We start from the raw sequence: 54,110 nt of genomic DNA on the forward strand, positions 1-54,110 counted from the left end.
CGGCCCTTGACCGAGTTGTCGGTGTCCTTGAGCTTGGCCCACAGCTTGGGAGTGGCCGTGCTGATGACCGGCCGCCCGTCACCGGAGACGCAGGGACCGCCCGGGTCCGACCAGGCGTCGGCGGCCACCGGGTCGGACGGGATCGAGTTGTACTCGATGACCAGGCTCGGGTTGTTCTTGAACTTCTTCCAGGCGTACACGTCGGTCTCGCTGGTGGCCCGCAGACCGATCGTGACGTTGGGCCACTTCTTGGCGGCGGCGTCCACGACCTGCGAGGTGACGTCGAACTCGACGCCGCCGGGCAGGCAGGACGAGCCCCAGCCCTTGGCCACGTTCACCGTGGAGAGCAGCCTGACCCACGAGGGCTGCTTGTTCCAGGTCGTGGCCTTGCTGATGGTGTTGGTGGCCCAGGCCTCGACCTTGCGGGCGCTGCAGGAGTACGACCACGTCTCGTACGTGCGCAGCGTGGCCTTGATGATCTGCTTGCCGTGGATGGTCGCGCCGGTGTTCATCTGGAAGAACGTGCGGTTCTTCTGCGACTCGACGTGGCCCACGCGGGCGACGTCGCTGGAGTTGAGGTAGTTGGAGTTGGGCCAGTTGCTCCAGACCGCCGTCCAGGCGTTGCGGGCGGCCGAGAAGTACGGGTCGAGATAGACGGGGAACTTGGTGTTCGGGTCCGTCATCATCGTTCTGTCGGGCTTGAGCCGCAGTTGCTTGCCCGCCAGTTCCACGCCCATCGTCGCCTCGCGCGCCTCCGGGGAGCGGCCCTCCTTGAGCGCCTGCGGGCTCGTGATGCCCTTGGAGTCCCACATCTTCGGGGTGGGCGCGGTGAAGATCGTGCCCTCGTTCTTGTCGACGGCCTCGATGTTGCCCGCCTTGTCCGACTCGACCGACAGGCCGGAGGCCGACAGCGGGAACGTCAGCTCCGTCATGCTCTCCGCGGCGGCCCGCGATTTGACCACCAGGATGTGGGAGAAGCCGTCCACGTCAGCGGTGACCTGGAGGTCCACGCCCGGTATGACCTCGGGGTAGGTGGCGGTGTCGCCGTTCAGCGTGGGCTTGGGGAGCGTGCCCTGCCAGCCGAGCTCCAGGGACTTGGCGCCGCGCGACAGCTTGGCCAGCGGGGCGTTGCCGCCGCCGGAGAACCTCAGCCCGATCGCCGTCGCGGCCGGGCTGACCGAGCCGTCGGGGTTGAGGCGGAGCGTGGTGTCGACGGGGACCCAGCCGCCCGCCTGCCGGACGCGTACCGGGCGGACGTTCAGCTCCATCGAGAGCGTGCCGTCCGGTTTGGCGAAGACCTGGCGGGTCTCCGTACGCATTGATTCGATCTCCACCGGCCGGCCGGCGCTCCGAGCGGCCGCGACCGCGGATTCCTCGGCCTTGGGCCGCTCCTGGACGGCCTTCGGTGGTTCCGGCACCTCGTCGGCCTGGGCGGCGACCGCCGGAGAGATGGTTAAGATCAGCGCCGCCGTGAGCAGCCCATGCACTACCCGCATACGTCCTCGCCCGTGTTGAGCAGGGGTTACGCGCGGAACAAGAGCTGCCCGGCGTCTCCACGATCTTCGGATGGACGATCGGATTTTCACCCGCCCCCGAACCGGGAGTCCAGGGTTTTGTTCATTCTGCTCGAAGATTTCTTCAGGGGCCGAATTTGCGGGTGAGGCCGAGGAGTTCGGGTTTGGCGGCTCTTGTGTGCCACTCGCGGTCGGGATCGGGCACCAGCCGGCGGGTCTTCAGGTCGAGCAGGCCGCTCACGTGGCTCACCTCGGCCGCCACGGTGCCGTCCACGCGCCGCAGGAGATGGTGCACCCGGTAGGTCTTCCCGCCGCTCCACTCCCAGTCGCAGGTGACGTCCACCTCGTCACCGCCGCGCAGCTCGCGGTGGTATTTGATGACGGTCTCGAGGTTGACGGGGCCGAGGCCGCTGTCGAGCAGTTCCTCGACCGACACCCCGGCGGCCCGGACGCAGGCGAAGCGGGCGTGGTCGGCGTACTGGATGTAGAAGCCGCCGTTGAGGTGGAGTTGCGGGTCGATCTCGTAGATGCGGACCTCGAGGCGGACGCTGAAGGGCTCAGTCACGGGGCTGTGCGTCATCGGGGGCTCCTTGTTCGGCCAGCCAGTGCAGCGAACGTTCGGTGAGATAGCGGCGACCGTCCTCGCGGACCTCCAGCCAGTCGCCGCGGGCCCAGCCGCCGGCGGCCTGGGGGGAGAAGCCGTGCTTGCGGAACAACGCGCTGGCTTCAGCCCTGGTCAGGCCATCGCGCCCCCATTCGGCGATGAGCGCTCGATGCCGGCTGTCTGCTGGGGGTTGAGCCGGATCGGCCGAGATCGCATCCGCCAGCGCCGCGAATCCGGCGCTGATCTGGCGTAGCGCCGCGGCTATCTGATCTTTCTGCGGCCAGGGCTCCATGTCCATAGGTTAGCAATTGCTACCGATTGGTGAGCATTGTCGATGGAGATTGGTGGGTGTTACCGTCTTTCACGTGTAAGAAGAATCTTACACGTGACCAAAGACTCTGACCAGGGAGCATCGCCATGAAGGCCGTCCGCTACCACTCCTACGGCTCGCCCGACGTCATCAAGCTCCTGGACGTCGACAAACCCGAGATCGGCGACGATGACGTGCTGATCCGCGTCCGGGCGGCCTCCGTCAACGCGGGGGACTGGCACCTCCTGCGCGGCCTGCCCTACATCTTCAGGGCGCAGGCCGGGCTGATCCGCCCCAAGGCCCACCTGCTGGGCGGCGACCTGGCCGGGGAGGTCGTGGCGGCCGGCAAGAGCGTCACCGCGCTGCGGCCCGGCGACGAGGTGTACGGCTTCTGCCGTGGCGCGTTCGCCGAGTACGTGGCCGTTCCGGCGGAGGGGTTCGTGGTGCGGAAGCCCGCCGGGCTGACGTTCGAGGAGGCGGCGGCCGTCCCGGTGGCGGCCGTCACCGCGTTACAGGCTCTCCGTGACAAGGCGCAGGTCAGGGCCGGGCAGAAGGTGCTGGTCAATGGCGCGGGGGGCGGGGTGGGGCCGTTCGCGGTGCAGATCGCCAAGGCCCTGGGCGCGGAGGTGACCGGCGTGTGCGGGCCCGGGAACGTGGAGATCGTACGCTCGATCGGGGCCGATCACGTCGTCGACTACACCAAGGAGGACTTCACGCGCAGCGGCGAGCGCTACGACGTCATCCTCGACAACGTGGCCAACCGCTCCCTGGCGGACTGCAGGCGCGTGCTCGCCCCTCAGGGGATCTATCTGCACAACAGCGGCGACAAGGGCGGGCGCTGGGTGGGGGTCATGACCCGCATCATCCACGTGATGGTGTCGTCCCTGTTCGTACGGCAGAGCCTGCTCGCCGGATACGTGGCCGACGAGAACACGGACGATCTCGTGGCCCTGCGCGACCTGCTCGAAGCGGGGAAGATCAGGCCGGTCATCGACCGGACGCACCCGCTGAGCGAGGTTCCCGAGGCGATCGGCTACATCGAGCGCGGCCACGCCCGGGGCAAGGTCGTCATCACCATGGCATGACGGCGGGATTGACCCGGCCCACCCCGCCGACGTCCTCGACGTCGGCTGCGACACCGGGTCCCTGTCCATGCTGCCGGCCGCGGCCGGGCACCTGGTGTGGACCCTGCCCGACCCCGAGGCGGCGCTGCGTGACCGACCTGCGCGTCGAGCCGCTCAGCGACGACACCGACCTTTGGGGCGGTCCCGTGCACGACGAGCGCTATGCGATCATCGCCTATGCCTGACAGAACGATCCGCGACACGGCCCTCTGTTACATCGTCCGCAATGACAAGCTGCTCGTGTTCCGCCACGTCGACTACAGCCCCGAGGAAGTGGGCGTGCAGGTGCCCGCGGGGGGCATCAGGGAAGGGGAGGACCCTCGGGACGCGGCGCTCAGGGAGGCGCGGGAGGAGACCGGGCTCCACGGTTTCACCGTCGTGCGGAAACTCGGCGTGGCGGAGTATGACATAACCCCCTACCGCGCCGAGCTCCAGCGCCGCCACATCTTCCAGCTGGCTCTGCACGAAGAGACCCCGGATCGGTGGGCGAGCAGCGAGGACCATGACGGGAACGAGCCGCCCACGCGGTTCGAGTGCTTCTGGATCCCGCTGGAGCACGGCCACGTGCTGCAATCCGGCCAGGGGGCGCTCCTCCACCGCCTGTTCGAGCAGGACGCCGGATAATCGGTTGAGCGGGTTCCGGGCGGGCTGCGAGCCGCTCGTCGTGCCGAGAGCGCATCACCGGGATCTGACGGACATCCCGCTCGACGAGGCGGCCCACGTCATGCGGGCCACCGTGGAGGTGGGGCGCCGGCTCACGGGCGCGCTGGGGGCGAAGGGGGTCAATCTGTGGCACGCGAGCGGTGAGACCGCCTGGCAGAGCGTCTTCCATTTCCACATTCACGTGGTCCCGCGCTACACGGACACGGATCTCACGCCTCCGTGGACGGAGATCGAGCATCCGGTCGAGTCGCTGCGGGGGTTGGGGGCGGAGATCCGTAGGTTCCGGGCAGCGCCCCGCCGCCTCTCCTGAAGCGGCGGGGCACTCACCCGTCAATCAGTTCTCGCCGAACTTCCCGGCCCCGGCGTCGTACCTGTCCATGCCATCGCCCACGCCGGCCAGGTCGATGCCCCCGTTGCCGGAAAGCAGGTCGTCGCCCGACTACATCTCGATCACGTTGCCGGAGCCGCCGATGGTGGCGGCCCCGTTCCCCGAGATGAGGTTGTCCCGCCCCGGCGCCAGGTTCGCCCGCATCGGCAGGCGCGTACGGTTCCGCAGCGTGTCGTCGCCTGGCCCGGTGACCGCCACGATCGACTCGATCTCGTCGGCCGGGCAGGCCACCCGGTTGGCGCTCTCCCGCCTGCACGGCGCGGACGCTTCGATCCTGTCGCCGGCGTTCGAAACGATCACCCAGCGGCCGGACAGGGACAGGTCGATGTTGTCGGACGCGTCGCCCCCGTAGACGTACAGTTCCGAACCGGACACGCTCACGTCGGTCGTGGCGTGCGCCGGCCCGGCGACGGCCAGCAGCGAGGCGGCCAGCGTCCCTCCCACGGCCAGCGCCCGCACGCCGTGTGCGCGCAGAGCGCTGATCCGCGGCCGCTTGCCGTTCCCCCGTGTACTCATCAATTCCCCCTGTGTTGGATGGCTCGCCCCGCGTGTCCGGGACCTTGGATGAGTACGGCGCCACGACGGCCGCGCTCCTGTGACGAAGCGGAGACACGTTCTGTGGTTTTGCCATGTTCGCCGAGGAGCCGGGCATAGGACAGGCCATAGCCTTGTTTTCAGGCGTCCGTCATAGCGAGCGTGGACGGAAGAGGGGCGTACGGTGCGCACACGCCCTCCGGCAACAAACGACTCCACACCTTCCACAACAGCACCGTTAGCCTCCATACCCCCGACAGTGGCATCGCCAACCGCCACCACAACCTCCCAAGAAGAGCCCTGTCCTGCGGCTTTACCGGGTGGCCGAGCCGCGATGGGCTCGATCGACCGTTGCTTAGCTATATCGTTCGATATAGCATCCGAGCCATGATGCACGCACGTCGCGGCCCCGAGCGGGGCCCCACCGGGCGCTTCTTCGGTCCTGGCGAGCTTCGCCTGGCCATCCTGGCCCTGATCGTCGAGCGGCCCGGCCACGGTTACGAGGTCATGGGCCGCCTCGCCGACCGCTTCAACGGCACCTACGAGCCCAGCGCCGGCTCCATCTACCCCACCCTCCAGCTGCTCGAGGACGAAGGACTCGTACGCGTCGAGCAGACGGACGGCCGCAAGGTCTACCACGTCACCGAGGACGGCAGGCGGGCGGCCGAGGAGCAGGCCGACGTGATCGAGCGGCTGTGGGGGCGGGCGGCCAGCAGGGGCGAGTGGGGGATGTTCCGCGAGCCCGAGGCCGCCGAGATCGTCGGGCCGGCGTTGCGCCTGGTCAAAGCCGCCGTGAAGGCGCTGGCCCACGCGCACGGCGACCCGGCCGTGGTCGAGCGCATTCAGGAGGTCTTCGTGGAGGCCCGCCGCAGGATCGAGGAGCTGGACACCAGGAGACGGCCATGGAAGGAGGCGCCATGAGGCGGAGCGTCGCACGGCGGTTACTCGACCGGATGTTCCTCACCGGCGAGGTGGTCGAGGTCGAGGAGGTGACCGCCCGCATGCGGCGGGTCAGGATCGGGGGAGAGGCGCTCGCCGGCCTGGAATGGACGCCCGGCCAGCACGTACGCCTCTTCATCGGCGACGGCGGCGGCCTGCTGGGCGGCGTCCTGCGCACTTACTCGATCTGGCGGCACGACCCGACCTGGGAGGCCATCGACCTGATCGGCTACGACCACGGCGGCGACTCGCCGGGCGCCTCCTGGATCAGGACCGCCGAGCCCGGCATGGAGATCTCCTTCACCAGGCCGGACGGCAGTTTCGTCACGCAGGAAGCCCGCTACCACCTGTTCGCGGGCGAGGAGACGGCCTCGGTGGCGTTCGGCGCGATGTTGCGGGCGCTCCCGGAGGGCGTCGCGGCATACGGCGCGGTGGAGGCTGAGGGGCCGGGTGACCATCTGGAGCTGCCCAAGGAGCTGGTCAAGGTGTGCCGGGGCGGCAAGCCGGCGGCCAGGTCGGAGGTCCTGGTCAACGCCGTCAGGGAGCTTGACCTGCCGGACGAGCCCGGCGTGGCCTACCTGGCCGGGGAGGCGCGCACGATCCAGGCCATCCGTGCCCATCTGGTCAACGAGCGCGGCTGGCAGCGCAGGGACGTCCGTACGAAGCCCTTCTGGACGCCCGGCAGAAAGGGGCTCGACTAGAGCGGTGCGACAGGCCCTCGTAGCGTGATAGTAATACCGGTATAGTTATTGGTAACGCATGCGAGGAGGGGCCGTGATCGAGCTGAAGAGTGCCGGAGAGATCGCCGCGATGCGGGAGGCGGGGCGGGTCGTCGCCGCCGTCCACGCCGCGGTGCGCGAGCGGGCCGCCGTCGGCGTCTCGCTGAAGGCGCTCGACGAGGTGGCCCGGACGGTCATCGAGGACGCGAAGGCGGGAGCGTCGTTCCTCGGCTACCACCCGTCGTTCGGCGCGACCCCGTACCCGGGGGTGATCTGCACGTCCGTGAACGGGGTCATGCTGCACGGCCTGCCGAGCCCGTACCGGCTGCGTGACGGCGACCTGATCAGCGTCGACTGCGGCGCGTTCGTGGACGGGTGGCACGCCGACGGCACGGTCAGCTTCGCGGTCGGCGAGCAGCGCGCGGAGGACCTCAAGCTCATCAGGGTCGCCGAGGAGACGCTAGCCGCCGGCATCGAGGCGGCCGTGCCCGGCGGCCGGATGGGAGACATCGGCCACGCCATGTCCACGGTCGGGCGCGGCGCGGGATACGGCATGCAGAACGACTTCGGCGGCCACGGCATCGGGCGGGCCATGCACGAGTCGCCGTTCGTGCCCAACGAGGCCCGCGCGGGACGCGGGATGCGACTGCGGCCCGGCCTGGTGATCGCGATCGAGCCGAGCCTGATGGCCGGGGGCGACGACGAGTACTACATGTCCGATGACGGCTGGTCGGTGTGCTCGGGAGACGGCAGCAGGAGCGTGCACGTCGAGCACACGGTCGCCATCACCGCGGACGGCCCGGTCATCCTCACCGTGCCGTAGGCGTCCGCGTCCCAGCCGCGCCAACGAACGTGATCCGTGGAAGTCGTCCTGGGAGCCGAACACCGGCGACGCGTGGAAGAACACCAGCCCGACCAGCACCGGGGCACGCATCACGTCGAGTTCGGGGCGGTCGGAAGGGGCGGGTCGTTACGCATGGTCATGATCACCGCCCGTATGTACCAGTCTGAGGCCCCGAATGCGCCCGCGCCAAGGTCTGTGGCGAGGTGGGAAAAGGTACAGGAGTCACCACGGGGAAGCACTGCCACGTCAAGATCGACGATCTACATATCGGTTCGGCCATGCGCGCCATTTCGCCAGGTCAAGAGCGAAATTGTGGGTGTTTGTCGAAGTTGGGGGCCGGGGACATTCACTCTCGGCAGCTACGGAGAGTAGTGGACATGTACCAGAGAGGAATCGATATGTACAGACATGGGCTCGTTCTGGCCGGCCTCGTCGCCGGGATGGCTGTGTTCGGCGGCTCCGCGTTCGCGGCCACCACCGGCTTTCCGAAGGACCACGACGACAACAGGAAGATCCTGTTCGTCTGTGGCGACGACAACTACATCGCCGGTGGCGACATCAACAAGAACGAGAACAAGCTGCTGAACATCGAGACCGGCGACATCCTCGGCATCCTCAGCGCCCACAGCGAGGACGACAACCGGAAGTGCACGCTCGCTTAAGCAGTCTCCTCAGCGGTTGAGAAACGTAACCACGGGGCCCGCCTGTCAGGCCGGGCCCCTTGGTCTTGCTCAACCACTCGTCTGTGAGAGAAGCGCCCGCAGGGTCAAAAGTGAAAATTGTGGGCGTTTGTCGCAGTCGAGCGTCGGGGACATCTCCCTCCGACAGCTACGGAGAGTAGTTGAAATGCATCAGAGAGGAATCGACATGTACAGACATGGACTCGTTCTGGCCGGCCTCGTCGCCGGGATGGCCGTGTTCGGCGGCTCCGCGTTCGCGGCCACCACCGGTTTCCCGAAGGACCACGACGACAACAGGAAGATCCTGTTCGTCTGTGGTGACGACAACTACATCGCCGGCGGCGACATCAACTCGAACGAGAACAGCCTGCTGAGCGTCAAGACCGGCGACATCCTCGACATCCTCAGCCGTCACGACGAGAACGACAACCGGAAGTGCACGCTCGCCTAAGTAGTCTCTTCGGCGGTTGAGAAACGTGACCACGGGGCCCGCCCGCAGGGTCGGGCCTCACGGTCTCGCCCAGTCTCGTCTGTGAGAGAGAGGCCTGGCGCAGGTGGTCGGCCCGCACTTCGAATCCGCGTCCGTCACCCTACGCAGGGCCACTCGGAGGCGGTGGTTGCGAACACCTCGCCAGAACAGCGATGCCGCTACGGGACCTGCTCCTCGGCGGCCGATGCCGAGGGGCAGGTCCCCGTAGTCTCACCCTTCGTACGCGAACGAAGCGTCGAAGGAGTTGCGGGCGATCCGGTCGAGCTGCTCGTCCGTCATCCCCAGCTCCCGCTGGAGCGCCGCGTAGTTGTCCTCGACGTAACCGCCGAAGTACGCGGGGTCGTCCGAGTTGACGGTCACGACGAGCCCTTCGTCCAGCATCGCGGGCAGGATGTGATCACGCAGGGACGGCACGGCGCGCAGCCGTACGTTCGACAGCGGGCACACCGTCAGCGGGATCCGCTCATCCCTGAGCCTGGCCACGAGCTGTGGGTCCTCCATGGCCCTGATCCCGTGGTCCACCCGCTCGACGCGCAGGATGTCCAGCGCCTCCCACACGTAGTCGGGCCCGCCCTCCTCGCCCGCGTGCGCCACCCGGTGCAGCCCTTCGGCGGCCGCGATCTCGAAGACCCGCCTGAACAGCGACGGCGGGTAGCCCACCTCCGCCGAGTCCAGCCCCACCCCGATGAACGACTCCCGGTACGGCAGCGCCGCCCGCAGCACCTGCTCGGCCTCGTCCGCCCCCCGGTCACGCAGGAAACACAGGATCAGCGCGGCCGACACGTCGCCGTCCTTCAGGGCCGCCGACAGCCCGCCGAACACCACCTCCAGCGGCACGCCCCGGCTCAGGTGCGCCTGCGGGTCGAAGAAGATCTCCGCGTGCCGCACGCCCTGCTCCTTGGCCCGTCGCAGGTACGCGGCGGCGAGGTCGTAGAAGTCCTCCTCGGTGCGCAGGACCGCCATGTGCTCGTAGTAGAGGTCCAGGAAGGACTGCAGGTCGGTGAAGGAGTAGCGGGAGCGGATGGCGTCCACGTCGAAGGTCGGCAGGTCGATCCGGTTACGCCGGGCCAGCTCGACGACGAGCTCTGGCTCGAGGGTGCCTTCGATGTGCAGATGGAGCTCTGCTTTGGGACGCATGACCACGAGTAAACCCGACACCGCGAGGTCGGAGTATCGTGCGAACCTCTGAACTCTTGGGTTTTGAGCTGGCATAACATCAGATTTCATGAGGCTGTCGGACCTGCTCGCGCGCGACGACCTGCGGCTGACGCTTGTGACGGGTCACGAGGAGGTCGACCGCGAGATCCGGCGCGCGTACCCGACGGACCTGCCCGACCCCCGACGCTACCTGCAGTCCGGCGACCTCGTGCTCACCAGCGGCGTCTGGTACGGCGAGCCGGCCGACTGCGAGCGGTTCGCCGACGCGCTGTGGGCCACCGACGCCGCCGGCCTGGTCGTGGGGCTGATCGTGCTGGGAGAGCTGCCCGAGGAGCTGGTCAAGGCATGCGAACGGCGCCGGCTGCCGCTGCTCCTGGCCGCTCCCGACCAGTCGTTCGGCGTGATCACGCAGGTCGTGACGGCCGAGGGGTTCGCGGCCGAGCAGCGCAGGGCCGAACGGGTGAGGGCGCAGACGCTGCTCGACGTGCTGGGCCACATCCCGCCGGGCGAGGTCTCCGCGCACCTGCGGCTGCTCGGCGCCGACCCGGGCCTGCCGACCGCCGCCATGGCGGTCACGCGGACGGGACCGGTGAATGATGATTACGACCTGCCCGAGGTCCTGCACGAGGGCCTGGCCAGGAGGGGCCGGCACCTGATCGTCGGCGGCACCTCGCAGGAGGCGATCGTGCTGGTCAACGGCCGGGCGTCGCGCAAGAGCCTGGCCGACGAGCTGCGCGGCCTGGTGGCCGAGCGCCCCGGGCTGAGCATCGCCGCCGGGATCAGCGAGATGGCGGCCAGCGTGTCGCAGCTCGGCGAGGCGCTGGAGACGGCCAGACGGGGCATGGAGTCCGCGCGGGGCGGCCCGGGGCCGGTGTCGATCATGTCGGTGGCCGACATCGACAGCTTCGACCTGCTGATGGCCGCGCTGCCGGCCAGCGTGCGCCGGTCCTTCCGCGATCACCTGCTGGGGCCGGTGGAGGAGTACGACGCGCGGCACGGCTCCGAGCTGCTGCGCACGCTCGACATCTTCCTGGAGACGTGCGGTTCCTGGCAGCGCACCGCCGACGAGCTGTACGTGCACGTCAACACGTTGCGCTACCGCATGCAGCGGATCGAGGAGCTGACCGGGCGGCGCATGTCGTCGATGCGCGACCGTACCGACCTCTACCTGGCGCTGCGGTCAGGGAGAGACGGGCAGGCGGCCCGCGACGACACGGCCCCGTGAGACCACGGCCACGATGTTCTCCGTGGCCAGGTCCTCGATGCGCTCCCACGGACGCCCGCGCAGCACGACGAAGTCGGCGCCCAGCCCCGGCGCGATCCGCCCCACGGGCATGCCGATCGAGTCGGCCGCGTCGGAGGTGGCCGCCCGGAGCGCGGACTCGGCGTCCATGCCGAGCACCCGCGTCATGTGGACGACCTCGGCGAACTGGTCGCCGAACTGCACGTGGTGGCCGTTCGCGTCGGTGCCGAGCACGAACCGCACGCCCAGCGCGGCGGCCTGGGCCAGCAGCACGTCGCGCCGGGCGATCAGCTCGGCGGCCTTGGCGCTGGCCTCGGGCGTGACGGGGACGCGGCCCTCGGCGATGGCCTCGTTGATCAGCAGCGTCGGTGCGACCGGCGTGCCCCGGACGGCCAGCGTCTCGGCCAGGTCCTTGCTCATGAGCGTGCCGTGCTCGATCGAGTCGACACCCTCCTCGACGGCCACGCGGATGCCGTCCTCGGAGTGGGCGTGCGAGGCCACCAGCATGCCGAGCGCGTGCGCCTCGTCCACGACCGCCCTGATCTCGTCGCGGGTGTAGTTGCGCCAGGCGTTCTTGTCGCCGATCGACAGCACGCCGCCGCTGGTCGTGAGCTTGATTCCGTCCATGCCGGCGCGGGCCCAGGCGCGTACGAGCTTGCGGCACTCGTCGGGGCCGTCCGCCGTGGGCTTGCGCACGGGGAACGCAGGCGGCACGAACAGGTCGTTGTGCCCGGCCGTCATCCCCACCACGCCGTGCACCTGGACGCGCGGCCCGGGCAGCACCCCGGCGTCGAACACCCGGCGCAGCGCGATCTGAGCCTCGTCGCCCGCCAGGTCGCGCAGGGTCGTCACGCCGTGCCGCATGGCCCGCTGGGCGTGGGCGGCGCCGTGCAGCACCTGCTCGTCCCGGGTGGTCACCAGCGGCCAGGTCGCGAAGTCCGGCGGGTCGCCGGGGCCCGCGTAGCCGACCAGGTGCACGTGCGTGTCCACCAGGCCGGGGAGCACGCACAGACCGTCGTGGCCGGGCACGGCGTCCGGCTGCACGCTGATGATCCGGTCCGGCTCCCAGCTCAGATCGACTGGGCCGCGATATTCGGTACCGTCCCAAAGGGGGATTCCGTCGAGTCTCATTTCAGGCTCGACGCTACCGGAGCCGCCGGGTGGCTGGAGGGATCTACGGTCCTCGGATGGCGCTCTCGTAGGGACCTACAGGGCTCGCCAGCGGTTTTCCCGCATTCTCCCTGCGTGACGGCTTCCGGTGCCCGGGCGTCCAAAACCACCGTCACACGATGGTAATAATCAATGGATACCGTCCTGACCTGCACGTTCACCCGCCGCTCAAGGATGAATTATGGCTATTTCCCTCGATCGCCGCGCGTTCCTGCGGACAACAGGTCTGGCCGGTCTGGCGCTCGGCCTGGCCGCCTGCGGCGAGACCACGGCCGCCGGCGGCGGCGGAGAAGCGAGCGGGCTGGGCTCGGTCAAGCTCCAGCTCTCCTGGAAGAAGAACGTCGAGTTCGCCGGCGAGTACTTCGCGGACACCAAGGGTTACTTCAAGGCCGCCGGGTTCTCGCAGGTCGAGCTCCTGTCGGGCGGCGGCTCCGGCACCTCGGTCGAGTCGGGCCTGGCCACGGGCCGCTGCTGGGCGGGCCTGTCCGCGCCCACGATCACCGCCCCGGCCGTCCTGCAGGGCGCGCAGCTGAAGATCGTCGGCGCGACCTTCCAGAAGAACCCGTTCGCGATCGTCTCGCTCAACAAGAACCCGATCAAGGACGCCAAGGACCTCGTCGGCAAGAAGATCGGCGTCCAGGACTCCAACGAGCTGGTCTGGAACGCGCTGCTCAAGGCCAACAACCTCGACCCGTCGAGCGTGACCCGCGTGCCGTTCCAGTCGGACCCCTCGATGCTCACCTCCGGGCAGCTCGACGGTTACGTCGGCTACGTCACCAGCGGTCCCGTACGGCTGCGGATGCAGGGCCACGACCCCGCCTACCTGCTGTTCGCCGACGCCGGCCTGCCGCTGGTCGCCGAGACGTTCACGGTGACGCAGGAGACGATCGACAAGGAGCGCGACAAGCTCAAGGCGTTCCTGACCGCCGAGATCAAGGGCTGGAGGGACGCCGTCGCCGATCCGGCCAAGTCCGCCGAGTTGGCCGCCACCGTCTACGGCAAGGACCAGAACCTCGACGTCAAGGAGCAGACCGAGGAGGCCAAGATGCAGAACGAGCTCGTGGTCACCCCCGACGTCAAGGCCAACGGCCTGTTCACGATGACGCCGGAGCTGATCGAGCAGAACATCGCCTCGCTCGCCAAGGCCGGCCTGACCATCAAGGCCGAGCAGCTGTTCGACCTGACGATCCTGGACGAGATCTACAAGGCCGACCCGAGCCTGAAGCTGTCATGACGGGGATCAGCATCGCGGGGCTGAGCAAGTCCTTCGGCAAGGGAGTGACCGCGCTGCAGGGCGTCGACATCCAGACGCCGAAGGGCTCGTTCCTGTCGCTGCTCGGTCCCTCCGGCTGCGGCAAGTCCACGGTGCTGCGCATCCTCGCCGGGCTGGAGGAGCCCACGTCGGGCGAGATCCGGGTGAACGGCGAGACGCCCGAGGAGCTGCGCAGGAGCCACCACCTCGGCATCGCCTTCCAGGACTCCGCGCTGCTGCCCTGGCGCAGCGTCGCGGCCAACATCCGGCTGCCGCTGGAGGTCGCCGGGCTCAAGCCGGAGCCCGGCGTGATCGAGGACCTGATCAAGCTGGTCGGGCTGGAGGGGTTCGAGAAGGCCCGGCCCGCCGAGCTGTCCGGCGGCATGCGGCAGCGCGTGTCCATCGCCCGCGCGCTGGTGGTCAAGCCCAGCGTGCTGCTGCTCGACGAGCCGTTCGGCGCGCTGGACGACATGACCAGGCAGCGGCTCAACCTGGAGCTGCTGCGCATCTGGACCGAGAAGCCCGCCACGACGCTCATGGTCACCCACGGCATCGGTGAGGCCATCTTCCTCTCAGACGTGGTCGCCGTCATGAGCCCGCGTCCGGGGCGGGTCATCGAGATGGTGGAGATCGGGCTGCCCCGGCCCCGCACCCCCGAGATGATGCGTACGCCCGAGTTCCACGCGATCCACGACCACCTCAGCGACCTACTGTTCGGGCACGGCGCATGAGGCGCGTCCAAGGGCTGCTCGGCGTCGTCGCGCTCGTCGCGCTGTGGTGGCTGCTCGCCGTCACCGTGTTCGCCGGCCGTGGCGCGGTGCCCACCCCGTGGGCGGTGCTGGCCGCCATGGGCGCCGACGGCTGGGCCTTCTACGGTCCGAACGTCTCGGCCACGCTCGGCGCGGCGGTCCAGGGTTTCCTGTGGGGCAACGGGCTGGCCATCGGCGTGGCGCTGCTGGTGCTGCTCGTGCCCCGGCTGGAGGCCGTCGCCACCCAGCTCGCCGTCATCAGCTACTGCATCCCGCTGCTCGCCATCGGCCCCATCGTGCTGGTGGTCTTCGGCGGCGACGCCACCGTGGTCTTCCTCGCCGCCATCTCCGTCTTCTTCACCACGCTCATCGGCGCCCTGCTCGGGCTGCGCTCGGCCGACCGGGCCAGCCTGGACGTCGTCACCGTGTACGGTGGCGGCCGGCTGGCCAGGCTCCGCTACGTGCAGATCATCTCCGCCCTGCCCAGCACGTTCGCGGGCCTGAAGATCTCCGCACCCTCCGCGCTGCTCGGCGCGATCATCGGCGAGTACCTCGGCAGCAACGACTCCGGGCTGGGCGTCTCCCTGATGATCTCCCAGCAGCAGTTCCAGGTGCCGCGCACGTGGGGGCTCGCGCTCGTGTCCGGGCTGATCGCCGGGCTCGGGTACGCGATCGTCGCCCTCCTCGCCCGCGTGGTCACCCCCTGGTCGAGAGGCGAGTCACAGTGATCGGCCGCACCGTGCTGAGGATCGTCGGGCCGCTGGTTCCTTCCGTGGTCATCGTCGTGGCCGCGTGGTGGGTGGCTCTGGAGGCGTTCGGGATCAGCCCGCTCGTCGGCAAGCGCCCGCCGCAGGTCTGGGAGTACCTGACCTCGTCGGCCGCCCACCGCGAGGCCGTGTTCGGCGCGCTGGGCATCACGATCAGGGACGCGGCCATCGGGTTCGCCACCGGGATGATCGCCGCCATGGTCGTGGCGGTCGCGTTCGTGCTGTTCAGGACCGTCGAGCAGACGTTCATGCCGGTCGCGATGCTGCTGCGGTCGGTGCCGCTCGTGGTGATGACGCCGCTGATCACCCTGATCTTCGGCCGCGACCTGCTGGGCGTGGCCGTGATCGGCGGCATCGTGGTCTTCTTCCCCGCGCTGGTGAACATCGCCTTCGGGCTGCGCTCCGCCTCGCCGCAGGCCACCGACCTGATCATGGCGTACGGCGGGACGCGCCTGACCGTCCTGCGCAAGGTGGCCGTGCCGACCGCGATGCCCTCCGTCTTCGCCTCGGCCCGGATCTCCGTGCCCGCCTCGATCATCGGGGCGCTCATCGCGGAGTGGCTGGCCACCGGGCGGGGGATCGGCGCCGAGATCCTGCGGGCGATCGGCGGCTTCCGCTACGACGAGGTGTGGGCGGACATCGTGGTGGTCACCGCCGTGTCGATCCTGGCGTACGCGGTCGTCGGCGTGGTCGAGTCGCTGGTCCTGGCCCGCTTCTCCGACCGCTCGTAAGCGGGGAGTTTGCGGGCCCGGCCGCGGTCCTGTGTGCGGGGGAGACGCGGCCGGACCCGCTCGGAAGGGAGCGCGTGGGCGTGCGGTGGGATACCGGCGGGTGTGGCCGGTGGAGGCCCGACGCTCCCGTGGCTCAGTGGGTGGCGAGGACCTGGGTCCAGGTTGGTCCCTTGGCGTTGTGCCCGACACCGATGTGGGTGAAGGAGCAGTTGAGGATGTTGGCCCGGTTTCCTGAGCTCTTGAGCCAGCCGCTCATCACGGAGGCCGCGGTGGGCTGGCCCATGGCGATGTTCTCGGCGGCTGAGCTGAAGGAGAAACCGGCGGCCTTGATGCGCCGGTCGAACGTGCGGCCGTCGCGTGAGTCGTGCGAGAAGTAGTTGTTCTCCCCCATGTCGGCCGAATGGCGTTCGGCGGCAAGGTGCAGCCTGGGGTCGTGGATGAGGGGGCGGCAGCCCTTCTTCGCCCTGGCCCTGTTCGTGATCTTGACGACCTCCGTCTCGATCGAGGACGCGAAGCCGCCGCCCGACGCGCACGACAGCCTCACCGGGCGCGACCGGCTGCCGCGCCCCTTCGAGTCGACCGCGACCACGTAGTAGCTGCGCGGGGTGGGGGAGCACCGCACGCCTGCGGTGATCCGTCCGGTGCCGACCTTCTTCGAGCCGCTCTTGAGGACCCGGTCGGGGCCCGGCGCGACGACCTGGATGCGTACCCTGAGCCGGGCCTGGTCGGTGCAGCCCGTCCTGGTTGCGGTGCCCTGGACCACGCCCCTGGTCGCGACCGGCTTGGCCGCGACCACGCGGCACGCCTGCGCCGAGGCGGCCTGGGTGACCGCCTGCGCGGCGGTCGCGGGGAAACTCAACGCCGCCAGACTCCCGAGGCAGACGAGTGCCTGGAGCTGTCCGCGCATTCTTTCCTCCGGTTCAGGGCTCGACATTGCGTCGAACCCGCATTCTGGCGCTCCCGAGTCGACGATGTACGGAAATTTCAGACCTAACTTGGAGCTCCAAGTGGCCGAATCGTGATCCACCCGCCTCGATCCCGGTAAACCACAGCGGCCCCCTGAGCGTCAGAGGGCCGCGCGGTTTCGGGCGATTTCAGGCGATGGCTAGCACTGCACGGGCTTCAGCCAGGAGCATTCGAGGTCCCCCGCCTCGCCCTGCTCCGTGGCGCGGAGCTGCGTGGCGTCGGCGGTCGCGGTGGCACGCGTGAACTGGGCGAGCCGGATGGCGATCTTGTCCTCGATGTCCTTGGGGGAGCCGGACAGGTACTGGTTCAGCATGATCGAGAAGATCAGCGGCTCGCCCTCGGCGCTTGTGACGTACCCGGACAGCGAGGTCACCCCGGTCAGCGAGCCCGTCTTGGCGTGGACGTTGTTCGCGGCCGGCGTGTTCCGCATCCGGCTGCGCAGGGTGCCGCCCACGAAGCGCTCGGCGTTGCCCGCGATGGGCAGGGACTCGTACCAGGTGGTGAACCAGGGCTTGCTCCGCGCCGCCGTCAGCAGTTGCACGATCGAGCCCGGCGAGAAGCCGTCGCGACGCGACAGGCCGGAGCCGTCCCGCATGTTGATCACCTGCACCCCGTTCGCCTTGGCGAAGTCGGTGCTGACCTTGAGCCCGGCCGACCACGTGCCCTGGTTCGCGACCTTGCGGCCCATGGCCTTGGTGAGGATCTCGGCGTGGATGTTGTTGCTCAGCTTCAGGAACGGGACCAGCAGCTCGCCCAGCGTCATCGACTGGTGCCCGGCCAGCTCCTTGGCCTCGGCCGGGGCCGCGCCCGTGACGGTCGGCCCGAGCACCTTGACGCCGTGCTTGGTCAGCGACGCGCGGAACAGTGACGCGACGTACGCCGTGGGGTCGTCCACGGCCACCCACTCCTGGTACGGGTCCTTCACCGTGCCGGTGATCACGACGGTGCGGCTGTTGTGCTGCCGCTCGATGAGCACGTCGGTTTCCGAGCCCACCGTGGCCTTGTTGACGATCTTCAGGTAGCCGGTCTCCGGGGTGGTGGACACCTTGACCTGGTCGCCGTCAGCGGCAACGGAGACGATCACCGACCCGGCGTCGTAGTCCCTGTCGGGCGAGGCGGTCAGCGCGGAGATGGGCGCCGCGTAGTAGGCGGTCTCGTCGTCCCACGACCAGTCGTTGCCGAGCCGCTGCGAGTCGAACCAGGTGTCGTCGGTCACCAGCTTGCCCGTCACGACCTTGACGCCCGCGGCGGCGACCTTGGCGGCCAGCGCGTCGTAGTCGTCGGCCAGCATGGTCGGGTCGCCGGTCCCGCGCAGCACCAGGTCCCCGGCCAGCAGCGACCCGGCCTTGCGGCCCGAGGAGAGCACGGTGGTGGAGAAGCGGTAGTCGAGCCCGAGGGTCTCGGCGGCCGCGGCGGAGGTGAACAGCTTGGTGTTGGAGGCGGGGGTCAGGAGCTTGCCCGCGTCCGTGGCGTACAGCTCCTCGCCGGTGGCGGCGCTCTTGACGACCACGCCCGCTCTGGCGATCGTGAGCCGGGAGTCGCTGAGGATCTTGTTGATGTCCTGGTTGAGGTCCGCCACGCCGGCGGAGGGCTCCAGGGCGACGGCTGGGGAGGAAGGGCTGGACGCCCACGCGAGGGCCGCGACGAGCGTGCCCGCGACGAGGGATGCTGAGGTGCGCCGCATGGGGGGTCTCCAAATGAATGGGGAATCGCCATGCCAGCGTGGATCACCGCAAGCCAGCTGTAATCCGCAAATATCCGTATTTGTCGGGCGACTCTGGGCGGACGCGTCAGAAGGACGGCTGGCCCGAGCTCACCATGAAACCGCAGTCGCCGAACGAGATCTCGTCACCCGACCGCACCCGCGCCGGCCCCACCAGCCGCCACCCGTTGAGCCGGGTGCCGTTGAGCGAGCCGAGGTCCACCAGCATCCACTCGCCGTCGTCCTCGCGGCGCAGCTCGGCGTGGACCCGGGAGACGGTTAAGTCCGACAGGACGAGGTCGCACGCCGACCCGCGCCCCACCACGTAACGCAGCCGGTCGTCGTCGGGCAGCGCCAGCTTGGGCAGCCGGGGCCGCCGCCACGCGGACTGCACCCGGGTGGTGAACTCGGAGACCGACGCGACGGCGTCGGTCAGCCGCTGCCTGATCGTCGGCTTGCGCGGCAGGTCCGCGACCAGCTTGTCGAGCTCGTGCCGGTTTTGCGCGCGCAGCGCCTGGTCAACCCGGCCTACGAACGTGTCGTGGGAGATCCGGCCCTCCACGGCCTGGTCCCTGAGCTCCCCGATCGCGCGGTCGCGTTCCCCGTCTGATGCGCGAAAAGGCGGCTGCGTCGAGCTCATGTAGCGAGTATCGGACCGAAGGGCGCTCGCTGTCCAGAAAACACGGATCGCTTGCGATGGGCATACTCAGTATGCATACTCAGTATCCATGTCGATAAGACACGGACTGCTCGCGTTGCTGAGCAGCGGACCGCGTTACGGCTATCAGCTCAGGGTTGAGTTCGAGACGTCCACAGGGGCGACCTGGCCGCTGAACATCGGCCAGGTCTATACGACGCTCTCCCGGCTTGAGCGCGATGGCCTGGTGGCCCCAGGGGGAGCCGACGAGCAGGGCCGCGCGGTCTACACGATCACCGAGGCCGGTCGGGAGGAGCTGGAGCGATGGTTCAGCACCCCCGTCGCCCAGTCCGACCGGCCTCGGGACGAGCTGGCCATCAAGATCGCGATGGCCGTGGCCGGTGGCCTGGACGTGGCCGAGGTCATCCAGACCCAGCGCGTGGCCACCATGCGCGGGCTGCAGGAGCTGACCCGGGCCAAACGGGCCGCGGCAGGTGGGTTCGCACAGCGGCTGGTCCTCGACTCGCTGATTTTCAAGGCCGAGGCGGAGCAGCGCTGGCTGGACCACTGCGAGGCCGTTTCCAAGCAGATGTCCAAGGAGCAAGAGCGATGACTGTGGTGAGTTTGCGGGACGTGACCCGCGAGCACGGCCAGGTGCAGGCCCTGAAGGGCGTGAGCCTGGAGGTGGCGGCGGGGGAGCTGGTCGCGGTCATGGGCCCGTCGGGCTCGGGCAAGTCGACCTTGCTCAACGTGGCGGGCGGTCTCGACCAGCCCACCTCGGGGACCGTGACCATCGAGGGCGAGGACCTGACCAGGGTGAAGGACCTGGCCGCGCTCAGGCGCACCAGCGTCGGGTACGTCTTCCAGGACCTGAACCTGATCCCGTCCCTGACGGCCGCCGAGAACGTGATGCTGCCGAGGGAGCTCGACGGCGTGCGCTCCGGGACCGCCCGCGAGGAGGCGCTGGCCGTGCTCGCCGAGGTGGGGGCCGGGGAGGTCGCCGGCCGTTTCCCCGAGGAGCTGTCCGGCGGGCAGCGCCAGCGCGTGGCCATCGCCAGGGCGCTGGTCGGCGAGCGGCGGCTGCTGCTGGCCGACGAGCCGACCGGCGCGCTCGACACCGCCACCGGGGACGAGATCCTGCAGCTGCTGCGCACCCGTTGCGACGCCGGCGCGGCGGTCCTGCTGGTCACCCACGAACCGCGGTACGCGGGCTGGGCCGACCGGGTGGTCTACCTGCGTGACGGCGTGATCGTGGAGTCGAGCGCCGTGCGGCTGGAGAGCGCCCGATGAGCGCGTTCCGCGCCGCGCTGCGCATCTCCCGCAGGGACGCCCTGCGTTTCAAGGGCCGGACCGCGCTGATCATGGTGATGATCGGCCTGCCCGTCCTGGTCATCACGGCGGTGCTCACCGCCGACGCCACCACGAGCATCACCGCCCGCGACAAGCTGGACTCGGCGTTGGGGGCGGCCGACGCCCGCATCGCCACGACCCCGTTCCGCACCCCGGTCGAGCAGAGCGCGGACGGGGAGATCACCAATATGCGCCCATCGGAGCGTCCCGAGCAGCCGTGGACGCCCGCCGAGATCGGCACCCTGCTCCAGGGCCGCCTGCTCCGTTACCAGGCGAACGTCGTCCAGGCCCGCCTGGCGGACGGCTACAGCCGGGTCGACGTGTTCGAGGCCGACCTGCGCGACCCCTTGACCAGGGGGATGCGACGCCTGGTCGAGGGCAGGTTCGCCGCCGCACCCGGTGAGGTCGCCGTGTCCCCCGCGCTGATCGACAGCGGCGTCCGGATCGGCGACACGATCAAGACGTGGCGGCCGGACCGCACCGTGCGGGTGGTCGGGGTCGCCGAGCACCCGAACCGGCCCGGCCTGCGCGAGATGCTCGCCCTGCCGGAGGGGCTGCTCCCGCACCAGAACGACGGCAACGACAGCGGCTGGCTCATCGACACCGCCGCCCCCGTCCAGCGGCCGGACGTGCAGAGGCTCAACAAGGTGGGCCTGGGCGTCAAGTCCCGGTTCCTGATCGAGCGCTCCGGCGCCGGCGACTCCGGGCCCCAGGACCTGCACGGGCTGGTCGAGCTGGGTGTCGGCGTCGTGCTCATCGTGACCGAGACCGTCCTGCTCGCGGGCCCAGCCTTCGCCGTCGGGCTGCGCCGCAGGCGCAGGGAGCTCGCCGTGATCGCCGCGCAGGGCGGCTCCGGGCGGCACCTCAAGACCATCGTGCTGGCCGACGGCCTGGTGCTCGGCGGCGTGGCGGCCGTGCTGGGCGCCGCCCTGGGCATCGGCGCCGGGCTGGTGGGGGAGTGGCTCGCGGCCCGCCGGCTGGACTGGACGCACGGTCCGGCGGACGTGCCCTGGGCGCAGGTGCTCGGCGTGGCCGCGCTGGGCGTGGTGAGCGCGCTGACCGCGGCGATCGTGCCCGCGATCCAGGCGAGCCGGCAGAGCCCCGTGCACGTGCTGGCCGGGCGTGCCGCCGTGGACACGTCCGGCCGCGCGGGTCGTCCCGTGCTCGGGGCCGTGCTGGTGCTGCTCGGGCTGGCCGCGACGGGGGTCGCCCTGCACCGGGGCCTGCTGTCGGTCGTGCTGGCCTCGATGCCGGTGGTGTTCGGGCTGGTCGCGCTGATGCCGTGGCTGGTCCAGGCCACGGGGCGGCTCGCCGGGCGGCTGCCGCTCCCGCTGCGCCTGTCCGTGCGCGACGCCTCCCGCCACCGCGTCCGTACGGCCTCCGCCACCGCCGCGGTCATGGCGGCCACGATGGGAGCCGTCACGCTGGGCATCGGCGTCAACAGCGACTATGTCGACCAGGAGGCGAGACGCAACTCGATCGTCCCCGCGGACACCACGGTGATCCGTGCCTGGAAGGCGGACGATCAGGGGTGGGCGCGGGTGCGGGAGCTCGTGCAGCAGAAGCTGCCGGGGGTGAGCCTGGCCAACGGGCTGAACGTGATGGACGCGCGGGGCGAGCCCCTCAGCCTGAGCGTCGCCCTGCCGGAGGACTGTACGTCCCCGTGCGACCCCCGCGACCATGACTACGGCTCCGCGGAGGTGGCCGACGAGGAGGTGCTCGCCTTCCTCCAGAAGCGCAGGGATCCGCAGGCGGCGGCGGCACTGGCGGCGGGCAAGGCCGTGGCGTTCAGCCCGGGCGCCGTGCGCGACGGCGTGATCAGGATCGGGGTCGGGGACTGGGACGGGAAGCCGGTCACGACCCTCCGGGTTCCCGCCGTGGCGGCGGCGCCGGCCGATGTCGGTCAGACAGGCGTGCTGATCTCGCCGTCCGTGCTGACCCAGGCGGGGTTCAAGGTGTCGCAGCGGACCTTCTACGCGGCGTACACAGACATCGACGATCAGCGGCTGACCACGGAGATCAGGGTCCTTGTCGGAGATCAGGCCTACGCCCTCGCGGAGCGGGGCAACGCCGAGAGCCGCTTCTTCACCCTGATGATCCTGCTCGTGGCCGCGCTGGTCCTGGTGCTCGGCGGCACGTTCGCGGCCACCGGGCTGGCCGCCGCCGACATGCGCCCGGACCTCGACACCCTGTCCGCGGTCGGCGGGACGGCGCGGGTGCGCAGGCTCGTGGTGGCGGCCCAGGCCGCCTACATCTCCGGCCTCGGCGCCCTGGTGGGCCTGGCGGCGGGCACCGTCAGCGGCATCGCGCTGACCTGGCCGCTGACCCGGAGGGCTTACGGGACCATGGACCTGTTCAACCCGGGAGCCACGACGATCGCCCTCCCCTGGCTCTTCCTGGCCGGGGTCGTGGTGGGGCTGCCCCTGCTGGCGGCGCTGACGGCGGGGTCGTTCACGCGGACGCGTCTGGTGCCGGCGCGCCGGGTGGCGTGAGGCGGTACTTCAGCGTCATCAGCACCGACAGGAAGATGATCAGTGCCGGGACCGCGGTCTGCCCGATCAGGACCGCGGTCACCGCGCTGTCCGGCTGCTCGACCGGCCTGCTCGGCTCGGACTCGATGAAGCCGCCGATCGACAGGATCACCCCGAAGATCAGCGCGCCGAACGCGCTGACGCCGCTCTCGATGGCCGTCCACAGCCCGGTCAGCACGCCCGCCCGCCGCTTGCCGGTCTCGGCGGCGTCCGCCGCGATCACGTCCGCCAGCATCGAGAACTGCAGCAACTGCACCCCCGCGTAACCGACGCCGACCACCAGGATCGTCACGTGCGCCCACACGATGCCGAGGACCGGCGTGGCCAGGGCGGCCGTCGTGCCGCCGGCGTACAGGAGCGCCGCCAGGATCATCGCGCCCCGCTTGTCGAAGCGCTTGGCCAGGCGTACCCACAGCGGCATCGTCAGCAGGATCGGGCCGACCAGCGCGGCGAAGAGCGTCTGCGTGGCCTTCGGCGAGCCGAGCGTGTACGCGGCGAAGTACGGCGCGGCGGCCAGCATCATGCTCACGGCGAGCATCTGCGTGCAGGCCAGCATGGTCAGCCACAGGAACGGCCGGTTGCCCTTGATCGCGGCGAACTGCTCGCGCCACCCTCCCCGGTCCGCCTCCGGCGCGCCGGTCATGGGCGCGCGGGCCGTGCCGAAGAAGGAGCCCAGCATGGCGAGGAGCAGGATGACCGCGATCACCGTGGCCATCAGCCGGTAGCTGTCCAGCGTGCCGTGCTCGCCCTGGCTCGTGACGATGGCCGGGGCGAGCACGCCGCTGACCGCGGTGGCCGCGCCGATGAAGATCATGCGCCACTGCAGCAGCGAGGTGCGCTCGTGGTAGTCGTGGGTCATCTCGCCGGGCATCGCCTTGTACGGCACCTCGAACAGCGCGTACGCCGTCGCCGTCACGAGGAAGCACATCCCCACGTAGAGCGCGGCGGGCACGCCCGTCAGCGGCGGCCCCGCGAACACCAGGAAGAACGCGATCGGCAGCGTGCAGGCGCCCGCCAGCAGCCAGGGCCGCCGGGGGCCCAGCCGCGACCGGGTCCGGTCCGACCAGCGGCCGATCAGCGGGTTGACGATCAGGTCCCAGACCTTGGGCGCGGTCACCACGACCCCGGCCAGCCAGGCGGGCACGGCCAGGAAATTGGTCATGTAGTACAGCAGGAGCAGGCCGGGCACGGTGCTGACCGTGGCCGTGCAGAAGGACCCGACGCCGTAGCCCAGGCGCACGCCCCTGGAGACCGTGGACGAGCGCACCGCCGGTGTGATCATTTACTCATTGAACCCGAGCGAGGGCTTGTTCGGGAGGGCCCACTTTTTCCCATGCCGCGGGGCCCGGTCACCCGGGCCCCGCGCCACATGGCTCGCGTCAGTCGATGACGTTCGCGCACACCACGTGCGCGCCGATCTCGATCATCCGTTGCTCGCTGCGCGCGTCCGCCACCCTCGCCATGAGGATCGGCGCACCGGAGGCCGCGAACTGCGGCAGCCGGGCGCGTACCAGGCGGTGCAGGTCGCGTACGACGTCCTCGGCGGCCGACATGTGCACCTTCACGTGCAGCATGATCCCCGGAGCCCCGGACGCCGTGCGCGCCTCGGAGATCCAGACGTGGTGCACCAGCGGGAAGTCCATGAGCAGCAGCCCGATGGCCTGCCGCAGCGCGGGCAGGATCGGATGCGCGCACCGCCGGTAGCCGGGGTCCACCTGCTGCATGGGCCCCGACAGGTGCGGCCGGGGCGCGGGCACCCACGGCAGCGTCGGCGCCTGCGGAGTCGGAGGTGCCACCTGGGCCAGCGCGGCGCCGCGTGACACGGTCGCCATCGCCCCCGTCGCGTACGCGGCAGGCACCGCCCCCGAGAGGACGGGCATCGGCCCCGAACGCGACGAGGACATGAAGCGCTGGAGGTCGTCGATGGGCACGGCCGCGGCGGCTGGTCCGGCCGCGTCGATGACGATCTCCCGCACGCCGGTGACGCGCTGGATGTCCAGGATGGTGTCGGCGTCGCACGCCGATAGGGAATGACTGCCGCGGTGCCTGGCATAGGTGACAGAGCCGGTGTAACCGAGCAACACCCGGTCTCCGGCCTGGGTCGTCCCGAGGACGACCGAGCGGTCTGACCGCACTGCCACCAGGACTCCACCGTCGGCGAGAGCGCTCAGCAGGCGATGTGGAGTGCCATGCTGAGCGAGCGCGTCGGCAAGCGCAGGATTCCCGATGCTCATAAGACGAACCCTAGGTACTCGGCCACGGCTTATCAGGCTAATGGCGAATAAATCTCCCGATCAAGACAAAGATGTGAGCGGAGTGGATGAGTTTCTTCCTCCGGGGGTAGAGCGGAGCTGTCTCACATCGTGGGTGCCTCGTGAACGCGTTCACAAGCGCCGGATAGAATCTGTGGGACCGTCGGGGGATCCGTGGACGTGTCCCCCGAATGCCCGCCGTGCCGTTAAGGATCCACACCAGTGAACAAGCCCGTCGTTCTGGTCGCAGAGGAGCTGTCCGAGGCTGGCCTCGCCGTACTCGGCGCTGATTTCGAGGTCCGCCACACCGACGGCGCCGACCGTTCCCAGCTGCTGCCCGCCCTCGCCGGGGTGGACGCCCTGATCGTGCGCTCCGCCACGCAGGTCGACGCCGAGGCCATCGCCGCGGCGCCGAAGCTGCGCGTGGTCGCCCGCGCCGGCGTCGGCCTCGACAACGTCGACGTCGAAGCCGCCACCAAGGCCGGTGTCATGGTCGTCAACGCGCCGACCTCCAACATCACCAGCGCCGCCGAGCAGACCCTCGCGCTCATCCTGGCCAGCGCGCGCAACACGGCCCAGGCCCACGCCGCGCTGAAGAACGGGGAGTGGAAGCGCTCCAAGTACACCGGTGTCGAGCTCGACGAGAAGGTCGTCGGCATCCTCGGTCTGGGCAAGATCGGTCAGCTCGTGGCCCAGCGGCTGCAGCCGTTCGGCGTCGAGCTGATCGCCTACGACCCCTACCTGCCGCCGGCCCGCGCCGCGCAGATGGGCGTCAAGCTCCTCAGCCTCGAAGAGGTGCTCAAGCAGGCCGACTTCATCACCGTCCACCTGCCCAAGTCCAAGGAGACCCTCGGTCTCATCGGCGACAGGGAGCTGCACCAGGTCAAGCCGTCGGTGCGCATCATCAACGTCGCCCGCGGCGGCATCGTGGACGAGGGCGCCCTCTACTCGGCGATCAAGGAGGGGCGCGTCGCGGGAGCGGGTCTCGACGTGTTCTCCAAGGAGCCGTGCACCGACAGCCCGCTGTTCGAGCTCGACCAGGTCGTCGCCACGCCGCACCTGGGCGCCTCCACGCACGAGGCCCAGGAGAAGGCCGGCACCCAGGTCGCGCGGAGCGTGAAGCTGGCGCTCGCGGGCGAGTTCGTGCCGGACGCGGTCAACGTCCAGGGCGGCGTGGTGGCCGAGGACGTCAAGCCAGGCCTGCCGCTGGCCGAGAAGCTCGGCCGCGTCTTCACCGCGCTGGCCGGTGAGGTGGCCACCAAGCTCGACGTCGAGGTGCGCGGCGAGATCGCCTCCGAGGACGTGCGGGTGATCGAGCTGGCCGCCCTCAAGGGCGTGTTCACCGACGTGATCGAGGAGCAGGTCACGTACGTCAACGCGCCGCTGCTGGCCAAGGACCGCGGTCTCAACGTGGAGCTGGTGACCAGCTCGGAGAGCCCCGACTGGCGCAACGTGGTGACCGTGCGCGGCGTGCTCGCCGACGGCCGCCAGGTCTCGGTGTCCGGCACGCTCTCCGGCCCGCGCCAGATCACGAAGATCGTCGAGGTCAACGGCTACGAGATGGAGATCGAGCCGACGGCCCACCTGGCGTTCTTCACCTACACCGACCGTCCCGGCATCGTCGGCGTGGTCGGCCGTCTCCTCGGCGAGCACAGCGTCAACATCGCCTCGATGCAGGTGGCCCGCTCCACCAAGGGCGGCAACGCGCTCATCGCGCTGACCGTCGACTCGGCGATCCCGGCCGACGTGCTCGACCAGATCGGGAACGAGATCGGCGCCGAGAGCGGCCGCTCCGTGGACCTGGAGGGCTGAGCCTCCTTCCGGCTCTGAAGGCCGCCACCCGGATCCGGGTGGCGGCCTTTCTTGTCTCAGTATGCAAGATACTAGGACATCCAATGAGATTGCTGGGGTACTGTTGCTGGTAATGCGCCAGGTGCTCGTACTTATTACCTGCCGCGGCGGGGCCTGTTAGGGCAGGTCGACGACTCGCCGCGGAGCGTCGTGGTGTCGGCCAATAAGTCCCATTCGTCCGCCGAACGGCTCGCGAAATGAGATGAGTCACATGTACGAGATGTATGCCTGGAACCGTGCCGAAGAGCATGAGGACGAGGCCGCGCAGGCCCTGCAGACCGCCCTGGACCGCAGGGACAACGGCGGCGCCCCTCAGAACCCGAGCCGGTAGAACACCGCCGCCCGCTTCACCCCCGGCAGCAGCCCGGCGATCCGGGCCGCGACGCGGTGCGGCGTCGGCAGGCGGTCGAACCCCTCGATGTCGAACGCGCTCACCGCGCTCAGGCAACGCAACCTCGGATGGATCGCCAGCAGCTCGCCCGGCCCGTCGATGCCCCAGACCAGGTGGGCGTCCGCCTTGCGCACCGGCCTGTTGAACTTCTGCGTCTTGAGCCCGAGCGGGCTCACCGCGTCGAAGACGAACTGGCCGCCGGGGAAGCGGTCGACGATCGCCCTGATGAGGGCCCGGCCCTCGCCGGGGTCGAGATAGTAGAGCAGGCCCTCGGCCACGACCAGCACAGCGGCGTGGCCCGGGACCTGCTCCAGCCACCTCAGCTCGGTGACCGACGAGCCGATCAGGCGGTAGCCGGGCCGCTCGGGGAACAGGCGCCGCCGCAGCTCGATCACGTCGGGGTAGTCCACGTCGTACCAGCGGACGCTGGGCGGCGGGTCCAGCCGGTGGACGCGGGTGTCGAGGCCGCAGCCCAGGTGGAGCACGGTGGCCTCGGGATGGGTGGCCAGGAACCCGGCCGCCCACCGGTCGATGAACCGCGCCCTGATCGCGACCGAGACGGCCAGGCCGGCGTTCATCCCGGTCTCGGTGAAGTCGTGGTCGATGCGTTCGACCGCCTCGGCGGCCAGGTCGTCGCCGAGGATCGGATCCGGGGACCGCGCGTCCAGCGCCCGCCCGTACAGGGTGGCGAGCAGGGTGGCCTTCTCCCCGGTGAGATGCACCTGCTCCAGTGCCATTCCCCTACGCTACCGCCGCGCGGGCCAGCGCCAGCGCGCCCAGCAGGGGCGCGTCGTCCGCGAAGCGGGCCGGGCGCACCTCCGGCGGGAACGGCACCGCCCGGCCGACCTCGGCCGCCAGTCTCGGCAGGATCAGCTCCGCCGCGCCCATCATGCCGCCGCCGACCACCAGGCGCTCGGGATCGAGGACCACGCACAGGTTCGCCACGCTCATGGCCAGCGTCCGCAGCGCCTCGTCCACCAGCTCCCGCGCGTGACCTCCGCCCAGGAGCTCGGCCGCCGTGACGGGGCGGCCCAGGAGGGCGGTGCCGCGGGCGGCCAGCGCGCCGCCCGCGACGCGCTCCTCCAGGGGCACCCGGCCGTCGGCGAAGGCGGGCTCGCCCGGCGTCACCTGGAGGTAGCCGATCTCGCCCGCCGCGCCGTGGGCGCCCGGCACCACCCGGCCGTCCACCACCAGGGCCGCCGCCAGGCCGGTGCCCAGGTTCAGGTAGACGCCCGTGGAGACCCCGCGCAGAGCGCCCCAGCGCAGCTCCGCGGCGGCCGCCGCGTTCACGTCGTTGTCGATGGACACCGGAGTGGCGCCGTACGCCTCCTGGAGCAGCCTCGGCAGTTCGAGGCCCTCCCAGCCGGGGACGTTCGGGGCGAGCCGTACCACGCCATCGCGGATCACCCCGCACGTCGAGAAGCCCACCGCGGCGGGCGCGCCGTCCAGGGCCCGGGCCGCCGCGAGCGCCCGCGCGAGCGTGTCAGGCCCGGTGTCCAGGCGGACGTGGGCGGACAGCGCGGGGCCGTCGGCCGTGGACACCCCGATGGCCACCTTCGTCCCGCCCACGTCGATGCCCAGGACCCGGGTCACCGGGCGGCGCCCCTGCGGGCGAGCGAGTCGATGGCCACGGCCAGCGCCAGCACCGCGGCGGTCACCATGAACCGCACCGAGGAGTCCACGCTGAGCAGGTACATGCCGTTGGAGATGGCCTGGATGACCAGGACGCCGAGCAGCGCGTCGTAGGCCCGGCCGCGCCCGCCGAACAGCGAGGTGCCGCCGATGACCGCGGTGGCGATCGCCATGAGGAGGATGTCGCTGCCGCCCGAGCCCTGGTTGACGGCCGACAGGCGGCTGGCGGCGAGGATGCCCCCGGCCGCAGCCAGCGTGGAGGCCAGCATGAACGCGAGGATCCTGATCCTGGTGACGTTGATGCCGGCGCGCCTGGCGGCCTCGGCGTTGCCGCCGACGGCGTACAGGTGCCGCCCGAACGTGGTGTGCCTCAGCATGAGGTCGAGCAGCACCACCAGCGCCCCGAAGATGATCAGCAGAAGCGGCACGCCGCGGTCCGCCGACATGACGATCACCGCCGCGGCGAGCAGCACCGCCAGCCCGCCCGCCTTGGCCGGCGACCACCACAGCGGCGTCACCGGCAGCCCGGCCGCCAGCCGCAGCCTCCTGACCGCGAGCGACGCGCCCGCCGACACGGCCACCAGGGCCGCCGCGACCGTCCACGCGAGCCAGCCCGGCAGCCAGGTGTCGCTCAGCTTGGAGATGAAGCCGGTGAACGGCAGGTTGATCGTCCCGCCCTGCCGCAGCAGGTAGAGCAGCAGGCCGAGCCAGCCCATCAGCCCGGCCAGCGTCACGACGAACGACGGCATCCGCAGCTTGGTCAGCATCAGGCCGTGCAGGAACCCGATCGCCGCGCCGACGGCGAGCGCCAGGAGGATGGCGAGCAGCGGGTTCCAGCCCTGCTTGACGTGGACGATCGTCATGATCGTGGCGCACAGGCCGCTGACCGAGCCCGCCGACAGGTCGATCTCGCCGAGCAGCAGCACCATGATGATGCCGAGCGCGATCGTGCCGGTGGCGGCCATCTGGAGCACGAGGTTGGTGAGGTTCTCGGGGGACAGGAAGCGGTCGTTGAGCGTGCTGAACACGATCGCGATCGCGATCAGCCCGCCGACCACCGGCCATGCGCCGACGTCCCCCTGGCGCAGCCGCTCGACGGCGACCTTCGGCGTGTACGGGCTGCGTACCAGCGTGTCGGTCATGTCCCCGCCCCCGTGATCGCGGCCACGATCTCCTCCTGGGAGGCGGTGGCCGTGGTGAACTCACCGGCGTTGCGGCCCAGCCGCAGCACCACCACGCGGTCGCTCACCGCGCGTACGTCGGCGAGGTTGTGCGAGATGACCAGCACCGCGAGCCCGCGCTCGCGCAGCCGCCCGATCAGCGCCAGCACCTGCGCCGTCTGCTCGACCCCCAGGGCCGCCGTGGGCTCGTCGAGGATGACCAGCCGCGGCTCGCCGATGAGCGCCCTGGCGATGGCCACCGACTGCCGCTGGCCGCCCGACAGCATGGCGACCGGCACCCTGATGTCCCTGATGCGCACGTCGAGCTGGCCGAGGAGGTCGCGGGTCGCGCGTTCCATGGCGATGTGGCGCAGCAGCGAGCCGCGGCGGCGCTCGGTGCCCAGGAAGAGGTTGGCCACGACGTCGAGGTTCTCGCAGAGCGCGAGGTCCTGGTAGACGGTCGAGACGCCGAGGGCCTGCGCGTCGTGCGGGTTGGCGATCCTGACCGGCGAGCCGTCCACGGTGATCGTGCCGGCGTCCGGCGTCACGACCCCCGAGATGGCCTTGACCAGCGTGGACTTGCCCGCGCCGTTGTCGCCCATGAGGGCCACGACCTCGCCGGGGCGCAGGTCCAGGCGGGCCCCGTCGAGCGCCTGGACCGCCCCGTACCGTTTGGAGATGTCTGTCGCCGAGAGCATCTACTCGATGCCCTGCTTCTCGCAGGCGGCCTTGACCTCGCCCGTGCAGAGCTGGGCGGCGGTGTAGAAGCCGTCCTTCACGATCGTGTCCTTGACCTTGTCGGCCGTGACGGGGATGGGGTCGAGGAGGAACGCCGGGATGTCGGCCGCGCCGTTGTTGACCTTGGCGGGCGCGGTGGGCTGCTCGCCCTTGGCGACGGCGACGGCGAGCTCGGCGGACTTCTCCGCCTCCGCCCTGATGTCCAGATATATGGTCATGTACTGCTCGCCGGTGAGGATGCGCTGGACGGCGGCCAGCTCGGCGTCCTGGCCGGTGATCGGCGGGAGCTGCTTGTAGCCCGCGCGTTTCATGGCCGCGATCGCGCCGCCCGCCATGCCGTCGTTCGCGGACAGCACACCGGTGATGGTGTCCTTGCCCAGCGCGGTGATGGCCTGCTCCATCTCCTGCTGCGCCTTGTCGGGGCTCCAGTCCGGCGTGTCGAACTCCCTGCCGACCTTCACCTTCCCGTCCAGCACGCTCTTGGCGCCCTTCTTGTAGTCGGCCGAGCTGGGGTCGGTGGGGGAGCCGTGGATCATCACGATCTGGCCCTTCGCCGCCGTGCCCCTGGCGGTCATGGCGTCGAGCAGGGCCTGGCCCTGCATCTCGCCCACCCGTACGTTGTTGAACGAGACGTAGTACGCGTAGTCGATGCCCGAGATCAGCCGGTCGTAGGCGATGACCGGGACCTTCTTCTGCTTGGCCTGGTTCACCAGGGGAGCCACGGCGTTGGCGTCCACGGCGTCGAGCACGAGCACGTCGGCCTGCTGGGTGAGCGCGGCCTCGACCTGTTGCTGCTGCTTGGGGGCGTCCTGCTCGGCGTTGCTGTAGAGAATCTTGCAGTCGGGGCAGAGCGACTTGACCTTCGCCTCGAACAGCGGGCGGTCGAACGCCTCGTATCGGGTGGTCTTGGACTCGGGCAGGAACAGCGCGATCGTCTTGCCGCCCTGGTTCTGCGTGGTCGTGGCGGTGGCGCCGGTGCCGTTTCCGGTACTGTTCCCGGCGTTTCCGCAGGCGGCGGCCAGGAGGACCGCCGCGACAGGGATTGATCGCCATGCTCGGTGCATCGCACTTCGTCCTTCCGGATGTGCCGCCCCTGTGCTTGGTAAGAAAGGTAATTTACTATCAGGCAAGTTGGCTAGGCTCTGTTTCCTCAAGGAGGGTGAGATGCGGGGCGACCTGGGTAATCCGCGGATGCTGCGAGTGCTGAACGAGCGCCGCCTGCTCGACCATCTTCAGGAGCACGGCCCCGCCTCGCGCACCGACCTCGCCAAGATCACCGGCCTGTCGAAGCCCACGGTGTCCGCGGCCCTGGCCGGGCTGGAGGTGGACGGGCTCGTTCACCTCGTCGGCGAGGTCTCCGGCCGCCCGGGGCCGGTCACGTCCCTGTACGACGTCAACGCCGCCGCCACCCACGTCGCCGGCGTCGACATCGGGCGTGACTGGATCAGGGTCGCCGTCGCCGACCTGCGCGGGAAATTCGCCGGCCGGAGGGACGGGCGCAACACCGCCCTCACCTCCGCCGAACTGGCCCTCCTGGTCGGACAGCTGTGCCGGGCCGCCGCCCATGAGGCCGCCGTCGACTGGCCCGACATCGCCTGCGCCGTCGTCGGCACGCCCGGCGTGTACGACCCGGAGCTCGGCCGCCTGGAGTTCGCCCCCAACCTGCCCGGATCCGACCTGGCCGAGCGCCTGCGCGCCGAGATGGAGGTCGACCTCGTCATCGAGAACGACATCAACCTGGCCGCCGTCGGCGAGCACACGCACGGGGCGGGGCGCGGCAAGTCCAACTTTGCGCTGGTGTCCGTCGGCACCGGCGTCGGGATGGGCATCGTGATCAACGGTGAGCTGTACGTGGGCGCTCGGGGAGCGGCGGGGGAGGTCTCGTACCTGCCCGCGACCGAGGACCCGGCGCCGCCGGCCGGTGACGCCCTGGCCCACGGCGCCACGGAGGCGGTCGCCGCCGCGCCCGGAGTGGTCCGCGCGGCCCGCGCCGCCGGCCTGAGCCTGCGGACGGCCAAGAAGGTCTTCGCCGCGGCGGCCTCCGGCGACGGAGTGGCCCGCTCGGTGGTGGAGGCCGAGGGGCGCCGCATCGGCGGCCTGCTGGTGGCGGTGGCCGCCGTGCTGGATCCGGAGGTGATCGTGCTCAGCGGCGGCGTGGGCCGCAACCTGGACCTCCTGGGGGAGTCCATCGAGGCCCGCATCGCCGAGCTCGGCCCGCTGCGGCCGTCGGTGGTGGCCAGCACGCTGGGGGACAGCGGCGTCCTGCTGGGCGCGGTGGCCCGCGCCAGGACCCGCGCCTGGGAGCTCATCTTCGACGCCCGCCTCCCCTGACCGTCGCGTGGGGAGGCGGACGCCGCGGCCTCCTACAGGGTGGCCGTGAGGGTGGTGGGCGTTTCGTCGCGCTGCTTCTGGAGCTTGGACCAGAGCCGTACGCCCTTGCGGTCGGGGCGGACGCCACCCACGAAGGAGTCTCTGCGCCAGGAGGTCAGGCGCTCTTCCTTGACCACGTCACCCGTGTGCGGCGAGTGGACCATGTAGCCGGGCCGGGAGATCATCCCGACATGCCCGAGGCCGTGGAAGAAGACCAGATCGCCGGGTTTGAGGTCCTTCCAGGCGATCTTCTTGGTGAACGCGCCGTACTGTTCGGCGGCGGTGCGGGGGAGTTCGATTCCGGCGTGCTCGTACGCCCTGAGCATGAGCCCGGAGCAGTCGTATCCGCTCGGGCTGGCGCCGCCCCACACGTACGGGGTGCCGCGCTTGCTCATGGCGAACTTGATGGCGACCTTCCAGGCGGGCTTCGGAGCCTGTTTCGCCTGGATTTCCTTGATCTGGCCGCCGGTCAGGGTGGTGAGGTCGTCGATCTTGGCCGAGGCATGGGCTGGGGAGGCCAGCATGAGCCCGGCGGCGCCCGCCGCCAGGACAATGGCGATTCGAGACAGGGGTCTGTCCTTCCATAAGGCCGGCCGGGTTAGCTGACGGGCTCGGGCCTGGAAGTAGCCCTACGGCATGGGGGTGCCGACTCGCCCCAGGGGGAATGTGGGTCCCCGGCTCCACGCAACGGCGCGCGGATTAGGCTGGTCGGTGACTTTAACGAAACGGTCAAAGAACCGCAATACCGGACAAAGGGGGCGTCCGAAAGATGAGATGAAGTGTTCGTCAGCCGAGACGACGCGGTAAGGTACCGCCCATGGAGTCGCGTAACATCCGTCTGGCCGTCATCCCCGGCGATGGGATCGGCACCGAGGTCGTGGCCGAAGGGCTCAAGGTCCTGGAGGCAGTGGGCACGAAGATCGAGCCCACTCACTACGACCTGGGAGCCGCACGCTATCACCGTACCGGCGAGACGCTGCCCGACGCCGTGCTCGAAGAGCTGCGCGGCTACGACGCGATCCTGCTCGGCGCCGTGGGCGACCCCAGCGTGCCGCCGGGCATCCTCGAGCGCGATCTGCTGCTGCGGCTCCGCTTCGAGTTCGACCACTACGTCAACCTGCGCCCGGTCAAGCTGTTCCCCGGCGTGGAGACCCCGCTGGCCGACACGCCGCCGGAGAACATCGACATGATCGTCGTCCGCGAGGGCACCGAGGGCCTCTACGCGGGCACCGGTGGCGCCATGCGGCGCGGCACCCCGCACGAGATCGCCACCCAGGAGTCGCTCAACACCGCCTACGGTGTCGAGCGCGTGGTGCGCTACGCGTTCGAGAAGGCTGTCACGCGGCCGCGCAAGAAGCTGACGCTCGTCCACAAGACCAACGTCCTCACCTTCGCCGGTGACCTGTGGCAGCGCACGGTCAACCGCCTGGCGGCGGAATACCCCGACGTCACGACCGACTACTGCCACATCGACGCGGCCTCGATGTTCTTCGTGAGCCAGCCGGAGCGGTTCGACGTGGTCGTCACCGACAACCTGTTCGGCGACATCATCACCGACCTGGGCGCCGCCATCGCGGGCGGCATCGGCCTGGCCGCCAGCGGCAACATCAACCCCGAGCGGTCCGCGCCGAGCATGTTCGAGCCGGTGCACGGCAGCGCCCCGGACATCGCGGGCCAGGGCAAGGCCGACCCCACCGCGACCATCCTGTCCGTCGCCATGCTCCTCGACCACCTCGGCCTGCACGCCGAGGCGGCCAAGGTCGAGCAGGCGGTCGCCGATGACATCCTCGAGCGGCTGGCCGGCTGGGCGGGTCGCACCACCCACGAGATCGGTGACGACATCACCGCGCGAGTATCCGGCTAGGACCGCCTAGCCCCCAACGCGCCTGGTGGTCCGACGAGGGCCGCCAGGCGCTTTTTTGCGTCCAAAAGGGCTGATCGCCGCATTGGCCGCTTGCCATCCCATATAGCGAGACAATAGGAAGTACCGGGACTGCCTTCCGGGCAGCGCCCGCTTACCAGCACCGATCCGCAGATTTCTGTAGATTTGGGCAGATTCGCAGAGAGAAGGACCGACGTCATGACCATCGCTCAGAAGCTCAGCTTCGACGTGCAGCTATCCGACCACGCTCGCACCGCGGCCGAGCGGGAGCAGGTACTGGCGAACCCCGGCTTCGGGCAGACCTTCACGGATCACATGGTCTCGATCGACTACACCGAGGGGCAGGGCTGGCACGACGCCAAGCTCCTTCCGTACGGCCCGCTCTCGCTCGACCCGGCCACCTCGGTCTTCCACTACGCGCAGGAGCTGTTCGAGGGGCTCAAGGCCTACCGCCAGGCCAACGGCTCGATCGTCGCGTTCCGCCCGTACGCGAACGCCGCCCGCTTCAACCGCTCCGCGCTCCGGATGGCCATGCCGGAGCTGCCGGAGGAGGCTTTCGTGGAGTCGCTCGAGCTCCTCGTCCAGACCGACAAGGAATGGGTGCCCACGACCGAGGGTCACAGCCTCTACCTGCGCCCCTTCATGATCGCCACCCAGGCGGGGCTCGGTGTCAACTACCCGTCGAAGTCGTACAAGTACATGGTCATCGCCTCCCCGGCGGCCTCGTACTTCACGGGTGGGCTCAAGCCCGTCTCCGTCTGGCTGTCCACCGAGTACACGCGGGCCGCCCCCGGCGGCACGGGCTTCGCGAAGTGCGGCGGCAACTACGCGGCCGCGTTCGTCGCGCAGCGGCAGGCCGTGGAGAACGGCTGCGACCAGGTGGTGTGGCTGGACGCCCACGAGCACAAGTACGTCGAGGAGATGGGCGGGATGAACCTGTTCTTCGTCTTCGGCGACAAGCTCGTCACCCCCGCGCTGACCGGCACCCTGCTGCCCGGCATCACCAGGGAGTCGATCCTGGAGCTGGCCGGCGACCTGGGCCTGGAGACCGAGGAGCGCCTCATCTCGATCGACGAGTGGCAGGCCGGATGCGAGTCCGGGGAGCTCACCGAGGTGTTCGCGTGCGGCACGGCGGCCGTGGTCACGCCGGTGGGCACGGTGAAGGGCGCCGACCGCTCCTGGAGCGTCGCCGACGGCAACCCCGGCCCGGTGACGATGCGGGTGCGTGAGGAGCTGGTGGGCATCCAGTACGGCGCCCGCCCCGACGCCCACAACTGGATCCACAAGATCGTCTAGTGGGGACGGCCGGGTCCGCGAGGGCCCGGCCGCCGCGCCTAGTTCTTCCTGATCAGGGTCATCCCGTCCGCGACCGGCAGCATGAGGACCGTCACCCGCGGATCTTCCATCACCAGGTCGTTGAACTGCCGGATCTCCACGGTGGTCTGCTCCTCGTGCGCCGGGTCCGCCACGTGGCCCCGGCGCAGCGTGTTGTCCGCAACGATCAGGCCGCCGGGCCGCAGGCGCTCCATGAGCAGCTCGTAGTAGCCGGGGTAGTTGCCCTTGTCGGCGTCGAGGAAGGCCAGGTCGACGGTCTGGTCGAAGGCGGCGAGCGTCTCCAGCGCGGGGCCGAGCGTGAGCGTCACGCGGTCCTCCACCCCGGCCTCGCGCCAGTAGCGGCGGGCGACGGAGGTCCACTCGTCGCTCAGGTCGAAGCAGTGCAGCCGCCCGCCGGACAGGCCCCTGGCGATGCACACGGACGAGTAGCCGGTGAACGTCCCCACCTCGACGACGACCTGGGGCGCCACGAGCTGGGTGATCATGGTCAGGAAGGTGCCCTGATCGGGCGAGATCTGCATGCCGGCGGCGTCCCCGGTGGCGCTGAGCGTCTCCTTCGCCAGCTCGTCCAGCAGGGCGTCGGGCGGGGTCGTGTGCGCGAGGACGTACTGTGCTACGGCGGGATCTAGGAGGTATGCCTTCATATATCCATTCTCCCGGCATCGGGTAAGGTCTGCGCGATCAATGAGGTGAGAGTGGGCTGATGATGAAGCGGTTGCTGGCGGTGGCGCTCGCGTGCGTGGCCATCGCCATACTCGGGGTGGTGTCGTTCTCGGAGCCGGGCCGATCGTCCGACGGGGTGCGGCTGACCCGGCAGATGGACGGATCGATGGTCCTGGCCGACCGGGGCGGGGACGCCCCTGTGCTGGACGTGTACGAGGACTTCGACTGCCCGGTCTGCAAGGACATGCACGCCAAGGTAGACGGCACCATCAGGAAACTCGCCATGGAAGGCAAGGTCAAGGTCGTCTTCCACCCGGTGACGATCTTCGAGGAGGAGCCCATGCGCTCCAACTCCATCCGCGCCGCCGCTGCCGCCCGCTGCGTCCCCGAGGAGAACTGGCTCAGCTTCAGGGACGAGCTGTACGCCATGCAGCCCGCGCCGCACGGCGAGGCGTCCGGATTCGCCGTCGAGGACCTGGTCAAGGCCGCCAGGCAGGCGGGGGCGTCGGTGGACGAGTGCGTCAGGTCGCAGTCGTACGCGCAGGCCCATCTGGCGGAGACCGCGAAGGTCCGCCTCCAGGGCACGCCCACGGTGCTGCTCGACGGGAAGCTGCTGGGCAACGAGGCGTTCGACCCGGCCGCGCTCGAGCGCGTCATCACAGGTGGTGACGGCGTCACCGTGTAAAGGCTTGTCCCAGAAGCTGAGATCGATGTGCCAGATGCTGAATGCGTATGGCAGACTGGGCGGCACCATGTTCTACGGTCTGCTCATTATCAGCAGGCGCGCTGGCTGACAAGGGACACCGCCAGCGCGCAGACCTCTCACGTCCGTGAGGGGTCTTTTTGCTTTCCAGAGGCTTCCAGAGAAGAGAGACTCATGGCCGACGACCGCTTCCACGTATACGACACGACGCTGCGTGACGGCGCCCAGCAGGAGGGGCTCAGCCTCACCGTCGCCGACAAGCTCGCCGTCGCGCGCCACCTGGACAGCCTGGGCGTCGGTTTCATCGAAGGGGGCTGGCCGGGCGCCAACCCCAAGGACACAGAGTTCTTCAGGCGTGCTCAAACAGAGCTGGACCTGAAGCACGCGCAGCTCGCCGCGTTCGGTGCGACCCGCCGAGCCGGTGTGAAGGCAGCCGACGACCCGTTGGTGGCCGCATTGCGCGAATCCGGCGCGCCGGTCGTGACCCTTGTCGCCAAGAGCCACGACCGGCACGTGGAGCTGGCCCTCCGCACGACTCTCCAGGAGAACCTCGCGATGATCCGCGACACGGTCTCTCACCTTCGTGCGGAGGGACAGCGAGTCTTCCTCGACGCCGAGCACTTCTTCGACGGTTACAAGTCCAACCCAGCCTACGCGCTCGAAGTCCTCAGGACCGCAGCCGAAGCCGGGGCCGACGTCATCGCCCTGTGCGACACGAACGGCGGCATGCTCCCCGACGAGCTCGCCGAGATCGTCCACGAGGCCGTCCTGACCAGCGCCCGCGTCGGCATCCACTGCCACGACGACACCGGCTGCGCCGTCGCCAACACCCTGGCCGCCGTCAAGGCCGGGGCCACGCACGTACAGGGCTGCGCGAACGGCTACGGCGAGCGCTCCGGCAACGCCAACCTCTTCACGGTCGTGGCGAATCTCCAGCTCAAGCGCGGCTTCGACCTCGTCCCCACGACCGCCCTCGCCGAAATGACCCGCATCGCCCACGCGATCACCGAGGTCACCAACGTCACCCCCAACTCCCACGCCCCGTACGTCGGCACCTCCGCCTTCGCCCACAAGGCCGGCCTGCACGCCAGCGCCATCAAGGTCGACCCCAACCTCTACCAGCACATCGACCCCGCCGCCGTCGGCAACGACATGCGCATGCTCGTCTCCGACATGGCCGGCCGCGCCTCGGTCGAGCTCAAGGGCCGCGAACTCGGCTACGACCTCACCCCGGAACACACCAAGACCCTGGTCGAACGCGTCAAGGACCTTGAGTCGCGCGGATTCACCTTCGAGGCCGCGGACGCGTCGTTCGAGCTGCTGCTGCGCGACACCGTGGAGGGCAAGCGCAAGCGCCACTTCGAGGTCGAGTCGTGGCGCGTGATCGTGGAGCGTACGAAGGGCGGCGAACTGGTCAGCGAGGCCACCGTCAAGCTCCACGCCAAGGGCGAGCGCATCGTCGCCACGGGCGAGGGCAACGGCCCCGTCAACGCCCTGGACAAGGCCGTGCGGCTGGGGCTGGAGCAGCTGTACCCCGAGCTGGCGAAGCTGGAGCTGGTGGACTACAAGGTCCGCATACTCGAGGGCACCCACGGCACGGACGCCATCACCCGCGTCCTCATCACCTCCAGCGACGACACGTCCGAGTGGGCCACGGTCGGGGTGGCGGAGAACATCATCGACGCGTCGTGGCAGGCCCTGGAGCAGGCAGTCACCTACGGCCTCCTCCGCGCCGGCCACAAGACCGCCTGAGCGGGAACAGCACGGTCCTCCGCGATAGGGGCGCTACGGCCAGCGCCTCCCAGGAGGGCTCCCGCCCCCCTTCGACCCCCGAAACCCCCACTCGCTTCGCTCGCTGGCCCGCCGGTTGCCCGGTTATGCGATGAACCTGCTGGAACCCTCGCCCGCACAGTGAGACGGGAGGAGCAGGGATTGACTCTCAACACGGGACGGCTGTCGGCAGACGGGGCCGGCTGGCAATAGGGCGCCAGGGCCGAAGGGCTTTCGCCGGATGCGGCCGAGCCGGGCGGGAAGGTCGTTTGTGGCCTCCCGCCCGATGCCCGGATCAGTCCCACGTCATGTTGATCGTCCGTTCGAAGTTGACGTATCCGGCGCGTTGGAAGGCGCTCGCCATGGGAACGTTACCGAGATCCGTGGCCGCCCGGATACGCGGGACGTCCTGCGCGCTGAGGATACGGGTGCCTTCGGCAAGGATGTCGTCGATGTAGCCGTTGCCTCGGTGCGCGGGCAGCACGGCGAGGTAGCCGATGATGGGGTTGTAGTCGTTGCGGGCCGGGGTGACGAACCCCACCGGCTCGCCGTCCGGCAGCGTCGCGACCCGCCACCAGTCTCGCGGGCTCCGGTAATGCGCAAGCTCGTCCTCATAGTGTCTGACCGCCGCCTCGCGGGGGGACATCCGAGTCAGATCGTCGCGGCTGTGCGCGTCCAGCGTGCCATCCAGGACCAAGGTCATCAGGGCGAGGATGTCTTCGGTGTCCCGGACCGGCCGGAACGCCAGGCGTCCACCGGGATCGGAGATCGGCGTCCCGGGGCGCCACTCCAGGCGCAGCCGTTCGACGAGTAGGCGGGCACCGGTCCGTTCCAGGGCGGCCATGCGGTCCTCGACGACGCGCCTGGTCGCTCCGGCCTCGCGCCAGTCAGGCGGGATCATGCGGCTGTACCCGGGGGGACGGGTGCCTGCCGGGACAACCTCGGCCATGGCGGTCTGCAGCAGGCGTACGCCGATCTCTATGCGCTCGTGATCCGCGCTGCTGTCGTCGATGTCGAAAATGTCCAAGAGGAACGGTGTGTCGTCGCCGTTCCGGCCCCACCAGGCGGCTCTGGCCACCAGGTGGTCGCCGCGAAGGGCCGCCCACATCCACTGCGGACGGCGGCGACCGGCGGCGAGGTCGTCCGCCAGTTCCTCGTTGAGGACGTAGGGAAGCCGGGAGAAGAGGTTGAGTTCTTCGTGCCCGGTGATCGGGCGGATGGTCAGGTCGTTCTGTTTCACGGTCAAGGCACTCTCCGGTGAAGGCGCCTGTCCGCTCCGGGGTCAGACGTGGTCCGCGCCCCGGGAGGACACAAGCGCAGTGATCATGGGGATCATGGGCTTATCCCTCCTCTCGATGTCGTGGCTCCTCGGTCCTGCCGACAGGAGTCCGGCAGCAAGATCTATCTGATCGCCGCCCCTCGCGCAAACCTTTTGTGATCAGCGCACCCGGAGACCGATGCCGTTGAGGCTCCTTGTCCGGGCAACTGGCGACAGTGGAGAGCTGTTGATCACGAGGTGGCCAGGCGACGCAGGTAGGCGGTGGTCGTGGGGTCGGCGGGGAAGAGGGTTTCGATGGCGATCTCTTCGAGGGTGATGTCGAAGGCCGCCCCGAACGTCGTGATCGTGCTGAAGAAGCTCAATTCGACCCCGTCGTGCCGGAGCCGGATGGGCATGGCGATGTCGGCGGCCCCGGCGGTGGGCGGGTCGTCCTCGCTGCCGTAGGACCGGAGTTCCTCGTACAGCGCACTCAGTTCGGGGTCTCCCGTGCGGGCGGCTTGGCGGGCGAGCCGGGGCAGCAGGTACGCCCGTACCTGCCCCAGATTCTGCAGCCGGGTCGCGAACCCGCGCGGGTCCAGGCCCAGCCGCATCATGTTGACGGGCGATTTCAGGAGCTCCGGGTCGACGCCGTCCAGGAAGATCTCCATGGCCGGGTTGCTGAGCAGCACGTTCCAGTGGTGGTCCACGGCGACGGCGGGGAACGGCTCGTGCCCGCGCAGCACGCCCTGGATGGCCTCGTACGCCTGCGCCAGCTCCGGGTCCTCCAGCGGGCGCCGCTCGTAGGCGGGGGCGTACCCGGCGGCGACCAGGAGCCGGTTGCGTTCGCGTAGGGGGACGTCCAGGTGCTGGGCCAGGTGCAGGAGCATCCGGCGGCTGGGGACCGTACGGCCTGTCTCGACGAAGCTGATGTGCCGGCTGGACACGTCCGCCTGTACGGCCAGGTCGAGCTGGCTCAGCCGGCGGCGCCGGCGCCACTCCCGCAGCAGTTCGCCGACCGTGCGATCGCGATGCATGCTTCAGTTCTACCGGGCCGCCGTGGTGAGCCGGGCGGGACGTACTACTACCGGCGTAACGTCGTGGCGTAGCACGGTCCGCTACGGTCGCAGCTCATGAGAATCCTCATCGTGGGCGGCAGCGGCTTTCTCGGCGCCGAACTCGTGCGGCAGTCCGCGACGGCCGCTGACGTCGTGGCCGCGACCTGTCTGACGCGGCCGGGAACGGCAGCGGGGGTCGACTGGCTGCCGCTCGATGTTCGCGACCGTACGGCCGTGGTCGACCTGATCGGCGCGTTCAGCCCTGACGTCGTCATCAACGCGGCCTACCGCCAGTCGGACTGGGTGACGACGGCCATGGGCGCCGCTCACGTGGCCGTCGCGGCCTCCGGGAACGGCGCACGTTTGGTGCACGTGTCCAGCGACGCCGTCTTTTCGGGCAGGGCGATCACCTATGCCGAGGACTGCGTGCCCGACCCGGTCAGTCCGTACGGAGCGGCGAAGGCGGCCGCGGAGGTGGCCGTGCAGGCGATCGATCCTGCGGCGGTGGTCGTACGGACGTCGCTGATCATCGGTGACGGCGGCTCTCCACACGAGGACTTCGTGCACGCGCTGGCCGCAGGCGGCACGCAGGGAGTGTTGTTCACCGACGACGTGCGCTGTCCGGTGCATGTCGGTGATCTGGCGGCAGCCCTCCTGGAGCTCGCGAACTCCGATCGCGCCGGGATCCATCACGTGGCCGGGGCGGATGCGGTGAGCCGATATGAGTTGGGCTGCCTCGTAGCCCGGCGCGATGGACTGGATCCGGCTCGGTTGCCGTCCGGTCGGCGTGCCGACACCGACCTGCCTGGGCCGCTCGATGTGCGGTTGGACTGCGCCGTGACCCAGCGACAGCTGCGGACCAGGCTGCGCGGTGCGCGGGAGTTCGTGACCGCCCGGTAGCGGTGGGCCGCCTCACATCTGGCCGGCGACCGTCTCACGTGCGGTCGGTGACCGAAGCGGTGGCCGTCTCACGTGCGGCCGACCGGCGAACCGGCGGGTGTCACCTGGCTGGGCCACGCGATGTCGTCGACCACCAGAAACGGCTCGCCGGCCACGGTCGCGGGCGTCACCCCGGTGAACGCCACGACGTCCCGATGCAGGTGGGACTGGTCGGCATAGCCGGCGTCGGCCGCGACTCGGGCCGGGCCCTCACCCGCGACCAGGCGGTGGGCGGCATGATCGAAGCGGACCAGCTTCACCGCGCGTTTGGGCGGCAGGCCGATCTGCGAGCGAAACCGGGACCACAGGCGCTTACGGCTCCATCCGACCTCGGCCGCCAGCCCGTCGACCCGGACCAGGCCGCGGCCGGCGACGATCCGCTGCCAGGCCCAGGCCACCTCCGGGTCCACCGGCGGCCTCGCCTCATGCCGGCGGGCGAGCAGCGCGTCCGTCAACGCGAAGCGTTCCTGCCACGACGAGACCTCGCTCAGCCGTTCGCGGATGCGGGACGCCTCCCGGCCCCACAGGTCGTCGAGGGCCACCACGGTGCCGTCGAGGTCGGCGGGGGAGACGTCCAGAACCGCGCGTGCGATCGCCGGGGACAGGCGCACCTGCACGCACTCGACGTTCTCACCCCGTGCCCGGACCGCGCCTCCGGCCCCGAGCCCGGGCCCGGCGACGATGCTTCCCCGCTGCTGCCGCCCGGCGGCGTAGTCCATGACGGCCGAACCGGCGCCGAACTCCACCAGCAGCGTCACGGCCGGATGCGGGACCATCCGGAGCGTGTCCAGGTCACGGACCCGGAACCCGGCCATGGTGACACCGGCCACCCGGCTGGGCCGCCGCGGGCATGCCACGTCCCACACAGCCGCGCCGTGCACGAATGTCCGCACCGTTTCATGCTACGCGGGCCGATCGAGGGGAACATTTGTCCAATCCAGCCACCCGTACCGGCGGCGACAGTGGCCTCATGACCATTTCCGACGGTGGAACCGAGGCCACCGAGACCCTGTCCCTGGACGACGGCGACATCCACGTGTGCCAGGACGGCCCCCGCGACGCACCCCCGCTCCTGCTCATCCACGGGACGGCATCCTCGGCCATGTGGTGGGACCTGCTGGTTCCGCTGCTGACCAGCTCCCATCGCGTCATCCGGATCGACCTGCTCGGGCACGGCCGGTCGGGCCAACCGGCCGACGGCAGCTACGCGGTCCCGGACCAGGCACGCAGGGTCGGCGCGGCGCTGGACCGGCTCGGCGTCGAGCACGCCGTGGTCGCCGGCCATTCCAGCGGCGGCGCGGTCGCCACCGCCCTCGCCGAGCAACGGCCCGACCTGGTGACCGCGCTCGCGCTCATCAACACCGGACCCAGCATGGACGCCTTCATCGCGCAGGAGTCCGCCGCGATCGGACCCTCGCAGTGGCCGCCGAGCGACGAGCTGATCCGCCAGTTCTCGAGCACCGGTTTCAGGCGGGCGGACCACCCGATCCCGCAGGCGTTCGTGGACGAGCTGCGCGGTATGAGCTTCCATGCGTTCGTCGCGATCATGCAGGCACCCCGCGAATACCTGGAGGAGCGGGCGCTCCCGGATCGGCTGAAGGCCCTCGGCAAGCCGCTGCTGGTGATCTTCGGTGCGGAGGACCGGAGGTGGCGATCCTCGTCCGCGGCCGACTATGGCGTCGTTCCGGGCGCGAAGATCGAGCTGCTGCCCGGTTCCGGACACTCGCCCATCGTGGAAGATCCGCCGCGGACCGCCGAACTGCTCCTGGCCTTCACCGCGATCCACCGATCACATGCGATGTGACGCCGGCGGGTTCGGCAAGGTCGGCTCACATAGGCTTCTGCTATGTCGCGCTGCGCAGAGAGGGCAGTGCGGGCATCGCTGACAACCGATGCAGTCGAGCCGACAAAGGGATATCCATGATCACCCACATCAACGTCGCCGTCATGTACGTAGCCGATCAGCAGCGGTCGGTGGATTTTTACGTCGACAAGCTCGGCTTCACCAAGACCGTCGATGCCGAGATGTGGCCAGGTGCGCGCTGGGTGGAGGTCAAGCCGCCGAACGGACAGACCTCGATCACCCTGCACAGCGCGGAGGCGTTCGACAAGAAGCCGGGCGAGGGCGCCTTTCTCACCTTCGCCTGCGATGACATCGACGAGACGGTGCGTCAGTTGCGTGAGCTCGGCGTCACCGTGACCGACCCGGTAGAGGAGGCCTGGGGCACTTACATCAAGGCCACCGACCCGGACGGCCACGAGGTCATGATCTCCAAGAAATGACGGACCAGAGGCTCCCCTGACCCCCTGGTAGCCGGTTGTCCATTACATGCCATGTAAGGCTGACGGGTCCGGCAAGGTCACTGGGAGTCGGTTGCAGGGGCTGCCGGCTGGGGCTTTCGTCGCGGGGAGGTGGACCCCATCGAGGGGAGTCGGCGTACGTTGGCTCCTCTCGTTGGCTCCCCTGTACAGAGCTTGAAGGGGTCCGGAAGCGGCCTGCGTGGCGGCAGTTTGAGTTGGCAGTGAAAGCGTGGGGCGGAGACGTGGAGGAATTCCGCCGGCTCTGGCTCAACGCGAGACCCCGCCCATCGCTCGGAGTCGAGGCGGTGCCATCGAGTGCGGCGATGAAGGTGGAAACCCTCGACCACTCGTACGCCGGGTCGGTAGCCCGAGTCATGATGGCCGATGGAAAGGGCCGGAATGGAGCTCTTCCGTCTCATTGAGCTTGGCCCCCAATCGCCATGCTGCAACATCGACCTTTCGGACATGAAGACGGAGACGACCGATCGAAGCTGTCCATTAAGCGTAAAGATTGCATAATACGGTCTGGCGGGTGGTGTGTTGGGCGGAAGAACGAGTGCCGCCGGAGCGTTACCGTTCACTCACCACAAGCCGCACCGCAGCAGGAGCGTTACATGAACGGAATGGCCAAACTCGCCACAGTTCTCGCCACCACGGCCACCAGCGTCTTTATTGCCACGAGCGGCTCTACGGCTCATGCGGACTCCGAGCCGCTCATCGATGTCATCGATGACATCATTCCAAATGCGAGTCTGTTGCCAAATATGGCCGTTTCACCGACGGTGATATGCATTCCGCAGAACACTCAGTCGCTCCACGGCGATGGGAGCAGTCAAACCAATAACCAGAGTTGTACACAGAACGCCCAGCAGTCGACAACGTCTCCAGGAAATGCTCTTCGCGACTACGAGGTCGTCGTCGGCCCGGAAAATACGCTTGGACCAAACAGTATCAATAGCTTTGCGGTCCAGTGTCCCGCCGGTAAAGTCGTTCTCGGAGGAGGCTATACCGTGAACTCGGGCTCTTTCGGATCGACCGAAGATATCATTCAGCTCCGAGACGCGCCGAGCACCTCGGGCACCGCATGGGAATTCCGCCTCGTCAATCGCACATCCTCGCCAATTACATTCACTCTCCGGGCGACCTGCGCCAGGCCCGCCTAGCCGGCGGGTAAACGAGAAAAGGGTGGGTATGCAAACGTACGTCAGGCGGTCTTTGGGGGGTTGAGCGCTAAAATATTCGAAGCCGCTTCCTTGAAATGCTGGAAGCGGCTTCTCTTGTTGGTCTTGACTGCAGGCTGTCCTTCCACTTCCTGAGAATCGGGCTGGCGCTGTCCCATGCCGGGTCATCTGAGATGTGGAGTTCGGGCCTGGCGGACTCGGGGCGCGCCCACTGCTCACACCGATCTACGGCATAGCATCATTGGGAGATCAGCACCGCGCCAGCAGCACCGATCACGGTAACCCACAGACCCACGCCCGGTGGGTGTACCGGGATCGGCAAGATTCAATGCCATTGCCATATCCGGCGGTGCAGGCTCCCTGCACACATCGATTCTGCCGGCGGGAGCATCCACCGTACCCCGTCTAGTCATGACATGGGCCGTGCGAATTACGGCATCTGCGTGATGGGTCGTTTTTACGCTCCCTTGCCGCCTAGCGGCCCCTCCTGCCCCCTGCTAGCCCCCTCACCTGGGATTGTCCATTACATGGGATGTAATCGACGGGCCGGGCCGGGACGCCGCATGGTGGGCGCATGAGTGAGAACGGCATTGCCGAACGCAACAAGGAAATCGTCCTGCGCGGCTTCTCGGAGTTCGCGGCGGGGAACGTGGAGATACTTCGCGACCTGCTCCGGGAGGACTTCATCGAGCACAGCCCGGGAAATCCGTCAGGCAGAGACGCGTTCATCGAGTTCATCGCGAGCGCCCCGGTCGCCGGGGCGAAGCTCGACCTCAAGCGGGTCATCGCCGAGGACGACCACGTGATGCTGCACTATCACATGGTCCCGCCAGGGGACGGGCGCGGGATCGCGGTCGTCGACATATGGCGGATGGTGGACGGGCAGATCGTCGAGCACTGGGACGTGGTGCAGCCGGTGCCCGACCCCGGCGAGATCCCGTACGGGATGTTCTGACGGCGGCCGCCGGCTCAGGGTGAGGCGCCGACCATCAGGGGCCAGACCGCCGCGGAGAGCTCCTCGGGGGTGCCCGGGCACCCCCGCCGCACCCAGTCCGCCGCCACCGACAGCAGTGCCCCCGCGACGAACGCCGCCGGAACGTCATGAGGGATGTCCGCAGGATCGTCGACATGGGTGGAGCCGCCGTCGTCCGGTGAGGTGTGCTGTCCGCTGACGTGGATGGCGACGGTCATGCGGTGCCGCAGGTGGTCCTGGAGCCGGGCGCTGCCGTCGGGGCCCAGCAGCGCCCGGTACAGGTGTGCGTGCTCGGCGACGTGCGCGAACAACCGCGTGGTCTCGACGGGCGGCTCGCTCCGGGCCACCACGTACCGGCCCAGCTTCGGCGCGGCGGCGACCAGGCCGTCGAACATCGCCGCGCAGGCCGACTCGGCGAGGGCGTGGACGTCGGAGAAGTGGTCGTAGAAGGTCGAGCGGTTCAGGCCGGCCCGCTTGGTGACGTCGGCCACCGTGATCTGCCCCAGTTCCTTGTCCAGGACCAGATCCAGCAGCGCCTGCTGCAGCGCGGCCAGGGATCGCCGCGCGCGGGGGTCGGCCTGGACGCGGCCGGTCGGCGGGGGCTTCTCTTCGGGCACGGGCTCAGTGTACTTTGACGACACCCGTTGTTTAGCCGACAGGTGTTGGATAGTGCGAAGGGAAGGAGCCGTCATGGGTTCGTTGGAGGGCAAGGTCGCGATAGTGACAGGTGCCGGGCAGGGGATCGGGCGCGGCATCGCGACGGCCATGGCCAAGGAGGGCGCCTCGATCGCCGTCGTCGACCTCAACGGCGAGGCGGCGGCCGGGACGGCCGGCGAGATCGAGCGCCTCGGCGCTGCGGCGATCCCGCTGACCTGCGACATCCGCGACTCCGCTGCCGTCGGCGCCGCGGTGGCCGCGGTGGTCGAGCGGTTCGGCACCGTGGACATCCTGGTCAACAACGCGATGGCGGCCCGCGTCGGGGTGCCGCTGGAGGAGATCACCGACGAGGATCTCGAGCTGGCGTTCCGCACCGGCCCCATGGCCAGCACGTACTTCATGCGGGCCTGCTTCCCTCACCTCAAGGGCGGCGGTCGCGTCATCAACCTGCGCTCCGGCTCCGAGATCCAGGGGCTGGTCGGTTACGGCGCGTACGTCTCGGCGAAGGCCGCCGTCGGCGGCCTCACCAGGACCGCGGCCCGCGAGTGGGGCGCCCACGACATCACGGTCAACGCGATCTGCCCCTTCGCGCTCAGCGAAGGGGCGAAATCCTACTTCGACACGCGGCCGGACGAGCTGGACGCGGCGCTGTCCGGCCTGTCGCTGCGGCGCACCGGTGACGCGGAGGCCGACATCGGGCGCGCCGCCGTCTTCCTGGCCGGGCCGGACGCCTCATTCATCACCGGCTGCTCGATCATGGTGGACGGAGGCGGCTCTTTCCTGGGCTGACGGCAGGGGCCGAGGCTAGAACGCCTTGGCGGAGAACGAGGTGCCGTCCACCGTGACCTTCCCGCCCGAGCAGGACACCTTGGGCGAGTCCGTCCCGGGCACGATCACCGTCAGCAGCGACCGCGCCGCCGGCGACACCACCACATTGGCCGGCAGCTTCGACAGGTACGTGGGCGAGACCCAGCCCACCTTCCCGCCGCGCTCCACCTTCTGCCCGCCGACCCGGTCGCACGACGACGAGAACTGCAGCAGGGTGACCTTGAACTTGCCGTCCCCGAGCACGACCTTGCCCCCGCCGTTGGACACCAGCTTGAGCGACGGGTCGAACCGCCAGAGGTTGCTGATCTTCTTGCCGCCCGAGGCCGTGTCCAGCACCGCCATCAGGTCCTCGCCGTGGTTCACCAGGACCGACCTGGTGCGGCTCACCCCGTACGCCTTGTCGGTCAGCTTGAACGACTGCCGGTCCTTGCCGTACTTCGACGCCACGAGCTTCGAAGACGTCCGCGGCTTGAAGCGGGCCCCGACCACCGTCGGCACGTTGTGGGCCTCGGGGGAGAGCGTCCAGTAGCGGTAGGCGCTCTTCTCGTAGGAGTGGAAACCGCCGTCCACCAGGAGATTGCGGCCATGGGCGTAGTACGTGACGCCCAGGTGGTCCTCGTGGCCGTGGAACTTCAGCCCGGGCCCGAACCTGATCGAGTAGTACGCCGAGTCCGGCTTGCTCCAGGCCGTGCGGCCGAAGACGTAGCCCGCCCGGTAGGTCTTGACCTCCTGCTTCGGCGTCCCCGTCTCGATCTTCGGCTCGGTCTCGGCGGTGCCGTCGCCGATGGGCACCATGTAGCCGGTCGGCATGGTGGCGTGGGCGATGAAGTCCTTCATCGCCTCGGCCCGCTTGGCGATCTCGCCGGGCACCTTCCTGCCGCACGCCTTCATGTTGGTCATCGCGACCTGCAGCCGGCTGTAGACGTACACGGCATAGCGCGGAGCCTGCTCCATGAGCGCGCCCTGCGAGTCGACGTCGAGCTTCACCGTGCCGGTCAGCCGGCGGGAGGCCAGGTCCGACCAGTCCTTGCGGCCGTACCTGCAGCCGATGCCCATGAGCGCGATGTCCTGGTCGATGCCGTGGTTGTGGCCCTTCTTGTAGAGCCGCGAGTCCGACAGGAGCCTGGCGTGGTCGGCGAGGCTGTCCTTCAGCCAGCTCTCCTTGACGTGCATGCTCAGGCAGAGCAGCGGCTGCGTGCGCAGCGAGACCGGGTGGTCCTTCCACGTGTACGGCTTGGTGCCGCGCGCCCCGGGCTTGTTGTTCGCGACCCAGTCCTTGGTGATCTCGGTGGCGCGATCCAAATAGCTGCGGTCACCGCTGTTCTCGTACGCGACGACCAGCGTGCCCATCCAGCGCAGCGACTGGAACACGAACTCCCACGAACGGTTCCCGTACGGGCTCGCGCTCCAGTTGATCTTCTTGCCGAGTTTGTACGCGGGCAGCCCGACCAGCGAGATCTCGCCCTTCATGACGTCGTCGGCCGTGGGGGTGCCGGGCAGCCAGTCGCCCTGGCACTCCGCGGTCCGGGTCACCTTGTCGGCGTGCGCGGGGCTACCTAACCCGCCGAGTGCCAGCAAAAGGGCAAGAGGTATCGCGAGCCGGCGCACGCCAGTTCCTTTCGGGACAAAAAGTGAAGGTGGGACATGCTTTCCGAATCGCGATCAATGGGTCAAGTTGAGTGGCGGATTCGTTAGATGCTCGATGCGCCCCCGGTGTCCCGCATGGCGTAGCCGTACCCGGCGCGACATGCTGGTGCGGTGACATTCGACGACCTCGTGATCCCGGACACACCCGCCTGCCGCGGGGCGCTGGAGGTGGCCGCCCGCTACCACACGCCCTCGCTGCTCAACCACTCGATCAGGGCCTACCTGTGGGCGGCCGCGTACGCGCGTGAGCACGGCATCGCGTTCGACGCTGAGCTGCTCTACGTGTCGGCCATGCTGCACGACCTCGGGCTGGTGGCCGAGTTCGACAGCCACTCGGTGCCGTTCGAGGAGGCGGGCGGCGACGTGGCCTGGGTCTTCTGCGCCGGCGCCGGCTGGTCACCCGAGCGGAGGGTACGCGCCCGCGAGGTGATCATCCGGCACATGTGGGACGAGGTGCCCCTGGAGGAGGACCCGGAGGGCCACCTGCTGGAGCTCTCGACCGGCATGGACATCTCGGGCCGCCGTACGGAGGAGATCCCCGAGGCGATCAGGCGCGAGGTCCTGGAGCGCTACCCGAGGCTGGAGATCGCCAAGGAGTTCGGGGCGTGCATCTCGGAGCAGGGCGCGCGCAAGCCGTCCAGCATCGCCGGCCAGTTCGTCCGCGCCGGCATCGTGGACCGGATCGCGCGCAACCCGCTGGACGCCTGACCCCGAAAGGGGTCTTGGAAGCCGGATCGGCTATGACTTGGGGCCGGTGCTCTCGGCGACCTCGAAGGTCCACACCTCCGAGCCGGTCGCCGCGGGCCCCTGCCCGTGACCGTGGCCGTGGCCGTGGCCGTGCCCCTGTTCCTGGGCGGCCTGGGCGGCCTGCGCGTGCCCGCGCCGGAAGGCCTCACCCTGCTGCCAGTTCTGGAAGTCCTCCTCGCTGCGCCAGCGCGTGTAGACGAGGTAGCGCTCGGTGCCCTCCACCGGCCTGAGCAGCTCGAACCACTCGAACCCGTCGGCCGACTCCACCATGCCCGCCCGGTTGGCGAAGCGCCGTTCGAGCTCCTCGCGCATGTCGGCGGGCACGTTCAGGACGTTGATCTTCACGACGGACAACGGGGCCCCTCTCGTCGGCGACACCACCTGCTGAGAGATCCAGGCTAACGCGGGCGGCCCCAGGGTCCTGCTCCTGGTCCGGCGCGGCACGAGGTACGCGTTGGGCGGAGCCTGGCGGTGGCGGCGATAGCCTTGTCAGGTGCGTATAGCGAGGTTCTCCACAGGCGAAGGCGTGTCGTTCGGCGTGGTCGAGGGCGGCCCGGGCGAGGAGGTCATCTCCACGGTCGCCGGTCACCCGTTCGGCCAGGTGCAGTTCACCGGCGAGCGGCACCCGCTGTCCCAGGTGAAACTGCTGGCCCCGATGCTGCCGAGCAAAGTGGTCGCCATCGGCAGAAACTACGCCGAGCACGCGGCCGAGCTGGGCAACGAGGTGCCCGAGGAACCGCTGATCTTCATGAAGCCGTCCACATCGGTGATCGGCCACGGCGAGAACATCGCGTACCCCACGACGCTGTCCGACCGCGTCGACTACGAGGGGGAGCTGGCCGTGGTGATCGGCAGGCTGTGCCGCGAGGTGCCGGTCGAGCGGGTCAAGGACGTGATCTTCGGCTACACCTGCGCCAACGACGTCACCGCCCGCGATCTCCAGAAGAAGGACGTGCAGTTCACCCGGGCCAAGGGGTTCGACACGTTCTGCCCGCTGGGGCCGTGGATCCAGACCGACCTCGACGCGAGCGACCTGGCGCTGACGACCACGGTCAACGGCGAGATCCGGCAGAGCGGCCGCACCAGCCAGCTCATCAACGACATCCCCGCGCTGGTGGCCTACGTCAGCGCGGTCATGACCCTGATCCCCGGCGACGTCATCCTGACCGGCACCCCCGCGGGCGTCGGCCCGCTCGAGATCGGCGACGAGGTCAGCGTCGGCATCGAAGGCATCGGCACACTCACGAACAAGGTGGTCTCCCGTGACTGAAGTACGGGTGCGGTTCGCCCCGTCCCCAACCGGCATGTTCCATGTGGGCGGTGCCCGCACGGCGCTGTTCAACTGGGCGCTGGCCGAGCAGTCCGGCGGCCGCTTCGTGCTGCGCATCGAGGACACCGACGCGTCGCGAAACCGTCCGGAGTGGACCGAGGGCATCATCTCCGCCCTCGACTGGATCGGCGTCAACGGCGGCAACCCGGCGTTCGAGGGCCCCTACTTCCAGTCGGCGTACGAGGCCCAGCACCGCGAGGCGGTGGCGAAGCTGCTGGCCGACGGCCGGGCCTACTACTGCGACTGCACGCGTGAGCTGCTGGTGGCCCGCACCGGCTCCGAGCACCGGGGCTACGACGGCCACTGCCGTGACCGCGGCCTGACCGAGGGCGCGGTCCGCTTCCGCACCCCCGACGACGGCGTCACGGTCGTCGAGGACCTCATCCGGGGCAACGTGGAGTTCCCCAACGAGGCGCAGGAGGACTTCGTCATCGCCCGCACCGACGGCTCGCCGCTCTACGTGCTGGCCAACGCGGTCGACGACATCACCCAGAACATCACCCACGTCGTCCGCGGCGAGGAGCACCTGGGCAACGCGGCCAAGCAGATGCTGCTGTGGCCGGCGCTGGGCGCCACGCCGCCGGTCTGGGCGCACCTGCCGGTGATCGTCAACGAGCAGCGCAAGAAGCTGTCCAAGCGCCGCGACAAGGTGGCCCTGGAGGACTACCGCGCGGAGGGCTACCTCGCGGAGTCCACGGTCAACTACCTGATGCTGCTGGGCTGGGGGCCGGGCGAGGACCGCGAGATCATGCCGTGGTCCGAGATGATGCCGCTGTTCCGGCTGGAGGACGTCAACTCCGCCAGCGCGTTCTTCGACGAGAAGAAGCTGCGCGCGTTCAACGGCGAGTACATCCGGGCGCTGCCGCTGGAGACGTTCGAGCGGCGCTGCGAGCCCTACCTCGACCCGTCCTGGGACCGCGAGCTGTTCAGCAAGGTCGCGGCGCTGGCCCAGACCCGCATCGCGGTGCTGTCGGAGATCCGGCAGAACGTCGACTTCCTCTTCCTCGACGAGCCGGTCTTCGACCAGGCGTCCTGGGACAAGGCGATGAAGAACTCGCCGGTGGAGATCCTCACCGACTACCTGTCGCGGCTGGAGACGGTCAGCTGGGACCCCGAGTCGCTCAAGGAGGCGCTGGAGGAGGTCGGGACCGCGTACGGGCTCAAGCTCGGCAAGGCCCAGGCGCCGGTCCGCGTGGCGATCACCGGCCGGACGGTGGGCCTGCCGCTGTTCGAGTCGATCGAGGTGCTCGGCCGCGCCCGGGCGCAGGAGCGCCTGCGCGCCGCGCTGGCCCGCCTGAAGGGCTGATCCGGCGGCCGGCGGCCCGCAGGGCGGGCCGCCGGCGCACGGGCTCAGTCGAGGCCGCGGCGAACGAGCAGCGGCT

The 54,110-nt window shown here is 69.5% G+C and carries 56 protein-coding genes and 1 riboswitch (1 of these 57 running past the window's edge); of the genes, 31 read left to right on the top strand and 25 right to left on the bottom strand.

Annotation, left to right across the window (positions count from 1 at the left end):
• The 3 genes from ACWDRB_RS53950 to ACWDRB_RS53960 form a co-directional block, all read right to left on the bottom strand.
• Positions 1-1,496, bottom strand: a 1,496-nt coding sequence (locus ACWDRB_RS53950; RefSeq protein ID WP_449908321.1) for a DNRLRE domain-containing protein, incomplete at its 3' end; no start/stop codon positions are given.
• Between the two features lie 142 nt (positions 1,497-1,638).
• On the bottom strand, positions 1,639-2,094 hold the full coding sequence (locus ACWDRB_RS53955) for an acyl-CoA thioesterase (RefSeq protein ID WP_355208758.1): 456 nt from the start codon (positions 2,092-2,094) through the stop codon (positions 1,639-1,641).
• Positions 2,072-2,410, bottom strand: coding sequence for a hypothetical protein (locus tag ACWDRB_RS53960; RefSeq protein WP_350729606.1), 339 nt, complete (start codon positions 2,408-2,410; stop codon positions 2,072-2,074). Before ACWDRB_RS53960 ends, ACWDRB_RS53955 begins: the two co-directional genes overlap by 23 nt.
• A gap of 125 nt (positions 2,411-2,535) precedes the next feature.
• Here ACWDRB_RS53960 and ACWDRB_RS53965 point away from each other — a divergent pair, with 125 nt between their 5' ends.
• The 3 genes from ACWDRB_RS53965 to ACWDRB_RS53975 all read left to right on the top strand — a co-directional run bounded on the left by ACWDRB_RS53965 (position 2,536) and on the right by ACWDRB_RS53975 (position 4,525).
• Positions 2,536-3,513: an NAD(P)-dependent alcohol dehydrogenase gene (locus ACWDRB_RS53965; protein ID WP_449908324.1), complete on the top strand. Its 978-nt coding sequence runs from the start codon at positions 2,536-2,538 to the stop codon at positions 3,511-3,513.
• Positions 3,514-3,729: 216 nt separating this feature from the next.
• Positions 3,730-4,176 carry an NUDIX hydrolase gene (locus ACWDRB_RS53970; protein ID WP_449908326.1) on the top strand — a complete coding sequence of 149 codons (447 nt, stop codon included), beginning with the start codon at positions 3,730-3,732 and terminating at the stop codon, positions 4,174-4,176.
• A gap of 4 nt (positions 4,177-4,180) precedes the next feature.
• Positions 4,181-4,525: an HIT family protein gene (locus tag ACWDRB_RS53975; protein WP_449908328.1), complete on the top strand. Its 345-nt coding sequence runs from the start codon at positions 4,181-4,183 to the stop codon at positions 4,523-4,525.
• A 129-nt stretch (positions 4,526-4,654) separates the two neighbouring features.
• Here the strand turns inward: ACWDRB_RS53975 and ACWDRB_RS53980 are convergent, their stop codons facing one another.
• Positions 4,655-5,119, bottom strand: a complete 465-nt coding sequence (locus ACWDRB_RS53980) for a hypothetical protein (protein ID WP_350729612.1) — start codon at positions 5,117-5,119, stop codon at positions 4,655-4,657.
• A gap of 405 nt (positions 5,120-5,524) precedes the next feature.
• Here ACWDRB_RS53980 and ACWDRB_RS53985 point away from each other — a divergent pair, with 405 nt between their 5' ends.
• The 5 genes from ACWDRB_RS53985 to ACWDRB_RS54005 all read left to right on the top strand — a co-directional run bounded on the left by ACWDRB_RS53985 (position 5,525) and on the right by ACWDRB_RS54005 (position 8,770).
• On the top strand, positions 5,525-6,058 hold the full coding sequence (locus tag ACWDRB_RS53985) for a PadR family transcriptional regulator (protein WP_363976163.1): 534 nt from the start codon (positions 5,525-5,527) through the stop codon (positions 6,056-6,058).
• Complete coding sequence (locus ACWDRB_RS53990) at positions 6,055-6,777, top strand: siderophore-interacting protein (RefSeq protein ID WP_449908330.1); 723 nt, start codon at positions 6,055-6,057, stop codon at positions 6,775-6,777. The genes ACWDRB_RS53985 and ACWDRB_RS53990 overlap by 4 nt, the downstream gene beginning before the upstream one ends.
• 73 nt (positions 6,778-6,850) lie before the next feature.
• A complete protein-coding gene (gene map, locus ACWDRB_RS53995) occupies positions 6,851-7,618 on the top strand; it encodes a type I methionyl aminopeptidase (RefSeq protein WP_449908331.1) in 768 nt (255 codons plus the stop codon).
• A gap of 419 nt (positions 7,619-8,037) precedes the next feature.
• On the top strand, positions 8,038-8,301 hold the full coding sequence (locus tag ACWDRB_RS54000) for a hypothetical protein (protein ID WP_192787646.1): 264 nt from the start codon (positions 8,038-8,040) through the stop codon (positions 8,299-8,301).
• A 205-nt stretch (positions 8,302-8,506) separates the two neighbouring features.
• Positions 8,507-8,770 (top strand): hypothetical protein, encoded by a 264-nt coding sequence (locus ACWDRB_RS54005; protein WP_350729619.1) that lies wholly within the window; start codon positions 8,507-8,509, stop codon positions 8,768-8,770.
• A 249-nt stretch (positions 8,771-9,019) separates the two neighbouring features.
• On the opposite strand, the gene ACWDRB_RS54010 is transcribed toward ACWDRB_RS54005, so the two are convergent.
• Complete coding sequence (locus ACWDRB_RS54010) at positions 9,020-9,946, bottom strand: adenosine deaminase (RefSeq protein ID WP_357743606.1); 927 nt, start codon at positions 9,944-9,946, stop codon at positions 9,020-9,022.
• A gap of 88 nt (positions 9,947-10,034) precedes the next feature.
• On the opposite strand from ACWDRB_RS54010, the gene ACWDRB_RS54015 reads away from it, so the two are divergent.
• A complete protein-coding gene (locus tag ACWDRB_RS54015; protein ID WP_449908334.1) occupies positions 10,035-11,192 on the top strand; it encodes a PucR family transcriptional regulator in 1,158 nt (385 codons plus the stop codon).
• Here ACWDRB_RS54015 and ACWDRB_RS54020 read toward each other — a convergent pair.
• Positions 11,148-12,341, bottom strand: coding sequence for a metal-dependent hydrolase family protein (locus tag ACWDRB_RS54020; protein WP_449908336.1), 1,194 nt, complete (start codon positions 12,339-12,341; stop codon positions 11,148-11,150). The genes ACWDRB_RS54015 and ACWDRB_RS54020 overlap by 45 nt on opposite strands.
• A 220-nt stretch (positions 12,342-12,561) precedes the next feature.
• Here ACWDRB_RS54020 and ACWDRB_RS54025 point away from each other — a divergent pair, with 220 nt between their 5' ends.
• From ACWDRB_RS54025 to ACWDRB_RS54040, 4 genes are read left to right on the top strand one after another with little or no spacing between them, the layout of a single operon-like run.
• Positions 12,562-13,614, top strand: coding sequence for an ABC transporter substrate-binding protein (locus tag ACWDRB_RS54025; RefSeq protein WP_357743600.1), 1,053 nt, complete (start codon positions 12,562-12,564; stop codon positions 13,612-13,614).
• Complete coding sequence (locus tag ACWDRB_RS54030; RefSeq protein ID WP_350729627.1) at positions 13,611-14,363, top strand: ABC transporter ATP-binding protein; 753 nt, start codon at positions 13,611-13,613, stop codon at positions 14,361-14,363. Before ACWDRB_RS54025 ends, ACWDRB_RS54030 begins: the two co-directional genes overlap by 4 nt.
• Positions 14,360-15,109, top strand: coding sequence for an ABC transporter permease (locus ACWDRB_RS54035; RefSeq protein ID WP_449908338.1), 750 nt, complete (start codon positions 14,360-14,362; stop codon positions 15,107-15,109). Before ACWDRB_RS54030 ends, ACWDRB_RS54035 begins: the two co-directional genes overlap by 4 nt.
• Positions 15,106-15,879, top strand: coding sequence for an ABC transporter permease (locus tag ACWDRB_RS54040; RefSeq protein ID WP_355208791.1), 774 nt, complete (start codon positions 15,106-15,108; stop codon positions 15,877-15,879). Before ACWDRB_RS54035 ends, ACWDRB_RS54040 begins: the two co-directional genes overlap by 4 nt.
• 133 nt (positions 15,880-16,012) lie before the next feature.
• On the opposite strand, the gene ACWDRB_RS54045 is transcribed toward ACWDRB_RS54040, so the two are convergent.
• From ACWDRB_RS54045 to ACWDRB_RS54055, 3 genes are all read right to left on the bottom strand, one after another.
• Positions 16,013-16,786 (bottom strand): CAP domain-containing protein, encoded by a 774-nt coding sequence (locus ACWDRB_RS54045; RefSeq protein ID WP_449908341.1) that lies wholly within the window; start codon positions 16,784-16,786, stop codon positions 16,013-16,015.
• A 198-nt stretch (positions 16,787-16,984) separates the two neighbouring features.
• A complete protein-coding gene (gene dacB, locus ACWDRB_RS54050; protein ID WP_449908343.1) occupies positions 16,985-18,529 on the bottom strand; it encodes a D-alanyl-D-alanine carboxypeptidase/D-alanyl-D-alanine endopeptidase in 1,545 nt (514 codons plus the stop codon).
• A gap of 106 nt (positions 18,530-18,635) precedes the next feature.
• Positions 18,636-19,187, bottom strand: a complete 552-nt coding sequence (locus ACWDRB_RS54055; protein ID WP_350729636.1) for a DUF1707 and FHA domain-containing protein — start codon at positions 19,185-19,187, stop codon at positions 18,636-18,638.
• Positions 19,188-19,275: 88 nt separating this feature from the next.
• Here ACWDRB_RS54055 and ACWDRB_RS54060 point away from each other — a divergent pair, with 88 nt between their 5' ends.
• The 3 genes from ACWDRB_RS54060 to ACWDRB_RS54070 are packed head-to-tail and all read left to right on the top strand — an operon-like array spanning position 19,276 to position 23,026.
• Complete coding sequence (locus ACWDRB_RS54060; RefSeq protein WP_355208797.1) at positions 19,276-19,797, top strand: PadR family transcriptional regulator; 522 nt, start codon at positions 19,276-19,278, stop codon at positions 19,795-19,797.
• On the top strand, positions 19,794-20,474 hold the full coding sequence (locus ACWDRB_RS54065) for an ABC transporter ATP-binding protein (RefSeq protein WP_449908345.1): 681 nt from the start codon (positions 19,794-19,796) through the stop codon (positions 20,472-20,474). The genes ACWDRB_RS54060 and ACWDRB_RS54065 overlap by 4 nt, the downstream gene beginning before the upstream one ends.
• The gene (locus tag ACWDRB_RS54070) at positions 20,471-23,026 is read left to right on the top strand and encodes an FtsX-like permease family protein (RefSeq protein ID WP_449908347.1); all 2,556 of its coding nucleotides are present in this window, start codon (positions 20,471-20,473) and stop codon (positions 23,024-23,026) included. Before ACWDRB_RS54065 ends, ACWDRB_RS54070 begins: the two co-directional genes overlap by 4 nt.
• On the opposite strand, the gene ACWDRB_RS54075 is transcribed toward ACWDRB_RS54070, so the two are convergent.
• Both ACWDRB_RS54075 and ACWDRB_RS54080 read right to left on the bottom strand, forming a co-directional pair.
• Positions 22,986-24,347: an MFS transporter gene (locus ACWDRB_RS54075; protein ID WP_449908348.1), complete on the bottom strand. Its 1,362-nt coding sequence runs from the start codon at positions 24,345-24,347 to the stop codon at positions 22,986-22,988. The two genes, ACWDRB_RS54070 and ACWDRB_RS54075, sit on opposite strands and share 41 nt — an antisense overlap.
• Positions 24,348-24,444: 97 nt before the next feature.
• On the bottom strand, positions 24,445-25,206 hold the full coding sequence (locus ACWDRB_RS54080) for a hypothetical protein (protein WP_357743582.1): 762 nt from the start codon (positions 25,204-25,206) through the stop codon (positions 24,445-24,447).
• A gap of 333 nt (positions 25,207-25,539) precedes the next feature.
• Between ACWDRB_RS54080 and serA the strand changes: the two genes are divergently transcribed.
• Positions 25,540-27,129, top strand: a complete 1,590-nt coding sequence (gene serA, locus ACWDRB_RS54085) for a phosphoglycerate dehydrogenase (protein ID WP_449908350.1) — start codon at positions 25,540-25,542, stop codon at positions 27,127-27,129.
• 351 nt (positions 27,130-27,480) lie between these two features.
• Here the strand turns inward: serA and ACWDRB_RS54090 are convergent, their stop codons facing one another.
• From ACWDRB_RS54090 to ACWDRB_RS54110, 5 genes are read right to left on the bottom strand one after another with little or no spacing between them, the layout of a single operon-like run.
• Positions 27,481-28,296, bottom strand: coding sequence for a class I SAM-dependent methyltransferase (locus tag ACWDRB_RS54090; RefSeq protein WP_449908352.1), 816 nt, complete (start codon positions 28,294-28,296; stop codon positions 27,481-27,483).
• 4 nt (positions 28,297-28,300) lie between these two features.
• Entirely contained in the window at positions 28,301-29,152 is an 852-nt protein-coding gene (locus ACWDRB_RS54095) for an ROK family protein (RefSeq protein ID WP_363976114.1), read from the bottom strand.
• On the bottom strand, positions 29,149-30,333 hold the full coding sequence (locus ACWDRB_RS54100) for a sugar ABC transporter permease (RefSeq protein ID WP_449908354.1): 1,185 nt from the start codon (positions 30,331-30,333) through the stop codon (positions 29,149-29,151). Before ACWDRB_RS54100 ends, ACWDRB_RS54095 begins: the two co-directional genes overlap by 4 nt.
• Positions 30,330-31,049 (bottom strand): ATP-binding cassette domain-containing protein, encoded by a 720-nt coding sequence (locus ACWDRB_RS54105; protein ID WP_350729654.1) that lies wholly within the window; start codon positions 31,047-31,049, stop codon positions 30,330-30,332. The genes ACWDRB_RS54100 and ACWDRB_RS54105 overlap by 4 nt, the downstream gene beginning before the upstream one ends.
• Positions 31,050-32,153, bottom strand: a complete 1,104-nt coding sequence (locus tag ACWDRB_RS54110) for a sugar ABC transporter substrate-binding protein (protein ID WP_449908357.1) — start codon at positions 32,151-32,153, stop codon at positions 31,050-31,052.
• A gap of 100 nt (positions 32,154-32,253) precedes the next feature.
• Between ACWDRB_RS54110 and ACWDRB_RS54115 the strand changes: the two genes are divergently transcribed.
• Positions 32,254-33,420 (top strand): ROK family protein, encoded by a 1,167-nt coding sequence (locus ACWDRB_RS54115; RefSeq protein WP_449908359.1) that lies wholly within the window; start codon positions 32,254-32,256, stop codon positions 33,418-33,420.
• 32 nt (positions 33,421-33,452) lie between these two features.
• Here ACWDRB_RS54115 and ACWDRB_RS54120 read toward each other — a convergent pair whose 3' ends face one another.
• Positions 33,453-33,983 carry a C40 family peptidase gene (locus ACWDRB_RS54120; RefSeq protein WP_449908361.1) on the bottom strand — a complete coding sequence of 177 codons (531 nt, stop codon included), beginning with the start codon at positions 33,981-33,983 and terminating at the stop codon, positions 33,453-33,455.
• Between the two features lie 48 nt (positions 33,984-34,031).
• Positions 34,032-34,175, bottom strand: a riboswitch (cyclic di-AMP (ydaO/yuaA leader).
• A gap of 101 nt (positions 34,176-34,276) precedes the next feature.
• On the opposite strand from ACWDRB_RS54120, the gene ACWDRB_RS54125 reads away from it, so the two are divergent.
• Both ACWDRB_RS54125 and ACWDRB_RS54130 read left to right on the top strand, forming a co-directional pair.
• Positions 34,277-35,323 carry a 3-isopropylmalate dehydrogenase gene (locus ACWDRB_RS54125; protein ID WP_350729660.1) on the top strand — a complete coding sequence of 349 codons (1,047 nt, stop codon included), beginning with the start codon at positions 34,277-34,279 and terminating at the stop codon, positions 35,321-35,323.
• A gap of 216 nt (positions 35,324-35,539) precedes the next feature.
• On the top strand, positions 35,540-36,637 hold the full coding sequence (locus ACWDRB_RS54130; RefSeq protein ID WP_449908364.1) for a branched-chain amino acid aminotransferase: 1,098 nt from the start codon (positions 35,540-35,542) through the stop codon (positions 36,635-36,637).
• 38 nt (positions 36,638-36,675) lie between these two features.
• Here the strand turns inward: ACWDRB_RS54130 and ACWDRB_RS54135 are convergent, their stop codons facing one another.
• Complete coding sequence (locus ACWDRB_RS54135; RefSeq protein ID WP_350729663.1) at positions 36,676-37,320, bottom strand: O-methyltransferase; 645 nt, start codon at positions 37,318-37,320, stop codon at positions 36,676-36,678.
• Between the two features lie 59 nt (positions 37,321-37,379).
• Between ACWDRB_RS54135 and ACWDRB_RS54140 the strand changes: the two genes are divergently transcribed.
• Together ACWDRB_RS54140 and cimA are read left to right on the top strand one after the other, a co-directional pair.
• Complete coding sequence (locus ACWDRB_RS54140; RefSeq protein ID WP_449908366.1) at positions 37,380-38,024, top strand: DsbA family protein; 645 nt, start codon at positions 37,380-37,382, stop codon at positions 38,022-38,024.
• Positions 38,025-38,216: 192 nt separating this feature from the next.
• Positions 38,217-39,794, top strand: a complete 1,578-nt coding sequence (gene cimA / locus ACWDRB_RS54145) for a citramalate synthase (RefSeq protein ID WP_350729667.1) — start codon at positions 38,217-38,219, stop codon at positions 39,792-39,794.
• A 313-nt stretch (positions 39,795-40,107) separates the two neighbouring features.
• Here the strand turns inward: cimA and ACWDRB_RS54150 are convergent, their stop codons facing one another.
• Both ACWDRB_RS54150 and ACWDRB_RS54155 read right to left on the bottom strand, forming a co-directional pair.
• Complete coding sequence (locus ACWDRB_RS54150) at positions 40,108-41,058, bottom strand: GNAT family N-acetyltransferase (protein WP_449908368.1); 951 nt, start codon at positions 41,056-41,058, stop codon at positions 40,108-40,110.
• A 263-nt stretch (positions 41,059-41,321) separates the two neighbouring features.
• Positions 41,322-42,104 carry a helix-turn-helix domain-containing protein gene (locus tag ACWDRB_RS54155; RefSeq protein WP_449908370.1) on the bottom strand — a complete coding sequence of 261 codons (783 nt, stop codon included), beginning with the start codon at positions 42,102-42,104 and terminating at the stop codon, positions 41,322-41,324.
• 96 nt (positions 42,105-42,200) lie between these two features.
• Between ACWDRB_RS54155 and ACWDRB_RS54160 the strand changes: the two genes are divergently transcribed.
• Positions 42,201-43,025 carry an SDR family oxidoreductase gene (locus ACWDRB_RS54160; protein WP_449908371.1) on the top strand — a complete coding sequence of 275 codons (825 nt, stop codon included), beginning with the start codon at positions 42,201-42,203 and terminating at the stop codon, positions 43,023-43,025.
• A 68-nt stretch (positions 43,026-43,093) separates the two neighbouring features.
• Here the strand turns inward: ACWDRB_RS54160 and ACWDRB_RS54165 are convergent, their stop codons facing one another.
• Positions 43,094-43,957, bottom strand: a complete 864-nt coding sequence (locus ACWDRB_RS54165; protein WP_449908373.1) for a helix-turn-helix domain-containing protein — start codon at positions 43,955-43,957, stop codon at positions 43,094-43,096.
• Positions 43,958-44,034: 77 nt separating this feature from the next.
• On the opposite strand from ACWDRB_RS54165, the gene ACWDRB_RS54170 reads away from it, so the two are divergent.
• The 4 genes from ACWDRB_RS54170 to ACWDRB_RS54185 all read left to right on the top strand — a co-directional run bounded on the left by ACWDRB_RS54170 (position 44,035) and on the right by ACWDRB_RS54185 (position 47,501).
• A complete protein-coding gene (locus ACWDRB_RS54170; RefSeq protein ID WP_449908375.1) occupies positions 44,035-44,868 on the top strand; it encodes an alpha/beta fold hydrolase in 834 nt (277 codons plus the stop codon).
• A 116-nt stretch (positions 44,869-44,984) separates the two neighbouring features.
• Complete coding sequence (locus ACWDRB_RS54175) at positions 44,985-45,347, top strand: VOC family protein (protein WP_397373043.1); 363 nt, start codon at positions 44,985-44,987, stop codon at positions 45,345-45,347.
• Positions 45,348-45,979: 632 nt separating this feature from the next.
• The gene (locus ACWDRB_RS54180) at positions 45,980-46,528 is read left to right on the top strand and encodes a hypothetical protein (RefSeq protein ID WP_449908377.1); all 549 of its coding nucleotides are present in this window, start codon (positions 45,980-45,982) and stop codon (positions 46,526-46,528) included.
• Positions 46,529-47,120: 592 nt separating this feature from the next.
• The gene (locus tag ACWDRB_RS54185) at positions 47,121-47,501 is read left to right on the top strand and encodes a nuclear transport factor 2 family protein (protein WP_364262520.1); all 381 of its coding nucleotides are present in this window, start codon (positions 47,121-47,123) and stop codon (positions 47,499-47,501) included.
• Positions 47,502-47,515: 14 nt separating this feature from the next.
• Here ACWDRB_RS54185 and ACWDRB_RS54190 read toward each other — a convergent pair whose 3' ends face one another.
• Complete coding sequence (locus ACWDRB_RS54190) at positions 47,516-48,136, bottom strand: TetR/AcrR family transcriptional regulator (protein WP_355208849.1); 621 nt, start codon at positions 48,134-48,136, stop codon at positions 47,516-47,518.
• A gap of 73 nt (positions 48,137-48,209) precedes the next feature.
• Here ACWDRB_RS54190 and ACWDRB_RS54195 point away from each other — a divergent pair, with 73 nt between their 5' ends.
• Entirely contained in the window at positions 48,210-48,965 is a 756-nt protein-coding gene (locus tag ACWDRB_RS54195; RefSeq protein ID WP_449908379.1) for an SDR family NAD(P)-dependent oxidoreductase, read from the top strand.
• A 15-nt stretch (positions 48,966-48,980) separates the two neighbouring features.
• Here ACWDRB_RS54195 and ACWDRB_RS54200 read toward each other — a convergent pair whose 3' ends face one another.
• On the bottom strand, positions 48,981-50,537 hold the full coding sequence (locus tag ACWDRB_RS54200) for a heparinase II/III family protein (RefSeq protein WP_449908380.1): 1,557 nt from the start codon (positions 50,535-50,537) through the stop codon (positions 48,981-48,983).
• 225 nt (positions 50,538-50,762) lie between these two features.
• On the opposite strand from ACWDRB_RS54200, the gene ACWDRB_RS54205 reads away from it, so the two are divergent.
• Complete coding sequence (locus ACWDRB_RS54205; RefSeq protein ID WP_350729687.1) at positions 50,763-51,359, top strand: HD domain-containing protein; 597 nt, start codon at positions 50,763-50,765, stop codon at positions 51,357-51,359.
• A 30-nt stretch (positions 51,360-51,389) separates the two neighbouring features.
• Here ACWDRB_RS54205 and ACWDRB_RS54210 read toward each other — a convergent pair whose 3' ends face one another.
• Positions 51,390-51,752 carry an antibiotic biosynthesis monooxygenase family protein gene (locus ACWDRB_RS54210; RefSeq protein WP_449908382.1) on the bottom strand — a complete coding sequence of 121 codons (363 nt, stop codon included), beginning with the start codon at positions 51,750-51,752 and terminating at the stop codon, positions 51,390-51,392.
• A gap of 139 nt (positions 51,753-51,891) precedes the next feature.
• On the opposite strand from ACWDRB_RS54210, the gene ACWDRB_RS54215 reads away from it, so the two are divergent.
• Together ACWDRB_RS54215 and gltX are read left to right on the top strand one after the other, a co-directional pair.
• On the top strand, positions 51,892-52,668 hold the full coding sequence (locus tag ACWDRB_RS54215; RefSeq protein ID WP_364755622.1) for a fumarylacetoacetate hydrolase family protein: 777 nt from the start codon (positions 51,892-51,894) through the stop codon (positions 52,666-52,668).
• 34 nt (positions 52,669-52,702) lie between these two features.
• Positions 52,703-54,034, top strand: coding sequence for a glutamate--tRNA ligase (gene gltX / locus ACWDRB_RS54220; protein ID WP_449908460.1), 1,332 nt, complete (start codon positions 52,703-52,705; stop codon positions 54,032-54,034).
• A 44-nt stretch (positions 54,035-54,078) separates the two neighbouring features.
• Here the strand turns inward: gltX and ACWDRB_RS54225 are convergent, their stop codons facing one another.
• On the bottom strand, positions 54,079-54,110 hold the 3' portion of the coding sequence (locus ACWDRB_RS54225; RefSeq protein ID WP_449908384.1) for a M3 family metallopeptidase. The gene runs 1,936 nt beyond the window's last position; only the last 32 of its 1,968 coding nucleotides appear in the window; the start codon falls outside the window, past its right edge; it ends in the stop codon at positions 54,079-54,081.

The sequence above is a fragment of the Nonomuraea sp. NPDC003707 genome (assembly GCF_053587055.1).

What these genes read in the sequence shown, in the direction of transcription:
- ACWDRB_RS53955 (WP_355208758.1), bottom strand. Translation starts at nt 2,094, where the DNA reads ATGACGCACAGCCCCGTGACTGAGCCCTTCAGCGTCCGCCTCGAGGTC.
- ACWDRB_RS53960 (WP_350729606.1), bottom strand. Translation starts at nt 2,410, where the DNA reads ATGGAGCCCTGGCCGCAGAAAGATCAGATAGCCGCGGCGCTACGCCAG.
- ACWDRB_RS53965 (WP_449908324.1), top strand. Translation starts at nt 2,536, where the DNA reads ATGAAGGCCGTCCGCTACCACTCCTACGGCTCGCCCGACGTCATCAAG.
- ACWDRB_RS53970 (WP_449908326.1), top strand. Translation starts at nt 3,730, where the DNA reads ATGCCTGACAGAACGATCCGCGACACGGCCCTCTGTTACATCGTCCGC.
- ACWDRB_RS53980 (WP_350729612.1), bottom strand. Translation starts at nt 5,119, where the DNA reads ATGAGTACACGGGGGAACGGCAAGCGGCCGCGGATCAGCGCTCTGCGC.
- ACWDRB_RS53985 (WP_363976163.1), top strand. Translation starts at nt 5,525, where the DNA reads ATGATGCACGCACGTCGCGGCCCCGAGCGGGGCCCCACCGGGCGCTTC.
- ACWDRB_RS53990 (WP_449908330.1), top strand. Translation starts at nt 6,055, where the DNA reads ATGAGGCGGAGCGTCGCACGGCGGTTACTCGACCGGATGTTCCTCACC.
- ACWDRB_RS54000 (WP_192787646.1), top strand. Translation starts at nt 8,038, where the DNA reads ATGTACAGACATGGGCTCGTTCTGGCCGGCCTCGTCGCCGGGATGGCT.
- ACWDRB_RS54005 (WP_350729619.1), top strand. Translation starts at nt 8,507, where the DNA reads ATGTACAGACATGGACTCGTTCTGGCCGGCCTCGTCGCCGGGATGGCC.
- ACWDRB_RS54010 (WP_357743606.1), bottom strand. Translation starts at nt 9,946, where the DNA reads ATGCGTCCCAAAGCAGAGCTCCATCTGCACATCGAAGGCACCCTCGAG.
- ACWDRB_RS54015 (WP_449908334.1), top strand. Translation starts at nt 10,035, where the DNA reads ATGAGGCTGTCGGACCTGCTCGCGCGCGACGACCTGCGGCTGACGCTT.
- ACWDRB_RS54020 (WP_449908336.1), bottom strand. Translation starts at nt 12,341, where the DNA reads ATGAGACTCGACGGAATCCCCCTTTGGGACGGTACCGAATATCGCGGC.
- ACWDRB_RS54025 (WP_357743600.1), top strand. Translation starts at nt 12,562, where the DNA reads ATGGCTATTTCCCTCGATCGCCGCGCGTTCCTGCGGACAACAGGTCTG.
- ACWDRB_RS54030 (WP_350729627.1), top strand. Translation starts at nt 13,611, where the DNA reads ATGACGGGGATCAGCATCGCGGGGCTGAGCAAGTCCTTCGGCAAGGGA.
- ACWDRB_RS54035 (WP_449908338.1), top strand. Translation starts at nt 14,360, where the DNA reads ATGAGGCGCGTCCAAGGGCTGCTCGGCGTCGTCGCGCTCGTCGCGCTG.
- ACWDRB_RS54045 (WP_449908341.1), bottom strand. Translation starts at nt 16,786, where the DNA reads ATGCGCGGACAGCTCCAGGCACTCGTCTGCCTCGGGAGTCTGGCGGCG.
- dacB (WP_449908343.1), bottom strand. Translation starts at nt 18,529, where the DNA reads ATGCGGCGCACCTCAGCATCCCTCGTCGCGGGCACGCTCGTCGCGGCC.
- ACWDRB_RS54055 (WP_350729636.1), bottom strand. Translation starts at nt 19,187, where the DNA reads ATGAGCTCGACGCAGCCGCCTTTTCGCGCATCAGACGGGGAACGCGAC.
- ACWDRB_RS54060 (WP_355208797.1), top strand. Translation starts at nt 19,276, where the DNA reads ATGTCGATAAGACACGGACTGCTCGCGTTGCTGAGCAGCGGACCGCGT.
- ACWDRB_RS54065 (WP_449908345.1), top strand. Translation starts at nt 19,794, where the DNA reads ATGACTGTGGTGAGTTTGCGGGACGTGACCCGCGAGCACGGCCAGGTG.
- ACWDRB_RS54070 (WP_449908347.1), top strand. Translation starts at nt 20,471, where the DNA reads ATGAGCGCGTTCCGCGCCGCGCTGCGCATCTCCCGCAGGGACGCCCTG.
- ACWDRB_RS54075 (WP_449908348.1), bottom strand. Translation starts at nt 24,347, where the DNA reads ATGATCACACCGGCGGTGCGCTCGTCCACGGTCTCCAGGGGCGTGCGC.
- ACWDRB_RS54090 (WP_449908352.1), bottom strand. Translation starts at nt 28,296, where the DNA reads ATGGCACTGGAGCAGGTGCATCTCACCGGGGAGAAGGCCACCCTGCTC.
- ACWDRB_RS54100 (WP_449908354.1), bottom strand. Translation starts at nt 30,333, where the DNA reads ATGACCGACACGCTGGTACGCAGCCCGTACACGCCGAAGGTCGCCGTC.
- ACWDRB_RS54105 (WP_350729654.1), bottom strand. Translation starts at nt 31,049, where the DNA reads ATGCTCTCGGCGACAGACATCTCCAAACGGTACGGGGCGGTCCAGGCG.
- ACWDRB_RS54110 (WP_449908357.1), bottom strand. Translation starts at nt 32,153, where the DNA reads ATGCACCGAGCATGGCGATCAATCCCTGTCGCGGCGGTCCTCCTGGCC.
- ACWDRB_RS54115 (WP_449908359.1), top strand. Translation starts at nt 32,254, where the DNA reads ATGCGGGGCGACCTGGGTAATCCGCGGATGCTGCGAGTGCTGAACGAG.
- ACWDRB_RS54120 (WP_449908361.1), bottom strand. Translation starts at nt 33,983, where the DNA reads ATGCTGGCCTCCCCAGCCCATGCCTCGGCCAAGATCGACGACCTCACC.
- ACWDRB_RS54125 (WP_350729660.1), top strand. Translation starts at nt 34,277, where the DNA reads ATGGAGTCGCGTAACATCCGTCTGGCCGTCATCCCCGGCGATGGGATC.
- ACWDRB_RS54130 (WP_449908364.1), top strand. Translation starts at nt 35,540, where the DNA reads ATGACCATCGCTCAGAAGCTCAGCTTCGACGTGCAGCTATCCGACCAC.
- ACWDRB_RS54135 (WP_350729663.1), bottom strand. Translation starts at nt 37,320, where the DNA reads ATGAAGGCATACCTCCTAGATCCCGCCGTAGCACAGTACGTCCTCGCG.
- ACWDRB_RS54140 (WP_449908366.1), top strand. Translation starts at nt 37,380, where the DNA reads ATGATGAAGCGGTTGCTGGCGGTGGCGCTCGCGTGCGTGGCCATCGCC.
- cimA (WP_350729667.1), top strand. Translation starts at nt 38,217, where the DNA reads ATGGCCGACGACCGCTTCCACGTATACGACACGACGCTGCGTGACGGC.
- ACWDRB_RS54155 (WP_449908370.1), bottom strand. Translation starts at nt 42,104, where the DNA reads ATGCATCGCGATCGCACGGTCGGCGAACTGCTGCGGGAGTGGCGCCGG.
- ACWDRB_RS54160 (WP_449908371.1), top strand. Translation starts at nt 42,201, where the DNA reads ATGAGAATCCTCATCGTGGGCGGCAGCGGCTTTCTCGGCGCCGAACTC.
- ACWDRB_RS54170 (WP_449908375.1), top strand. Translation starts at nt 44,035, where the DNA reads ATGACCATTTCCGACGGTGGAACCGAGGCCACCGAGACCCTGTCCCTG.
- ACWDRB_RS54175 (WP_397373043.1), top strand. Translation starts at nt 44,985, where the DNA reads ATGATCACCCACATCAACGTCGCCGTCATGTACGTAGCCGATCAGCAG.
- ACWDRB_RS54180 (WP_449908377.1), top strand. Translation starts at nt 45,980, where the DNA reads ATGAACGGAATGGCCAAACTCGCCACAGTTCTCGCCACCACGGCCACC.
- ACWDRB_RS54185 (WP_364262520.1), top strand. Translation starts at nt 47,121, where the DNA reads ATGAGTGAGAACGGCATTGCCGAACGCAACAAGGAAATCGTCCTGCGC.
- ACWDRB_RS54195 (WP_449908379.1), top strand. Translation starts at nt 48,210, where the DNA reads ATGGGTTCGTTGGAGGGCAAGGTCGCGATAGTGACAGGTGCCGGGCAG.
- gltX (WP_449908460.1), top strand. Translation starts at nt 52,703, where the DNA reads ATGTTCCATGTGGGCGGTGCCCGCACGGCGCTGTTCAACTGGGCGCTG.